This is a genomic window from Bradyrhizobium sp. 63_E2_N1_3 (genome assembly GCF_052076005.1).
Lineage (GTDB): Bacteria > Pseudomonadota > Alphaproteobacteria > Rhizobiales > Xanthobacteraceae > Bradyrhizobium > Bradyrhizobium barranii.
This window is the reverse complement of sequence record NZ_CP197235.1, coordinates 3,634,104-3,690,848: the sequence shown is the minus strand read 5'-3', so window position 1 is coordinate 3,690,848 and position 56,745 is coordinate 3,634,104. Positions and strand designations below refer to the sequence as shown.

Annotated in this window: 54 protein-coding genes, 3 tRNA genes and 3 pseudogenes (2 of these 60 running past the window's edge); 26 read left to right on the top strand and 34 right to left on the bottom strand. The window is 61.8% G+C overall.

Annotated elements, in window-relative coordinates; all coding sequences use genetic code 11:
• The 13 genes from AB7531_RS17270 to AB7531_RS17210 form a co-directional block, all read right to left on the bottom strand.
• A protein-coding gene (locus AB7531_RS17270) for a RidA family protein (RefSeq protein WP_063982559.1) crosses the window boundary here: on the bottom strand, positions 1–336 show its 5' portion. Its footprint begins 57 nt before the window's first position; 336 of the gene's 393 nt are visible here — the first part of the coding sequence; the start codon lies at positions 334–336; the stop codon falls past the left edge of the window.
• A 228-nt stretch (positions 337–564) separates the two neighbouring features.
• Positions 565–780, bottom strand: coding sequence for a hypothetical protein (locus AB7531_RS17265; RefSeq protein ID WP_036010888.1), 216 nt, complete (start codon positions 778–780; stop codon positions 565–567).
• 220 nt (positions 781–1,000) lie between these two features.
• Positions 1,001–2,230, bottom strand: a complete 1,230-nt coding sequence (locus AB7531_RS17260) for a CaiB/BaiF CoA transferase family protein (RefSeq protein WP_063982558.1) — start codon at positions 2,228–2,230, stop codon at positions 1,001–1,003.
• Positions 2,231–2,448: 218 nt separating this feature from the next.
• Positions 2,449–3,135, bottom strand: a complete 687-nt coding sequence (locus AB7531_RS17255; RefSeq protein WP_063982557.1) for an outer membrane protein — start codon at positions 3,133–3,135, stop codon at positions 2,449–2,451.
• A gap of 137 nt (positions 3,136–3,272) precedes the next feature.
• Positions 3,273–4,478 (bottom strand): MFS transporter, encoded by a 1,206-nt coding sequence (locus AB7531_RS17250; protein ID WP_063986288.1) that lies wholly within the window; start codon positions 4,476–4,478, stop codon positions 3,273–3,275.
• Between the two features lie 145 nt (positions 4,479–4,623).
• Complete coding sequence (locus AB7531_RS17245) at positions 4,624–5,451, bottom strand: 3-keto-5-aminohexanoate cleavage protein (protein WP_063982556.1); 828 nt, start codon at positions 5,449–5,451, stop codon at positions 4,624–4,626.
• A 119-nt stretch (positions 5,452–5,570) separates the two neighbouring features.
• The gene (locus tag AB7531_RS17240; RefSeq protein ID WP_085405396.1) at positions 5,571–6,968 is read right to left on the bottom strand and encodes an MFS transporter; all 1,398 of its coding nucleotides are present in this window, start codon (positions 6,966–6,968) and stop codon (positions 5,571–5,573) included.
• 477 nt (positions 6,969–7,445) lie between these two features.
• Positions 7,446–8,762, bottom strand: a complete 1,317-nt coding sequence (locus AB7531_RS17235) for an NAD(P)/FAD-dependent oxidoreductase (RefSeq protein WP_063982555.1) — start codon at positions 8,760–8,762, stop codon at positions 7,446–7,448.
• A 60-nt stretch (positions 8,763–8,822) separates the two neighbouring features.
• Positions 8,823–10,028 (bottom strand): NAD(P)/FAD-dependent oxidoreductase, encoded by a 1,206-nt coding sequence (locus AB7531_RS17230; RefSeq protein ID WP_245328626.1) that lies wholly within the window; start codon positions 10,026–10,028, stop codon positions 8,823–8,825.
• Positions 10,029–10,225: 197 nt separating this feature from the next.
• Positions 10,226–10,972, bottom strand: coding sequence for an amino acid ABC transporter ATP-binding protein (locus tag AB7531_RS17225; RefSeq protein ID WP_063982554.1), 747 nt, complete (start codon positions 10,970–10,972; stop codon positions 10,226–10,228).
• Positions 10,969–11,787, bottom strand: coding sequence for an amino acid ABC transporter permease (locus AB7531_RS17220; RefSeq protein ID WP_245328625.1), 819 nt, complete (start codon positions 11,785–11,787; stop codon positions 10,969–10,971). Before AB7531_RS17220 ends, AB7531_RS17225 begins: the two co-directional genes overlap by 4 nt.
• Complete coding sequence (locus AB7531_RS17215; protein ID WP_063982553.1) at positions 11,784–12,500, bottom strand: amino acid ABC transporter permease; 717 nt, start codon at positions 12,498–12,500, stop codon at positions 11,784–11,786. The genes AB7531_RS17220 and AB7531_RS17215 overlap by 4 nt, the downstream gene beginning before the upstream one ends.
• Before the next feature lie 17 nt (positions 12,501–12,517).
• Positions 12,518–13,348, bottom strand: coding sequence for a transporter substrate-binding domain-containing protein (locus AB7531_RS17210; protein ID WP_063982552.1), 831 nt, complete (start codon positions 13,346–13,348; stop codon positions 12,518–12,520).
• A gap of 196 nt (positions 13,349–13,544) precedes the next feature.
• On the opposite strand from AB7531_RS17210, the gene AB7531_RS17205 reads away from it, so the two are divergent.
• Complete coding sequence (locus AB7531_RS17205) at positions 13,545–14,315, top strand: IclR family transcriptional regulator (RefSeq protein ID WP_063982551.1); 771 nt, start codon at positions 13,545–13,547, stop codon at positions 14,313–14,315.
• 124 nt (positions 14,316–14,439) lie between these two features.
• On the opposite strand, the gene AB7531_RS17200 is transcribed toward AB7531_RS17205, so the two are convergent.
• The 7 genes and pseudogenes from AB7531_RS17200 to AB7531_RS17170 form a co-directional block, all read right to left on the bottom strand.
• A complete protein-coding gene (locus AB7531_RS17200) occupies positions 14,440–14,643 on the bottom strand; it encodes a hypothetical protein (RefSeq protein ID WP_063986285.1) in 204 nt (67 codons plus the stop codon).
• 245 nt (positions 14,644–14,888) lie between these two features.
• Positions 14,889–15,056, bottom strand: a pseudogene (locus AB7531_RS17195) (GDP-L-fucose synthase); the annotation flags it as partial.
• Between the two features lie 50 nt (positions 15,057–15,106).
• Positions 15,107–15,463, bottom strand: a pseudogene (locus AB7531_RS17190) (DUF1109 domain-containing protein); the annotation flags it as partial.
• 382 nt (positions 15,464–15,845) lie between these two features.
• A complete protein-coding gene (locus AB7531_RS17185; protein WP_084795360.1) occupies positions 15,846–17,783 on the bottom strand; it encodes a vWA domain-containing protein in 1,938 nt (645 codons plus the stop codon).
• A gap of 199 nt (positions 17,784–17,982) precedes the next feature.
• On the bottom strand, positions 17,983–18,573 hold the full coding sequence (locus AB7531_RS17180; RefSeq protein WP_063982548.1) for an RNA polymerase sigma factor: 591 nt from the start codon (positions 18,571–18,573) through the stop codon (positions 17,983–17,985).
• A 549-nt stretch (positions 18,574–19,122) separates the two neighbouring features.
• Positions 19,123–19,196 (bottom strand) — tRNA-Gly (locus tag AB7531_RS17175).
• 330 nt (positions 19,197–19,526) lie between these two features.
• Positions 19,527–21,940, bottom strand: a pseudogene (locus AB7531_RS17170) (ATP-binding protein).
• Between the two features lie 318 nt (positions 21,941–22,258).
• Here AB7531_RS17170 and AB7531_RS17165 point away from each other — a divergent pair.
• Positions 22,259–22,972, top strand: coding sequence for a substrate-binding periplasmic protein (locus AB7531_RS17165; RefSeq protein WP_063982547.1), 714 nt, complete (start codon positions 22,259–22,261; stop codon positions 22,970–22,972).
• A 10-nt stretch (positions 22,973–22,982) separates the two neighbouring features.
• On the opposite strand, the gene AB7531_RS17160 is transcribed toward AB7531_RS17165, so the two are convergent.
• Positions 22,983–23,186 (bottom strand): hypothetical protein, encoded by a 204-nt coding sequence (locus AB7531_RS17160; RefSeq protein WP_063982546.1) that lies wholly within the window; start codon positions 23,184–23,186, stop codon positions 22,983–22,985.
• A 26-nt stretch (positions 23,187–23,212) separates the two neighbouring features.
• Positions 23,213–23,422, bottom strand: a complete 210-nt coding sequence (locus AB7531_RS17155; protein WP_245328624.1) for a hypothetical protein — start codon at positions 23,420–23,422, stop codon at positions 23,213–23,215.
• A 167-nt stretch (positions 23,423–23,589) separates the two neighbouring features.
• Between AB7531_RS17155 and AB7531_RS17150 the strand changes: the two genes are divergently transcribed.
• The gene (locus tag AB7531_RS17150; RefSeq protein WP_063986283.1) at positions 23,590–23,970 is read left to right on the top strand and encodes a YciI family protein; all 381 of its coding nucleotides are present in this window, start codon (positions 23,590–23,592) and stop codon (positions 23,968–23,970) included.
• A 9-nt stretch (positions 23,971–23,979) separates the two neighbouring features.
• On the opposite strand, the gene AB7531_RS17145 is transcribed toward AB7531_RS17150, so the two are convergent.
• Complete coding sequence (locus AB7531_RS17145) at positions 23,980–24,570, bottom strand: TMEM175 family protein (protein ID WP_063982545.1); 591 nt, start codon at positions 24,568–24,570, stop codon at positions 23,980–23,982.
• Positions 24,571–24,698: 128 nt separating this feature from the next.
• Between AB7531_RS17145 and AB7531_RS17140 the strand changes: the two genes are divergently transcribed.
• The 8 genes from AB7531_RS17140 to AB7531_RS17105 all read left to right on the top strand — a co-directional run bounded on the left by AB7531_RS17140 (position 24,699) and on the right by AB7531_RS17105 (position 34,239).
• Positions 24,699–26,756: an ATP-dependent helicase gene (locus AB7531_RS17140; protein WP_063982544.1), complete on the top strand. Its 2,058-nt coding sequence runs from the start codon at positions 24,699–24,701 to the stop codon at positions 26,754–26,756.
• A gap of 113 nt (positions 26,757–26,869) precedes the next feature.
• Positions 26,870–27,793 (top strand): LysR substrate-binding domain-containing protein, encoded by a 924-nt coding sequence (locus tag AB7531_RS17135; protein WP_063982543.1) that lies wholly within the window; start codon positions 26,870–26,872, stop codon positions 27,791–27,793.
• A 257-nt stretch (positions 27,794–28,050) separates the two neighbouring features.
• On the top strand, positions 28,051–29,121 hold the full coding sequence (locus AB7531_RS17130; RefSeq protein WP_199877129.1) for an ABC transporter ATP-binding protein: 1,071 nt from the start codon (positions 28,051–28,053) through the stop codon (positions 29,119–29,121).
• Between the two features lie 45 nt (positions 29,122–29,166).
• Positions 29,167–30,231, top strand: coding sequence for an ABC transporter substrate-binding protein (locus tag AB7531_RS17125; RefSeq protein ID WP_063982541.1), 1,065 nt, complete (start codon positions 29,167–29,169; stop codon positions 30,229–30,231).
• A 93-nt stretch (positions 30,232–30,324) separates the two neighbouring features.
• Complete coding sequence (locus tag AB7531_RS17120; protein WP_084795074.1) at positions 30,325–31,203, top strand: ABC transporter permease; 879 nt, start codon at positions 30,325–30,327, stop codon at positions 31,201–31,203.
• Positions 31,200–32,000, top strand: a complete 801-nt coding sequence (locus AB7531_RS17115) for an ABC transporter permease (protein ID WP_063982540.1) — start codon at positions 31,200–31,202, stop codon at positions 31,998–32,000. The genes AB7531_RS17120 and AB7531_RS17115 overlap by 4 nt, the downstream gene beginning before the upstream one ends.
• A 42-nt stretch (positions 32,001–32,042) precedes the next feature.
• Entirely contained in the window at positions 32,043–33,050 is a 1,008-nt protein-coding gene (locus AB7531_RS17110) for a dimethylarginine dimethylaminohydrolase family protein (protein ID WP_063986281.1), read from the top strand.
• Between the two features lie 157 nt (positions 33,051–33,207).
• Positions 33,208–34,239 (top strand): LLM class flavin-dependent oxidoreductase, encoded by a 1,032-nt coding sequence (locus AB7531_RS17105; protein WP_063982539.1) that lies wholly within the window; start codon positions 33,208–33,210, stop codon positions 34,237–34,239.
• Between the two features lie 121 nt (positions 34,240–34,360).
• Here AB7531_RS17105 and AB7531_RS17100 read toward each other — a convergent pair.
• Positions 34,361–34,446: transfer RNA gene (locus AB7531_RS17100), tRNA-Tyr, on the bottom strand.
• Between the two features lie 206 nt (positions 34,447–34,652).
• Between AB7531_RS17100 and rlmB the strand changes: the two genes are divergently transcribed.
• Positions 34,653–35,483 carry a 23S rRNA (guanosine(2251)-2'-O)-methyltransferase RlmB gene (gene rlmB, locus AB7531_RS17095; protein ID WP_063982538.1) on the top strand — a complete coding sequence of 277 codons (831 nt, stop codon included), beginning with the start codon at positions 34,653–34,655 and terminating at the stop codon, positions 35,481–35,483.
• A gap of 125 nt (positions 35,484–35,608) precedes the next feature.
• Here the strand turns inward: rlmB and AB7531_RS17090 are convergent, their stop codons facing one another.
• A complete protein-coding gene (locus tag AB7531_RS17090) occupies positions 35,609–36,124 on the bottom strand; it encodes a hypothetical protein (protein ID WP_063982537.1) in 516 nt (171 codons plus the stop codon).
• Positions 36,125–36,180: 56 nt separating this feature from the next.
• Positions 36,181–36,666, bottom strand: coding sequence for a hypothetical protein (locus tag AB7531_RS17085; RefSeq protein WP_063982536.1), 486 nt, complete (start codon positions 36,664–36,666; stop codon positions 36,181–36,183).
• Between the two features lie 307 nt (positions 36,667–36,973).
• Between AB7531_RS17085 and AB7531_RS17080 the strand changes: the two genes are divergently transcribed.
• Together AB7531_RS17080 and AB7531_RS17075 are read left to right on the top strand one after the other, a co-directional pair.
• A complete protein-coding gene (locus AB7531_RS17080) occupies positions 36,974–37,447 on the top strand; it encodes a hypothetical protein (RefSeq protein ID WP_063982535.1) in 474 nt (157 codons plus the stop codon).
• Between the two features lie 123 nt (positions 37,448–37,570).
• Positions 37,571–37,882, top strand: a complete 312-nt coding sequence (locus AB7531_RS17075) for a hypothetical protein (protein WP_063982534.1) — start codon at positions 37,571–37,573, stop codon at positions 37,880–37,882.
• Here AB7531_RS17075 and AB7531_RS17070 read toward each other — a convergent pair.
• Entirely contained in the window at positions 37,860–38,261 is a 402-nt protein-coding gene (locus AB7531_RS17070) for a hypothetical protein (RefSeq protein WP_063982533.1), read from the bottom strand. The genes AB7531_RS17075 and AB7531_RS17070 overlap by 23 nt on opposite strands.
• Before the next feature lie 357 nt (positions 38,262–38,618).
• Here AB7531_RS17070 and AB7531_RS17065 point away from each other — a divergent pair.
• Positions 38,619–38,693: transfer RNA gene (locus AB7531_RS17065), tRNA-Thr, on the top strand.
• Positions 38,694–39,453: 760 nt separating this feature from the next.
• Here AB7531_RS17065 and ligD read toward each other — a convergent pair.
• Positions 39,454–40,380 carry a non-homologous end-joining DNA ligase gene (gene ligD / locus AB7531_RS17060; RefSeq protein WP_441280021.1) on the bottom strand — a complete coding sequence of 309 codons (927 nt, stop codon included), beginning with the start codon at positions 40,378–40,380 and terminating at the stop codon, positions 39,454–39,456.
• A gap of 652 nt (positions 40,381–41,032) precedes the next feature.
• Here ligD and AB7531_RS17055 point away from each other — a divergent pair.
• A complete protein-coding gene (locus tag AB7531_RS17055) occupies positions 41,033–42,025 on the top strand; it encodes a CBASS cGAMP-activated phospholipase (RefSeq protein ID WP_354078073.1) in 993 nt (330 codons plus the stop codon).
• Positions 42,025–42,915 (top strand): CBASS cGAMP synthase, encoded by an 891-nt coding sequence (locus AB7531_RS17050; RefSeq protein ID WP_441280020.1) that lies wholly within the window; start codon positions 42,025–42,027, stop codon positions 42,913–42,915. The genes AB7531_RS17055 and AB7531_RS17050 overlap by 1 nt, the downstream gene beginning before the upstream one ends.
• Before the next feature lie 297 nt (positions 42,916–43,212).
• Here AB7531_RS17050 and AB7531_RS17045 read toward each other — a convergent pair whose 3' ends face one another.
• Together AB7531_RS17045 and AB7531_RS17040 are read right to left on the bottom strand one after the other, a co-directional pair.
• Positions 43,213–44,130 (bottom strand): transporter, encoded by a 918-nt coding sequence (locus AB7531_RS17045; RefSeq protein WP_441280019.1) that lies wholly within the window; start codon positions 44,128–44,130, stop codon positions 43,213–43,215.
• Positions 44,099–45,673, bottom strand: a complete 1,575-nt coding sequence (locus AB7531_RS17040; protein WP_441280018.1) for a hypothetical protein — start codon at positions 45,671–45,673, stop codon at positions 44,099–44,101. Before AB7531_RS17040 ends, AB7531_RS17045 begins: the two co-directional genes overlap by 32 nt.
• A 379-nt stretch (positions 45,674–46,052) precedes the next feature.
• Between AB7531_RS17040 and AB7531_RS17035 the strand changes: the two genes are divergently transcribed.
• Positions 46,053–46,814, top strand: a complete 762-nt coding sequence (locus AB7531_RS17035) for an IS5 family transposase (protein ID WP_441280017.1) — start codon at positions 46,053–46,055, stop codon at positions 46,812–46,814.
• Positions 46,815–46,834: 20 nt separating this feature from the next.
• Positions 46,835–47,350 carry a nucleotide-binding domain-containing protein gene (locus AB7531_RS17030; RefSeq protein WP_441280016.1) on the top strand — a complete coding sequence of 172 codons (516 nt, stop codon included), beginning with the start codon at positions 46,835–46,837 and terminating at the stop codon, positions 47,348–47,350.
• 85 nt (positions 47,351–47,435) lie between these two features.
• Here the strand turns inward: AB7531_RS17030 and AB7531_RS17025 are convergent, their stop codons facing one another.
• Positions 47,436–47,690, bottom strand: a complete 255-nt coding sequence (locus AB7531_RS17025; protein WP_441280015.1) for a DUF6894 family protein — start codon at positions 47,688–47,690, stop codon at positions 47,436–47,438.
• 532 nt (positions 47,691–48,222) lie between these two features.
• Here AB7531_RS17025 and AB7531_RS17020 point away from each other — a divergent pair.
• The 6 genes from AB7531_RS17020 to AB7531_RS16995 all read left to right on the top strand — a co-directional run bounded on the left by AB7531_RS17020 (position 48,223) and on the right by AB7531_RS16995 (position 51,993).
• Complete coding sequence (locus AB7531_RS17020) at positions 48,223–48,435, top strand: hypothetical protein (protein WP_441280014.1); 213 nt, start codon at positions 48,223–48,225, stop codon at positions 48,433–48,435.
• Positions 48,436–48,636: 201 nt separating this feature from the next.
• Positions 48,637–49,203, top strand: coding sequence for a hypothetical protein (locus AB7531_RS17015; protein ID WP_441280013.1), 567 nt, complete (start codon positions 48,637–48,639; stop codon positions 49,201–49,203).
• Between the two features lie 166 nt (positions 49,204–49,369).
• Complete coding sequence (locus AB7531_RS17010) at positions 49,370–49,630, top strand: DUF3551 domain-containing protein (protein ID WP_441280012.1); 261 nt, start codon at positions 49,370–49,372, stop codon at positions 49,628–49,630.
• A gap of 623 nt (positions 49,631–50,253) precedes the next feature.
• Entirely contained in the window at positions 50,254–50,946 is a 693-nt protein-coding gene (locus AB7531_RS17005) for a winged helix-turn-helix transcriptional regulator (RefSeq protein ID WP_441280011.1), read from the top strand.
• A gap of 97 nt (positions 50,947–51,043) precedes the next feature.
• Positions 51,044–51,484: a YybH family protein gene (locus tag AB7531_RS17000; RefSeq protein ID WP_441280010.1), complete on the top strand. Its 441-nt coding sequence runs from the start codon at positions 51,044–51,046 to the stop codon at positions 51,482–51,484.
• A 308-nt stretch (positions 51,485–51,792) separates the two neighbouring features.
• Entirely contained in the window at positions 51,793–51,993 is a 201-nt protein-coding gene (locus tag AB7531_RS16995) for a DUF6494 family protein (RefSeq protein ID WP_441280009.1), read from the top strand.
• A gap of 198 nt (positions 51,994–52,191) precedes the next feature.
• Here the strand turns inward: AB7531_RS16995 and AB7531_RS16990 are convergent, their stop codons facing one another.
• Complete coding sequence (locus AB7531_RS16990) at positions 52,192–53,148, bottom strand: ABC transporter substrate-binding protein (RefSeq protein ID WP_441280008.1); 957 nt, start codon at positions 53,146–53,148, stop codon at positions 52,192–52,194.
• 309 nt (positions 53,149–53,457) lie between these two features.
• Between AB7531_RS16990 and AB7531_RS16985 the strand changes: the two genes are divergently transcribed.
• On the top strand, positions 53,458–54,084 hold the full coding sequence (locus AB7531_RS16985; protein WP_441280007.1) for a tyrosine-type recombinase/integrase: 627 nt from the start codon (positions 53,458–53,460) through the stop codon (positions 54,082–54,084).
• A 75-nt stretch (positions 54,085–54,159) separates the two neighbouring features.
• Here the strand turns inward: AB7531_RS16985 and AB7531_RS16980 are convergent, their stop codons facing one another.
• Entirely contained in the window at positions 54,160–55,143 is a 984-nt protein-coding gene (locus tag AB7531_RS16980; protein ID WP_441280006.1) for an ABC transporter substrate-binding protein, read from the bottom strand.
• Between the two features lie 1,151 nt (positions 55,144–56,294).
• Positions 56,295–56,745: the 3' end of an IS1182 family transposase gene (locus AB7531_RS16975; RefSeq protein ID WP_441280005.1), read on the bottom strand. 995 nt of this gene lie beyond the right edge of the window; 451 of the gene's 1,446 nt are visible here — the last part of the coding sequence; its start codon lies off the right edge, out of view; it ends in the stop codon at positions 56,295–56,297.

Genomic DNA, 56,745 nt, shown 5'->3' with positions numbered 1-56,745 from the left:
GCAGACGAAGATGCGCGCCGGCGGATCAATCGGGAAATAGCGCGCATAGACCGCGTTGAACGCGGCGAAGTGTTTGGTCGAGGTGCAGTAGACGTTGCACTTCATGACGTTGTCGAGCGAGGCGCCGGCCGTCTGAAGGCACAACTTCATCTGCTCCATGATGATCTCGCTCTGCCGCTCGATTCCCATCCCGCCGATCTCGCCCGTCTCGGGGTCGAATGGCGGCAGGCCGGCAACGAAGATCATGTTGCCGGCGCGCGTGACCGGCGAGGTCGGCGCCTTGACGCGGTCGAGAAAGGACGAGATCGGTTCGACGCGGAGCGCTTCGCGTTTCATCGGCGGCCACCTTCGGTTCGAGCGAGACTGGCGCCTTGCTACATTATTCTGCAGCCGGCATGCTTCGCTAAAGCTCGAAGTATGGTTGCGGGCCTAAAGCGCGATGAGAGATCGCGCTTTAGTTTTTGTTTGAGCATGATCTTCGCGCAAACGCGTTCCGCGTCTGTCGCGAGGGAAAACCGCTGCGGCACTTTGCGCTAACGCGGCCCTTCGGGTCCGGATCATGCTTTAGGCTCGCTGCGGCATCTCCTCGGCCTCTTCCTTGGCGAGCAGCAGCAGCATCTCGATACCCATCTCGCCTTCCTGGGGCGAACGGATGAACTTTATCTCGTCGGCGCTTTGCCGCAGCGCGGCGATGATGGCGACGGCCTGATTGGCCGTTGCTGCCTCGGTCGCCAGAATTGCCTTCTGGTCCTTGGCCTGAAACCCGATCGTGTAGGACATGCGTTCCCTCCCGGACTTGCGTCGGGATGATCGCATCAGAGTCGCGCGCAAAGCGGAAGCCTGTGCGAGTACGGACCGGGTTCATCTGGGGATTGCACGCAAGCCTCGGGCAAGGCCTGGCATCGCGCAACCGTCGCTCCCAGGCTGGTCAGGATCGCTGTCGCATGCGCGCCAGCATTGGTCTTCGCCAGCACACCCCTGGGAGGATCAGGAAGCGAAGCTAGATGATCCCCTGCTGCTTCAGCTGCTCGATCTTGCCGGCATCATAGCCGAGCTTGCCGCCGAGCACCTCCTGGGTGTGCTCGCCGAGCAGCGGCGGGGCGCGGTAGTTCTCGATCGGGGTCTCCGAGAGGGTCAGCGCGTTGCGGATCAGCGACAGATCGGGCTCGAAGGGATGATCGACCTTCACCCGCATGCCGCGCGACTGGACGTGCGGATCGGAAAACACCTGCTCGAAATTGTTGATCGGGCCTGACGGCACGCCGGCCTCCTCCAGCTTGTCCAGCCAGTAGGCCACCGGCTGCTTCAGGAACAGGCCGGCGAAGATCGCCATGATCTCCTTGCCGTGCACGACGCGGTCGTTGTTCTTGACGAAACGCTTGTCGTTGGCGAGCTCGGGCTCGCCGAGCACGGCGCAGGTGCGCTGGAACTGGCCATCATTGCCGACCACCAGCATCAGCTCGCCATCGGTGCAGCGGAACACGCCGGCCGGCATGCCGCCATTGCCCCAGGTGCCGCGGCGCGGCGGCATCTTGCCGTTGACGAGGTAGATCTGGAGCCAGTGCGACAGCGATGCGATGACGGTGTCGAACAGGCAGACGTCGATGTGCTGCCCCTGCCCGTCATTGGCGTCGCGATGGTACAGCGCCGAGAGAATTCCGATCGAGGTGTTCATGCCGGTCATGTAATCGACGATAGACGGGCCGACCTTCATCGGACCCTCGCCGGGCTCGCCGTCGATATGGCCGGTGACGCTCATCAGGCCGCCCATCGCCTGCAGGATCGCGTCATAGCCGGCACGCGGCGCGTAGGGGCCGGTCTGGCCGAAGCCGGTCACCGAGCAATAGATGATGCCGGGGTTGATCGCCTTGATCGTCTCGTAGTCGAGGCCATAGCGCTTGAGATCGCCGACCTTGTAGTTCTCCATGAAGACGTCGACGTCCTTGGCGAGCGCGCGGATGATCGCCTGCCCCTCGGGCTTGGCGATGTTGACGGTGACCGACTTCTTGTTGCGGTTGGCGCAAAGGTAGAACGAGTTGTTGTTGTTGGCCTTGCCCTCGGGGTCGGTCAGATAAGGCGGGCCGAAGGCGCGCGCGTCGTCGCCGGTGCCCGGCCGCTCGATCTTGATCACCTCCGCGCCGAGATCGCCCAGCATCTGGGCCGACAGGGGCCCGGCCAGCACGCGGGTGAGGTCAAGGATCTTGATGCCTGAGAGCGGCAAGGCCGACATGTCGATTTCCTCCGGGAACTGATATTGGCGCGGCGGCCTTAAGCCCTGGCCGCGCTCCCTGCGGATACACCATTTTGGAGTTCTGAGCACTGCGTCCGGGGCATACGGCTATCCATCGCCCGGCAGCAGGAGCGGCCCTGCGGCGGGCGAATTTCCGCGCCACGGCTATCGCGCCTGCGCCGGCGCTCCGCCACGGCGATCCGCGCCGCTGATGACGGCTAGAACCTGACGCTGATTCCACCGCGCACGGACTGGAAGCGAGGATGCTGCTCGTAGCTCCCGACGTCGGGCCAGTCGAAGCGGGACGTGCCGAAATCGCTATAGCGATATTCCAGGCGCGCCGTAACCCGATTGGTCAGCGCCGCTTCTCCGCCGACGCCTGCGGTCCATCCGGTCTTCGAAATGTCGGCATCCACCGTGGGAACTGCCAATGTCGACGTCCACCGGTACTTCAGCTCGGTGAACGCCAAGCCACCCGTCACATAGAGCAGCAGGCGCTCAGTCGGTGTAAAGCCGAGCCGTCCGCGAACGGAGGCCTCCCACTCCTTGCGCGCGTCGTATCGGAAAAACGGGATGTTAAATCCGCCGTTCACCGGGCCCACGTCTACATCGGCCTCAAGGCCAACAACGAGCCTGTCCAATTGATGGTTGTAGCCCACATGGACACCGCCGAAGCCGCCGTCCGCGCGGAACCCATGCGTGAAGCCGGTCGGAGGCCCGCCCAAGAAGAATTCGACAGTGCGACCCTGGCTCCACGCGTAACCACCTTGGACACCTGCATAGAAGCCAGTCCATGCGAAGGGCGACACGGCGACAGAGCGCGCTGCCTTAACGGGCAAGTCGGCAGCATCCGCAGCGACGGCGGAGCAGGCCAGCGCGGCGAGGCAGATCAGCGTGCGTTTCATTGCATATTCCAGCCCATGGGATTGACGATTCCAACTCTAGCGGGTTCCCCCCGCTTTTGCTGTGGCGGCCGGGCGACACTCGGTGAAAACGAATAGGAAGCGACCGGCAACTCGCGGCAACCGACGTGCCGCCGACCTCACACCACACCGGCCGCGGCCACCTGCGGTCGGCGGCGGCCGAGCAGAACCAGGATCAGCACCGCTGCGCAGGAGCAGACGAAGGTGAGACCGAGCGCGCCGCGGCTGCCGTACTGGGTGAGCAGGCCGGCAAGAACGGGCGGCGAGATCGCGGAGGCCAGATTGAGCGGCAGCGCAATCATCGACGACGCCTTGGCGAACTCGGCCTGATCGTAGAACACCAGCGGTATCGTCGCCCGCGCCACCGCCATGGCACCGCTGCCGGCGCCATAGAGCAGGATGAAGACCGCGACCGCCCAGGTCGCCCCCTCGCTCAGCATCAAGAGCAGCATGGCAACGGGCAGCGCCGTGCCGGCGACAAGCCCCGTCGTGATGCCGTCCCAGCGCCCGCCGCCGAGGAAATCGAGCCCGCGGGCGCTGACCTGGATCACGCCGAGCATCGAGCCGAAGGCGATCGCCTGCGCCGGCGCCAGCCCCTCGGCGCGCAGCAACTCGATGAAGACGGCACTCAGGCCGAACGTGACGAAGGCATTGACGGTGATCGCGGCGACGACGAGGCCGAACGTGCTCCGCGGAATCGACAGCGCATTGGCTTGTCTTGCGGGAGCGGTGCCCCCCTCCTTCGCAACGGCCCGGCGCGGAGTTGCGAAAGCATAAAGCGGAAGCGAAACGAGAAACAGCATGGCGGCGTAGACGAGGCAGGTGCCGCGCCAGCCGAAATGGCCGCTCAGGAACGAGGTGGTCGGCCAGAAGATGCTGCCGGACAATCCCGTCACCAGCATGAGCGCGCCAATCGCGCTCTTGGCCTGTCGCCCGGCGACCTCGTTGAGCATGATATAGGCGCCGGTCGACAGCGTGGCGCTGCCGCCCATGCCGAGGATGACCCAGGCCACGAAATAGAGCATCGGCTCGCGCGCAAAATACAGAAGGACATAGCCCGGCACGGCCACGACGGTGCCCACCATCATCACCTTGCGTGCGCCGTGCCGCGCAAAAGCCTTCGCTAGCCAAGGCGCGCACAGGCCCATGGTAACATAGAGCGTCGAGGTGCCCGCAAACACCATCGGGAGGCTCATGCCCAGATCGGCCGCGAGGTCGCGGCCCACGATCGGCGGAAGGCCGATCGTGCCCCATCCGATGAGCTGGGTGATTGCAAGCACCAGCAGGACCCCGATGAGCCTGCCGTCAGATTTCAAGAACCGCATTCCGATCGTCGCCTGCCCCAGCTGCATGCGTGCGCACAGACACGTCATAGCGGGAGTCTTGATAACGGAAGTCTTGGCGCAGCGGAACGCCGGCCGCTGAATGGCAGAAGGCGGCCGGGAGCATGTCAGCAGGAGGCAGTAGCCCCTACCCCGCGAGCCCGAGCAAGGATCGCGCCTCGGCCGCGGTCGCGACGCGCCGGCCGTGGCGCGCGACAGCCTCGCCGGCGATGGTCACGAGCTCAGCATTGCTGGCGGCCAGGCGGGTCTTGTCGATCCTGATATTGTCCTCGAGCCCGGTGCGCACCGCGTCGGCGCCGCGCGCAAGCGCCCAGCCCATGACCTCGGCCTGATGGCGTCCGATCCCGGCCGCCGTCCACGTCGCTGTCGGGATCAGCCGCTTCAGCTCTCCCAGGAGGATGTCGAGGACATGCTCGTCGGCCGGCATCGCATTCTTGACGCCCATGACGAATTGCACGTGCGGACGCGAGTCCATCAGCCCCGCCTCGATCAGACGCCGCGCACCGTGCAGATGCGACAGATCGAAGATCTCGATTTCAGGCCGGATGCCATTTGTCTTCATGCCGGTCGCGAGAGTCTCGACCAGGGCGGCGCCGTTCTCGTAGACGATCGTCGGAAAGTTCACCGATCCTGTCGACAGCGAGGCCATGTCCGGCTTTAGATAAAGCGATGATCCCCGCGCCGAGGGATCGCGGCCGCGCCCGCCGGTCGAGAACTGAACGATCATCCCGGGGCAGTGCTTTTTGATGCCTTCCTGCACCAGGGCAAAACGCTCGGGGTCGGAGGACGGCGTCTCGTCATCGTTTCGAACATGGATATGGGCAAGCGTGGCGCCGGCCTCGAAGGCCTCCTGCGTCGACTCGATCTGCTCGGAGGGCAAGATCGGCACCGCGGGATTGTCCTTCTTGCGCGGAACGGAGCCGGTGATGGCGACAGCAACAACAACGGGGTTCATCCCTTGACCTCATGATGATCGCGCTCGCGCGCACGGAGTTCGAATAGGCACTCAAGTAACGCATGGAGCCCTGCCGCTGCAAACATCATCGATCGCAGCGGCAGGCCTTTGCGTGCCCTTCAGGTCGGAATTGCGGCCGCACCGCTCGCCGCCTCCGCACGCTGCCGCTCATAGTCGGCCCGCGGCATCGGAACGGCCTTGGGATTGCCGAGATCGTCGATACTGACCCGATAGGTCTCCCGGGCCGTGACGGCCGCCAGCGCCGCGATGACAGTGATACCGAAGGCGATCGCTCCCACCGTCAAGGGGATATTGTCCGAGCCGGGAGGCGCCACGGTCGCAAACAGGGCCGGAAGCAACGCGGTGATGGTCGTTCCGATGTTCTGCGAGATCGCCATCGCCGACACCCGCGTGCGGGTCGGAAACAGCTCCGGGTAGAAGCTCGGGAAGATCGCGTTGTAGCCCTGATAGACCACGCCCCACATCAGCAGCGACACCAGGATCGCCAGCGGCACATTCCTGATGCTGATGGCATAGAGATAGACGAAGGCAAGCAAGCCTGAGAGCAGCGCGCCCACGATGATCGGAGGCTTGCGACCGACCTTGTCGGAGAGATTGCCGACGAAGGGAATGACGAATATGGCCAGCATATTTCCGAGGACCGGGATCCACAGATAGACGTCCTTGGCAAAACCGATGCCATAGGCCGGCTGCACCGCGTAGGCCGCACCGAAGATGGTCGCAACGACCGGGATGACGTTCATCAGAGCCATGCAGATGACCCTGAGCATGTCGCGCCAGCTCAGCTTGATGGCCTGAACAATGGGCGACCGCGGCGTTTCTCCCCGTGCGCCCTCTTGCGCAAAGGCAGGGGTTTCGTCGACTTCGCGACGAATGATGTAGCCTGCGACAATGACGAAGAAGCTGAGCAGGAACGGAATCCGCCATCCCCAGCTATTGAATGCGTCGGTCGGCATATAGGCCGCCAGCGGCAGGAACACGGCTGCCGCGAGGATTTGTCCGGCCTGCACGCCCTGAAGGGCGAAACTGGCATAGAAGCCGCGCCGGCCGAACGGCGCATGCTCCAAGATCATCGAGCTCGCGCCGGAGATTTCACCGGCCACCGCAAATCCCTGCACAAGGCGCAGGATGACGAGCAGGATCGGCGCCAGGATGCCGACCTGCTGATAGGTCGGCAGAAAACCCACCGCCATCGTCGAGATGCCCATCAGGAACATGCAGACGATGAGAACGGTCTTGCGGCCATGGGTGTCGCCCCAATGTCCGAGAACGAAGGCCCCGATCGGCCGGGCCACATATCCCACACCATAGGTCGCCAGCGATGCGACGATGGCGACGGTGGGATTTTCCGACGGGAAGAAGATTTGTGGGAAGATCAGCGACGCGGCGGTCGCGTAGATGAAGAAGTCATAATATTCGAGAGCCGAACCGATCCAGCCGCTCGCAGCGGCCTTCCTGGACTGACTCATGTGACGGATCGTGCGAGTCGTGGTCATCGCAGAAAATTCCTCCACTGGGTTTGCTGACGTCCCGTTGTCGGGCTTCGCTAGAAATTGGGCAGCATTCTCCGGGCGCTCTGCCGACTTCCGCGAGCGCTTGTCACTGCCGATGGGTATCCGATTGGTCGCGACAATAGGCTTTCGCCGGGCTAACACAATTACCCAGTTATGCGATAAACCTAACATGATGTTATTTTCGCCGGACTTGAACACAGTTGGCGATTGTGCGCCGATCAGCAGCGCTCGGGCGGAGACGCGTCGTCGACATCCGACGCAGAGACGACCAGATATTTTCAGACCGCCAGTTCAAAACACGCTTTTCGCCACAAGCGCACGCTGGGCTCGCTTCTCCCATGCCAGCAAGATTGCCCGCATCAGACAGCGCGACTGTGTGTGTGGGAGACCGGCCGCCGCCGTCTGCCACGAGAAGAGCTCCCGTGACGACTACACCTTGTTTGGCGTGGGCATCAAAAATCAGGCGGCCCTCTTCAAGCGCTTGAAGCGCTCCATCCGGAAGGGTGCGGGATCTACGCAAGGCGTCGAACCGGTCACGAGATCGGCCATCAGGGCGCCGGCGCCAGGACCGATACCGAAGCCGTGGCCCGAGAAGCCGGTCGCGAGATAGAAGCCTGGAACGGAGCCGACCGGCGCGATAACTGGAACGGCATCCGGCGTGACATCCATCAGGCCAGCCCACATTTGCATGATCCTGGCGTCGCGGAACGCCGGGAAGGCTTCGCACAGATGGGTGACGCCGCCATGGACGAACCGCAGCGACGGATCGGGATCAAGAATGCGGACATGCTCGAAAGGACTAACCTCATCACTCTTCCAGCTGCGGGCCATTTTCACCTCGCGAACGAACTGACCGCCGATGCGAAGCGTCAGTTCGTTCCAGCTCTTGATGAGCGTCGGCGCATAGTCGCAGAACAATCGAAAACTGTCCGGCGTAATCGGGGCGACGTTCGCGTTGCGCTGGGCGACAGTGAACCCGCCATCCAGACGGCGGCGGAAAGCGAAGTTGCCTGCACCAACGGCAAAATCCGGAACGCCCTCGATCGAAGAAACGCGGGCGACGCTGCCGAGGATCTTCAGGACCGGAAGATCGATGCCCATGTTGCCGGCGAAGAGGCGCGACCAAGCCCCTCCCGCCAGCACGACGGACGAACAGCGGATCTCGCCGCGCTCGGTGACACAGCCGCTCACCCTGCCCGCCGATCGCTCGATGGAACGGACCGCGCAGTTGGTGAGGATATGCACCCCTTTCGCGGCCGCGCCGCGCGCGATTGCAGGGACGGCGATAAACGGCTCCGCCTTGCCGTCGCTCGGCGTATGCAGCGCGGCACGGAACGGTTTCGCCATACCTGGCATGAGCGTCTTCAGCGCCTCGCCCCCTACGAAGCGAGAGTCGAGATCGAAAGACGTGGCGTGTTTCAACCACTCGTCATACATCGCAACGTCGGCATCCGTGTCGCAGAGATAGGCGATGCCGGCCTGCCGAAAGCCGGTTTCGCCGCCGATACGCTCGTTCATGCCACGCCAGAGCCGAAGACTCTCGATCGCGAGCGGCAACTCGGCCGGATCGCGCCCCATTTGGCGTACCCAGCCCCAGTTTCGCGACGACTGCTCTGCTCCGATCAATCCCTTTTCGCACAGGGCAACGGAGACGCCACGCTCAACCAGCGAAAGCGCGGTCGACACGCCGATGATGCCGCCGCCGATCACGACGACGTCCACATGCGCAGGCAGCTCCTGCGGCGCGACGACAAGATCGGGAATAATCCTGGACACGTGGTCCTCCTTGAAACGGGTACGCGGAAGGCGAGCCGGGCCGGATGTGCCGCCCGAGGCTCAGCGTCCCGGACGGTCGAGGAAATCGCGCAGGCGATACCAGCCGGCAAAGAGCGGCACGAACCAGGGCTTGCCCGAATAGAAGGGCACGGCCGTGAATGTCTCGCGATCGAAGGCCGATGGCATGTTCTGCTCGCCGAGAATTTTGCGTGCTGTCTGGTAGCCGAGAAAGGTCATCAGCGCGACGCCGTTGCCATTGCAACCAGCCGCGAAATCCGCGCCGTCGCGAACCCCGAGATGGGCTATCTTGTCGACAGTCATGGCCACGCGCCCGCTCCAGGCATGAGTGATCTTCACGCCCGCAAGCTGCGGCCAGATGGCCAACATGCGCGCATAAAGCCGCTTCGCGGCCAGCTTGTCGGGCATGTCGAAGATGCCCGGGCGTGAACCGAACAGAAGCCGAGTCCCGTCGGGCGACGGCCTGGCGTAGATCAAATCACGGCGTGTGTCGGACACCATGCGGGCCTGCGGAATGAGCTCGGTCAGGAGATCGGCCGGCAGCGGCGCGGTGGCAATCTGATAGCTCTTGACCGGCACGATACGGCTGGCGAGGCCAGGCGTCGCATCGGCGGCGGTGTAACCGTTCGTGGTTGCGACCACGTGGGCAGCCCGGATGGCACCTCGAGCGGTCGGCACGATCTTCTCTCCTTTCGCACTATCCTGCACCATACCCGCGCGCGCATGCGAGCGCAGCATGACGCCGGCGGCGCGCGCCCGGTCGCGCAGCGCCTTGTGATATTTGCCCGGATGCAGACCGCCATATTCGTCGATCACCATGCCGCCGTGATAATAATCCGAACCGATCGCCGATCGCTGATGCGCGCGATCGAGGAAATGTACGGTCACGCCGGTCTTTTCTGCCAGAAGCATGCCATGCCGCTTCAGGGTTTCGTAATCGCCCGCGGCGTGGGCGCCGAAAAAGCGGCCGCTGAGCGCAAGCCCCGCATCCAGCTTCTCCGTCTCGACCAGCATCTTCAGATAATCGAAGCTCTCGTTGCTCTCGCCGATCAGGCGCGAGAAGAGCACGGGATCGATTCCCTTGATCGCACCGCTAACCACCAGCTTCTGGCCACTCGACACCATCCCGCCCGAACGCGTCGAGGCTCCCTCCCCGATCCGGTCACCGTCGATGACGACGACGGAGCGCCCGGCGCGCGCCAGATGAGTCGCTGCATTCAACCCGGCATAGCCCGAGCCGATGACCACGACGTCGGCTCGCTCCGGCAGCGGACAGAGATCGGTCTCCGGTTCCGCGGCCTCCCACCAGTAAGGCGTCTCCTTGAAGTCCTTGGCGTAGATGTCGTCAAAACGAGGCATGATGTATTGGGCCTTCCGGCTCACCTTTCATTTTCATTGCACGTGGGATGGCCGCACCACGCAGCGCGTCCGCCCCGGTGGTGCGATCAGAGAACCTGACCGAGGAATTCGCGCGTGCGCGGGTCTTGCGGATTGTCGAAGAGTTCCGCAGGAGGCGCACTTTCCACGATCAGACCACGATCGGTGAAACAAACGCGTTGCGAGACTTCCCGGGCGAACTTCATCTCGTGCGTCACGAGAATGCAGGTGAGGCCCTCCTCCACCAGTTCGCGGATCGCGAACAGCACGTCCTTTACCGTTTCGGGATCGAGCGCAGCCGTCACCTCGTCGAACAGGATCGCTTCCGGCTGCATCGCGAGTGCGCGGGCGATTGCCACGCGCTGCTGCTGGCCGCCGGACAGCTGCCCCGGATAGCTGTCCGCCTTCTCCGAGAGCCGCACCTTCTTCAGGAGCTTGCGGGCCCGCTCCTCGACTTCGGCGCGATCGTGTCCGAGAACCTGGATCGGCGCCATCATGATGTTTTCCAGTGCCGTACGATGCGGGAAAAGATTGTACTGCTGGAACACCATCGCGACCTGATGGCGCAGCACCCGCATCTGCTTTTCCGACCTCATTTCATGCACACGGTGTGCGCCGACGCGGACAAAGCCTTCGTCCACGGGAATCAGGCCGTTGATGCAGCGCAGAATGGTGGACTTTCCCGACCCGGAAGGACCGATAATGCAGACTGCCTCGCCCTTCTGCACGAACATCGAAATGCCCTTGAGAACAGGGACGTCACCGAAGGACTTGCGGACGTTGTCGAGCTCGATCAGCGCGTCGATGCGGCTCACAGGCTTTCTCCCTTCACGGCGCGTTCCAACCGGCGCGCGACGACCGCGATCGGATAGCAATAGGCGATGAACAGGAAGAGGATGGTCAAATAGAAGTAGACGATCACGCGCTCGTTCTCCATGGCGAGCAAAGTATTCAGAATTGTCAGCACGTCCTGGATACCGGTCACCGTGGCGAGCGCTGTCGCGATCATCAGCAACGCGTAGGAATTCATCCAGCCCGGGATCATGCGCCGCAGCGCCTGTGGCATGATCACGTGGCGATAGATCTGGCCGGTGCCATAGCCGAGCGAACGTGCCGCTTCCCACTGGCCGCTGTGAATGGACTGAACGGCGCCCCGGATCACCTCGGAGAAATTCGCCGCCGTCGGCAGCGCAAGGCCAATCACGGCCTTCACGAACGGCGGGAACGCAATGGTCGTGCCGAAGACATGCATCTCAAACGGCAGGAAATAGAGCGTTGCAAAAAGCAAAACGAGCCAGGGTGAATTGCGCAGGAAATTCATCAGCAGAAGAGACGGGACCCGGATCGGTCCGAACCTGGCGAGCGTCGCAAGACCCATGATCGTACCGAGCACCGTCGCCAGTGCCATGGAGGCGATCGAGAGAATGATATTGAGGGCAAAGCCACCCGTGATCGGCCAGCCGGATGCCGAGCCGGTGAGAAGCAGAGGAAGCCGCGCCAGCACGCGGCTCCAGTGCGCCGAGCCGCCCGCCGCCGCATCGACCCCGATCCAGACGGCCACGCCAAAGGCGATCAGCAGCAGAACGGCGCGCTTCTTTCCGTCATAGGAGAGCATGGAGCCCGCGATCAATGCCCTCTCCCGTAACCTGGGAAGGCCATGAAGGCTTCGAGCCTCGCCATTGCAAATGTGAGGATGGACACCAGCACCACATATATGAGGAGGACCAGAATCATGACCTCCAGCGTGCGGAACGTGTCATTGTAGATCTGCCCGGCGTAGTACATCAGTTCCGGCACGGTGATGACGGATGCCTGCGACGTCGTCTTGAAGAGGTTGGTCAGGATGTTCGTCAGCCCCGGCAGGCAGATGCGGGTGGCGATCGGCGCCTCGATGCGCCAGAAGCGGGCCCATCGGCCGTACCCGAGCGACCGTGCGGCATCGATGATCGACCGCGGCATGGTTTCGATGCCCGAGCGGAAGGCTTCGGTCGCCAGCGCCCCGCCGAAGAGACTGAGCGAAATCGCAGCACAGGCAAAGGCACTGAGAAGCGGAACCGATAATCCCGTCGACGGATCGGTCACCTTGAGGCCGAGGTTCGAGAAGGTGAAATAGGCAAACAACATCTGCAACAGCGGCGGCGTGTTGCGGAACACCTCGACGAACAGCTCGATCAGGGCATCGAGCCAGAAAATCCGCAGCGTGAGCCCGAGGGCCCCGAGCATCCCGATGAGGATGGCGGCCGCCGATGAGAGCGCCGCCAGCTTCAGCGTGTTGACAACACCGGTCAGCAGCCATTGCTGGTACGCAGGATCCGCGAGCCAGGAATAGTCGAGTCCGAACAAAGGCCGCTCCGTGTGCGTCAGTTCTTCTTCGCGACCGCAGCCTTCGCCCGCGCGGCGATGTAGTCGGAGTGCGGCATGCCGAACTCGGTCTCCCACGCGATCAGCTTGCCTTCGGCCTCGGCCTTCGCGATGGCCTTGTCGACGGCGTCGTGGAATTCCGTGTCTCCCTTGCGGAGGCCGCCGGCCATCGGCTGGAATTCATACGGCGCCACCGCGATCTTGTAGCTTGCCCAATCGGGCTCCTTGAGCTTCTGCTGAAGCGTCATGTCGTCAAAGACGAAGCCGATGCAACGATTGTCCTTCAGCGCACGATAGGCTTCCGGCTGGGTCTTGAAGGCCACGAGATTGATGCCGTACTCCTCGGTCATCTTCTTGTTGTAGTAGGAGCCCTGGATGCCGCAGACCGACTTGCCCTTCAGCTCTTCCCACTTGGAGACCGTCGCTTCCTTGGCCGCCAGCACGGACGGGCCGGCAGCGGAAACGTATTCCGTCGTGAAGTCGATGACCTTGGCGCGCTCGGCCGTGACGCCGAGCGTGGCGAAGATCGCATCGATGCGGCCGGCGGTCAGGAATTCGATGCGATTGGACGCGACGACAGGCACGAGCTCGATCTTATCCTCGGAGCCAAGGAGCTCCTTGGCAACGTACTTCGCAAGCGAGACCTCGAAGCCGACGATGTCGCCCTTGTCGTTCAGAAAGCCATAGGGCACGTAATCATTCTTCACGCCGACGACGAGCTTGCCGCGCGCCTTGACGTTCTCAAGCGTGCCCGCCACGGCGGCGCTACCAGCAAAAAAGGCAGCGAGCGCAACAGCGGAAACGCCCATCATCGTTTTGAAGCCTGTCATCCTGTTCCTCTGGATAAATCACGGCCTTCCAGCGCTGTTGCCACAGCGCCGCGTCAGCCATCAGCTTTGCGAATGCAGAAATCAGGTCGCTCAAAAAATATGCATCAATCCCAAGCGACCTAATTTTCATCATTGGAGACACATCTTTCTCAATGTACAAGTTGTTGAGACCACTTTTTTCATAATGTGAGATTATATGCCGGTGATCGCCCAACCGCCCTCCGGTGGAGCCCAGTTGCTCGACCGGACCGTCATCCTGCTGGATCTCGTCGCCGATGGCGGCGTCGAGGGCCTATCGCTCAAGGACCTGGCGGCCCGCTCCGGGCTAAACACCGCCACCTGTCACCGCATCCTCAACACGCTGGTCGGTCACAAGCTGCTTGCCCGCGACGACAAAAAACGGCGCTACAGGTTGGGTGCACGCATGGCGATCTACGGCGTCCGCGCGGCTCGCGGCCCCGGCATCATCAGCCGCTGCGAGATCGCGCTGTCCCGGCTCAGGCGCCGCACCGGCGACACGACCCATCTGATGGCCCGCTTCAACCACGATTCCGTTTGTCTCGACCGGCGCGACGGCGAATGCATCGTGCCGACGCTGACGGGATCGATCGGCGGCTTCGTCCCCCTCGGCGTTGGCCCCGGTTCGATCGCAATGCTCGCATTCCTGGACGAGGACGAGCAGGACTACATCATCCGCGCCAACCTCGGGCGCTACGCGTCCTATCGCAACCTCACCGAGGACAAGGTTCGACAGCTGATTGCCGACACCCGTCGCCGCGGTTACGCGGTGGATGTGGGCGAGCTCATTCCCGGCATTGCCGGAGTTGGATTGCCGATCATGACGCCGGGCGAAAAGCCGGGCGCGGCGCTCAGTTTCACGCTGCTCTGCGCCAAGCTGACGCCGGGCGTCCTCGAACATTACGGCGCCCTCCTGAAAGAGGAAATCGACGCCATCGTCGGTCAGTAGGAAGGATCAGGGTGGCGTGGCGACGGCCGGAAACAGGTTAGCGGATCTCGTTCACGTAGGGATGATGCGCAGTCGTGGCGCGGTACTCGCTCAGGATCACAAGCGCACGGGCTTGATCGTATCCCTAGCTTCCCAGCGCATTCTCGCCGGCTTCGCGACCGGGCACGCTGACATGCACCTCATGCCCCTGACGGATCGCCAGGGAGGCGGCAGCGACCGCGGACTCGAACGCGGCTTCCTTGGTCGCGTATTTGCTTTTGACGTCGCCGTCATGCAGCACGCCCCATTCATCCTCGACCGGCACGATCGCGTATTGAGCAAGGCCCATGGTGCAACTCCTCGATATCCAGCGCTGCGTGACCTGCGGATGGGCCGCCGTCACCCGCCACACGGCGTTGCCGCTGTCGTCGGCGACCAGCAATGCGCCGGCCTTGTCGATGGCACCAGCATCGGATGAATCGGATGACCCTCGATTTGCGCGGTGGAGCGCACGCGCACGGCTTGTTGCACGGTCGGCCTCGTGTGGCTTTTCGCCCTGCCCGACCGGCCAACTCTTGCTTGCGGTGAAGGTTCCTACTCTCGCGCCGCCACCGGCGCGCCGGCCTGATACGCCGCATAGGCGCTCTTCAAGCCATCGTGAAGCGAGGTCGCGGCGCGCCAGCCGAGCTTGGCGAGACGGCTGACGTCGAGCAGTTTGCGCGGCGTTCGATCGGGACGCGAGCTATCGACACTGATATCGCCGCACGCATTTGTCGCGGTTTCGAGTTCGACGTCGGTATTGACGCAACACCTCACCACCGCAGTAGCCGCGGCCCGAGCGCGGCCCCCGCCAGAGTGCACACCACGATCGTTCCACCATACCAGAGCGCGACAAAGGGCAGCGAATCGTCGGTGCAGTGAAGCGCGTAGGCCACTGCGCTGATGCTGCCAGCGACAAGACCGGCGAACGCCCCTGCGCGGCGCAGGTCGATCGGTGCCGCCTGACGCACCGCCCACATCGTTAGCGCAAATGGCACAATGGCGATGATCGGGATCGACACCAGACATTCCAACCACGCGTCACCCGCAACCATTCGGTCGCAGTGCGACACCGGCGCCGAACCGATGCTGATGAGCGCCAGCGCCGCGATCAGCAGAAACGGCAGGACGACGACCGCCATGCTGTGCTTCAGGACATGACAGCTCGAAATTTCATGGCCGCAAAATTCCACGGGCGGGACGGATTGAGAAGCCCCCTGGTCCTGAATTCGGCGACGGTCGGCGATCAGTTACATCACGCCCTCGTGAGGATCGACGCGTGTGAGCCGAGAGCGCGAGTCTCTTGGTGACAATTCACGCGTCCGCTTTCTGGTTTGGATGTGGCACACGGCGTTGACACCGCCTAAGCGCTACCATCCAGCGAGCGGTGGCGGCACGAAATTTTCCGCCTTGATGGCTTCGCATCGCGTTGGGAGGCCCGGAAGCGGAGGCAACTTTGCTCCGCTTCCTATCGATGCCGGAATGGGCGCGCTGGCCTAAATCGAAGAGTGATCACGGTCGCAGCGGCTGCATCGCGCTCGCAGTTTTGGCCGCGCGCACCAACTGAAGGAACTCGGAGCGATAGCCGTAAGGATCGTCGCCGCGCGCGGCCGAGGCGATACGGAGCACGTCGTCATAGCCGAACCGGCCGGTGTGCTTTCCGCCACGTAGAATCTCGCCGAACGCGGCAACACTGGTTGCAAAGCGGGCATCGAGTGGCGCGTCCTCGAAGCGGCCATGTTCCGATGCGCGATCGACGGGGGTGCTGACCAGCACGCTTTGATCGGATCGCGGCAGCTTGTAGCGGATCTTGACGAAGGCATATTCGGCCGGCGACGGTGAGTCGCTCGCCGGGGCTTGCGCACCGTATCTGAGATCGTCGACCACGCGAGGCCCGCCGACAGGCACGATGTCGTAGAGCGCCGTCACGGTTTGCCCCGAGCCGACGTCGCCGGCATCGACTTTGTCATTTGAAAAATCGTCGCGATTGAGCAGTCGCGTCTCGTAGCCGATGAGCCGATATTCGGCGACGGCTGCCGGATTGAACTCGACCTGGATCTTCACATCCTTGCCGATCGGAAACAGCGTCGAACTTGCCTCTTCGACCAGCACCTTGCGTGCCTCGTTGATCGTATCAATATAGGCGGCGACGCCGTTGCCGTTCTGCGCCAGCGTCTGCGCCAGCGCGTCGTTGTAATTGCCGGCACCAACGCCGAGCACGGACAGGAAAATGCCCTTTTCGCGTTGACGCTCGACGAAACCTTTCAATTCATCCTTGTTCGTAATTCCGACATTGAAGTCGCCGTCGGTGGCGAGGATGACCCGATTGACGCCGCTGGCGTCAAAGTTCTGCTCTGCAAGACCATAGGCTTGCCTGATGCCTTCGGCACCCGCCGTGCTGCCACCCGCCTCGAGCCGATCGATCGTCGCCAGGATTTTCGCTTTCTCGGACACGGAAGTGGGCTCGAGCGCCGTGCCGGCATTTCCGGCATAGGTCACGATCGCGATGCGGTCCTCGGGTTTCAGCTGGGTAACGAGCATGGCGAGCGACTGCTTCACGAGCGGCAACCGGTTCTGCGGCTCCATCGAGCCCGATGTATCGATCAGGAAAACGAGATTCGCGCGCGGTCGGCTCGTCTGTTGCAGCGCATAACCTTTGACCCCAATGCGAATGAGCTTGCGGCCTTCCGCCCAGGGGTTCGGAAACACGGCAACGTTGGCCCGGAACGGTTCGTTCGCCGATGCGGGGGCTTCATAGGCATAGGGAAAGTAATTGATCAGCTCCTCGGTCCGAACCGACGCGGCCGGCGGCAGGACATTGCGGTTGAGCTGTGCGCGGACGAACGCGTACGACGCCGTATCGACATCAATGGAGAATGTCGAGACGGGGGCATCGCGCGCGACCTTGAAGGCGTTTTCCGGCGCATTCGCAAACTTGTCGCGGCCGACAGGCTCGGACGCAGCAGGAACACGCTCGCGCTGGTCCCGAAAGACTTCGACCTGCGACAGCAGCTGCGCAGACGGCGCGCGCGCGTGCATTTGATCGTTCCGGCCTCTAAGAGCGTACATTTCTGACGGTGCCCCCTGCATGGGAGCCCTCAACGCCGTCGCGGGAGGCGCCTTCGGAGCGTCCCGGCTGGCAATCAGATTTTCCGCGCGCGACCTGGCGGGAGGCGGCGCCGCGGCAACCGAAGGCGCGGCGGCTTCCTGGCTGGGCTTTCCGGCCTGCGTGGCGGTTTGGGTTTGCGTTTGCGGCTGGGCCTGGCTTTCGCTTTCCTTCTTTGCTGGCACTGTCGAAGGAGCTAGAGCGACGTCGTTGCTCGCCACCTTCTGTTCGACGGGTGCAGCGACGTCCTGCGACTGCGGCGACCGCATGAGATGGAGATAGGCGCCCGATCCGGCAACGATGCAGGCCAGGCTGGCGGCCAGGAGATATCGCGTACGCTTCATGACAGTCCTCTCGCGTAACGGCCGCAAGGACGCGGCGGTTCGCTCGATGAGACGGATATCGGTCGGCATTCCTTGGCTATCGTCGGCGTTTTTTTCCTCGGCGCTTTTTTGATCGAAGCGCAACAACGCTTGTTGCACAGCCGCGGCACGCGCGTCCGGCGCAGGCGGCGGAGGGTCGGGCAAACGCATGATGTTGTGATCAGTCCTCATCGCCGATGTCCTTCGCGAGACCTGCCTGTCGCCTCAGCTCGTGCATGCGGCCGGAGATGGTCGACTCGGAGACGCCCAGGGCTGTCGCCGCCTCCGCGTGCGTCATGCCTTCGCCGACCACAAGCACGACCGTCTCCCGCAGCAGCGGCGAAAGCCGCGCCAGCTCGCTCGCGAGCCAACTGCGACGAAAGAGATCCCGGCCATCCGGCGGCGCCGCCATTTCGGCAAGAACGGCGAGATGGCCTTTCAGGCGCGTCAACGTCGAATGACGCCGATGGTGGTCATGGCAGGCGTTGCGCACGATACCGACCAGCCAGGTTGTGAACTTCGCCTCCCCCCTGAAAGAAGCGATCCGTTCCACCAGCGCGCAGCAGACATCCTGACAAATGTCCTGCGCGTCAGTCTGGGAGCCGGTCATGCGCCACGCCACGCGGTGCATGAGGTCGTAGTGACGCCGCAACAAGGCTTCGAATGCAGCACGGTTACCCTGCGTGGCCAGACTGACGAGGTCGTCATCCGTGGCGCCGCCATCCGGCGGCTCAGTCGCCTCTGCGGTCATAAGCTGAATGGCGCCCCCCATGCCCTTTCCTCAAAGCCGACAGGATTGAGCAAAACAATTGGGACCGTTACCCGGTCCCCCGGGCAGTCCCGTCCTGGACCGCGACCGCATGCGCTTTACCATAGTAGTTCCACCCATAAGCCGGGGCGCCGGGAGGAGATTTTCCAGGCATTCACGAATTGAGACGAACGAGACGCCGGAATCCTTGGGCCGGGTTTGAAAAAATTTCCGGACGGCACAACACCAGGGCCTTACGGCGCTCTGTGGCGACAGCAACGCAAGCATCGTGGCGGCGAACACGATCCGGGCGACCATGCCCAGGATTTTCAGGCGGTTCGGCGTGGCCCGGTCCAATTAGCCTCGCTTCAGCCGGTCGCAAACCCGCGAAGGCCAGGTCGCCAACCGGGATTCTGACTGGTTGCCGTTCGCGGTTCTTATCCAGTGCGGGGAATACGAAAGCTATCAAGAGAGGCGCGAAACAGTCGATCGCAAAGCGAGCATCAGGACGTGTCAAGCAGCCGATTTGTCAGACTGAAATCTGCCCCCTCTCGCTAAATCTTCGAAAAAGGTTGGAGCGGGTGAAGGGAATCGAACCCTCGTATTCAGCTTGGAAGGCTGCTGCTCTACCATTGAGCTACACCCGCATCACTGGCTCCCTAACACGACCGGGCGGCAGTCTCAACTGCTCCGGACCGGACTTTCCCGCCTTGCGGACAGGCTAGTTCCCACCCCGGGGCGCCCCTTAACGGCGGCGGGATTTCGTCCTATATTCAGAGTCCCGAAACCAACGAAAGGAGGTGATCCAGTGTCTTATCTCAAGCGCTGTCACCTCGCTGGGATCGCCCGCTAGGCTTTGACGAAAGGCTTGGCATCGGGGCGCTCTCAGCCCTGGACCAGCGAGCAAGAAATCGGGCGCGACGGGGCCTCCCCGCCGCGCCTTTTTCGTGGGTGGCGCCTGCATGGATGAGCTCCGCTCAGGCCGGCGGCTTGCCTGCAAGCACCTCGCGGATCTTCTGCGACAGCTCCGATTTCCGGTACGGCTTCCTGAGCAGTGCCAGGCCGGGATCGAGATGTCCTTCGTGGACGATGGTGTCGTCGGTATAGCCGGAGGTGTAGAGCACGCTCGCCCCCGGCCGGCGGAGCCGGACGGCTTCGGCCAATTCCCGTCCGTTCATGCCGCCGGGCATGATGATGTCCGTGAACAGGAGATCGAATTTGACGCCCTGGTCGACCAGCGCAAGCGCGGCTGCGCCGTCGCTGGCGGCGAGCGTGCGATAGCCGAGGGTGCCGAGCTGGGCGATGACATAGCCCTGCACCAGCGGATCGTCCTCGACCACGAGGATCGTCTCGTGCCCGCGTGCCGCCGCGGGCGGCTGAACCGGCGCCGTCCTGGCCGGCGCCTCGCCCTTCGACCGCGGCAGGAACAGCCGCATCACCGTGCCGCGCCCCTCCTCGCTCTCGATGACGACGGTCCCGCCGGTCTGGCGGGCAAAGCCGTAGACCATGCTCAGCCCAAGTCCGGTGCCGCGGCCGACGCCCTTGGTGGTGAAGAACGGCTCGAACACGCGCTCGCGGATATCTGCCGGGATGCCATGACCGGTGTCGGCCACCGCGATCATCACGAAGGCGCCGCACATGACATCGCCGTCGCCGGCACCGCTGGTGCCGTCGAGCTCGCGGTTTGCGGTCTCCAGCGTGAGCCGGCCGCCGCCCGGCATCGCGTCACGCGCATTGACGGCGAGATTGACGATCGCCGACGAGAGCTGCGACGGATCTGCCATCGCGGACCAGGCGTCGTCCGCGAGCCGGGTCACGATCTCGATATGCTCGCCGAGGATCGGCTTGAGCAGCTTCGCGGTTTCGACCACGAGTGCGTTGACGTCGATGTCGCGGGGCTCCAGCGGCTGGCGGCGCGCGAAGGTCAGGAGCTGCGAGGTGATCTCGGCGCCGCGCGCCGCCGCATCGTCGATCAGTTGTGCGATCGCGGCGAACTCGGGCTTGTCCGCAAGCCCCTCCTGGATGATCTCGATGGTGCCGGTGATGACCGTGAGCACGTTGTTGAAGTCGTGAGCGACGCCGCCGGTGAGCTGACCGATCGCGTCCATCTTCTGGGATTGGCGCAGCCGCTCCTCGGCCTCGTGCTGCACCGTGAGGTCGGTGGCCGACCCGCGATAGCCCATGAAGCGTCCGTCCGCCGCGAAGATCGGCTGGCCGTTGACGTTGAAATGATGCATGCGGCCGGCCACGTCGCGCCCGCGATACTCGAACTTCCGGAACGGCTCGTGGCGGTCCAAGGTCGCCACGTGCGCGCGCCATTTCTCAGGCTCGGCGTCGCGGTCGGAGGCGGCATCTGTGCGGTGCTTGCCGACCAGCGCCTTGTTGTCCATGCCGAAGGCGCCGGCCCGGTCGGATACGTAGGTGAAGCGATGATCCGGTCCGGTCTCCCAGAACCAGTCGGACGCGGTCTCGGCATAGTCGCGGAAACGCTCTTCACTGGCACGCGCGTCCTCTTCGGCGCGCCGGCGGATATTCAGGTCGCGCTCGAGATTTGCGTTGGCCTCGCGCAGCTCGCCATAGGCGCGCTCGAGGTTCGCGCACATCGCGTTGAAGGCGTCGATCACCTTGTCCAGCTCGTCGGGATCGCGGGGCGGCCGGCGCTCGAGGTGCAAAGGCGGCGGCGGCCGCGACAGGCTGTATTGGCCGACGAACTCGGCGATGGCGGCCAGATGCCGCGTCACCAGCAGATGGAACATGTAGATGATGAACAGCGAGACGACAAAGGTCTTCGCGGCCTGGCTTGCCAGGATGACCAGGGCCCGGTTCAGCAATTGCTGATAGACCTCGGCCAGCGTCGCCTCGACATGGAGCACGCCGATCGGGCGTGACGTCCCTGGACGCTGTAGTTCAGCGGATAGTCGCGTGTCACGGCTGAGCGGGTGCTCGGCTCGCCGACCGCGACACGGATCGGATTGGGGCGATCGGCGACCTCGCGCACCTCGGCGGCGCGAATGTCGGGCAGCCGCATGATGCCGTCGAGCTGGAGCTTGAGCTGGTTCTGGTCGAGATTCCACAGGCTCTCGCCGAGGCTGCCGGTCGTGCTGCGGCCGATCTCGTCGAGCCGCGTCTCGATGACGCCGACCTCGCGGTCGTAGTCGAGATAGAGCTGAAGGGCGGTCAGCATCAGCGTGACGATCGAGGAGAAGAGCAGCACGGCGGCCAGCAGGCGCGGCCCGACGCCGCTGCGCGACCAGTTGAAGATCCGCGACAGCAGCGCTCCGATCATCGATGGCGAAAGTGCAGCGCCGATCCCGCTCAAATCCTGCTTCGCGGCCGCCGGGGCACCGGCGCGGCTGCTGCGCTTGGAGTCCTCGTCGCCTGCGTTGCCCATGCACCACGTCCCCGGAATGGCGGCACCCTGCTCCGGACGGCGGATCGCAGCCGCGAGCAATTCGACAGTTGAGATTCTCTCTTCACGCGACCTGCGTGGCGATCCTGCCGGCCCATGGGCGGCTTGGCGGGGTCTTGTCTTGCGCCCAGCAGCAGGATTCTCCCGCAAACTATCACTTCGCGCGCTAGAATGACATTGGCTAAAGCCCGCGGTCGCCTGCAAGACGCGCCAGCGGTGCGGCCGCCACGCGGGCGCCGCCCCGGTGGATCGCGGGCATCGGAATCCAATGGTAGCCATGCAGGGCAAAGGAGACGCGTCATGTGGCGGATCATCGTCGCCTGCCTGTCATTGCTCGCCGCCGGTCCGTCGCATGCGCAGGAGCTGATCCGGCTGGCGCGGATCGCCGACATCCCCGATCAATATGTCGGCGGCGAGATGCTGCGGGCCGTCTACGCCAAGCTGAATATCAAGCTGGAGTTCGAGGACGTCCCCGGCAAGCGCGCACTGGCGCTGTCGAGCGCCGGCGAGGTCGATGGCGAGATCCAGCGGATCGGAACGCTTTCCAGCGACTACCCGACGCTGATTCAGGTCACGCCGGCGATCAACTACATCGAGCCGGCGGTCTTCACGACGAAACTCCGTTTCGACGTCGCCGGCTGGAATTCAATCAGGGAGTACAGCATCGGAATCGTCCGCGGCGTCGGCTCCTCAGAGGCCGGGACACGCGGCATGGCCCGCGTCACCGCGACCACCAGCCTCGAGAACATGATCAGGATGCTCGACGCCGACCGTTTCGAGGTGATGGTCACCGACCTCTTCAGCGGGCTCGTCGCGGTGAGGAAACTCAACCTGCAGACCAGGATTGTCCCGCTTTCGCCACCGCTGGAGCGCATCCACATCTACCATTATTTGCACGAACGCCATCGCGATCTGGTGCCGAAGGTCGGCAAAGTGATCGCGCAGATGGAAGCGAGCGGCGAGCTGGCAACGCTGCGCGAGGCGCTGGTCAAACAGGTCCTGAGTGCGCCGTGACGGCGCTGGGTCAGCTCGCGCGAAGCCGCTCACGCAGGGCAACGGCGGCAATCAACACGCCGACGCACCAGGCCATCACCGCCCGATGAGGCTCGTCGCCAAGCAGCACGGTGATGATGCTCGTCAGCAGGCACGGCGCGATTGCCTTTCGCGTCCGGCTCATCAGCGCAAGCAGGAACGGCATCGCCGCGATCGATATTTGCAGGACGTCCATGTCGAAAGACGGTGTCGCCGAAGGCTTCAGAAGCCGCACACATTGAGCGCGCGCGGGCGTTTTCCGCGGCGGCTTTCGACGATCCGCTCGCCGCCGTTCTCGGCCGAGCCGCCGTAATAGCGGTGATGGCCGGACTGGTCGTGCAAATCCGCGGCTTCCGACTTTCCCGCCCGACGCGCGTCGCAGATGATCTTGATGGTCGACATGGCCGCCTCCGAAGTGTTCTTGGTGGCCATCAGTCGCCTCGGCTTTGGACAGCGTTCACCTCCGAGGGCGGCAATCGGGTTTCAGGACGGTTTCGTCGCAACTTGCGCGACGCAATATGTTAGTCTCCGGGATTGTCGGTGTCGGCGGCGCTCATACATCCTTCCGACTGCAAGCTTGAAAAACAAACGAGGTGACGATGCTTTACGCCATCCTGGCCTACCATGTGGAAGACGAGATCTTGTCCTGGGCGCCGGTGCAGGACGCCGCGGTCGTGGCCAAAGTGATCGAGGTTCAGGCGCCCTTGAGGGCAAGCGGACACCTTGGGCCGGCCGCCCGTCTGGATGACACCCGAAAGGCGCACACCTTGCGCGGCCCCGGCGCGGGCATGGTGCTGGACGGCCCGTTTGCCGAGACCAAGGAGCAGCTTCTCGGCTTCCATCTCGTCGACTACGATACCGATGAGGAAGCGATCGCGGCGGCGCGAAAGCTGCGCGAGGTCAACCCGTCGGCGGTCTACGAAATCCGCCCGGTCAAGCTTTACGTGCCGGCCGACGGGTTCGGCGCGACAAAAGGGTGAGCCGCCGCCTCACGCGCCTGGCCCGGTCGGCGCGGCATAGAAGCGCTGGATCAACAGCCCGCCAAAGGCGATGAACCACAGGAAGGGCGCGACGTGCGGCGCGAAGGCCGCAACGATCGTGCCCGGAATGAACACCAGCAGCGGAAACATCGAGGCCATGATCTCGTGGCGCCAGCCGCCCAAAATCGTCCACCACAGCCAGGCATTGAGGCCGGCGATCGCGGTCAGATGCAGGCCGTAGAGCACGGCCACCGCGCTGCTCATGCTGTAATTGATGTAGAGGCCGTTGGTCACCGGCAGCAGCACGATCGACAGCAGGAAGAACAGGTTGAGGATCACCATGCCGCGGCTGCCCACGGGCTGGCGCGCGAGCCGGCGGTGGTGGCTGATCCAGAACACGCCGGCGATGATGAAGCTGAGCGCGAGACCGGCGAGCTTGCCGGAGTAGACATGGGCGAGATCGCTCCAGCTCGGGGCACTGGTGAACACCGCGGCCTTGGGCAGGTCGTAGGCGAGTAGCGTCATGGCGACACCAAAGATGGTGTTGCTGAGCGACTCCAGCCGCCGCATCTCGAACTGGTCGGGCTTGAGCTCGGTCATGCCGGTTGCGCGCTTCTCGGGCTGGAACTTCGGGCCGTCTTGTCCCTAGGTCTTAACATTGGTTCCGTCCAGCCGCATTGCGATTCGCGCCGGGATCGCCGACTCTCTCCCTTTCACCGGGGCGATTCGTGGCGACATATCTGGACACGCTCAATGCGGAGCAGCGCCGCGCCGTGGAGCATGGCGTCGCTGACGGCGCGACCGTGGGCGCGCCCCTGCTCGTCATCGCCGGCGCGGGCTCCGGCAAGACCAATACGCTCGCCCATCGCGTCGCGCACCTGATCGTCGCGGGCGCCGATCCACGACGCATCCTCCTGATGACGTTCTCCCGCCGCGCCGCGGCCGAGATGGCCGGCCGGGTCGAACGCATCGCACGAAAGGTACTGGGCGAGAACAACGCCGCAATCATGCGCGATGCCCTCACCTGGGCCGGCACGTTCCACGGCATCGGCGCGCGGCTCCTGCGCGAATATGCCGAGCGGATTGGCGTCGATCCAGCCTTCACCATCCACGACCGCGAGGATTCCGCCGACCTGATGAATCTGGTTCGGCACGAGCGCGGCCTGTCGAAGACCGAGAGCCGCTTTCCGGCCAAGGGCACGTGTCTGTCGATCTACTCGCGCTGCGTCAATGCCGAGATGGAGATCGAAAAAGTGCTCGGCCAGCACTATCCTTGGTGCGCGGGCTGGGCCGCCGAGCTGAAGGGCCTGTTCGCGGCCTATGTCGAGGCCAAGCAGACCCAGCACGTGCTGGATTACGACGACCTCCTGCTCTACTGGTCGCAGATGATGAGCGATGCGCTGATCGCCGAAGAGATCGGCGGCCGCTTCGATCACGTGCTGGTCGACGAATATCAGGACACCAACCGCCTGCAATCCTCGATCCTGCTGGCGCTGAAGCCGGATGGACGCGGGCTGACCGTGGTCGGCGACGACGCGCAGTCGATCTATTCGTTCCGCGCCGCCACTGTCCGCAACATCCTGGATTTTCCGCAAAGCTTCTCCCCCCGCGCCGAGATGATCACGCTCGACCGCAACTACCGCTCGACGCAACCCGTGCTGGCGGCGGCCAACGGCATCATCGGGCTAGCGCGCGAGCGCTTCACCAAGAACCTGTGGACCGACCGCACCTCGTCGCAGAAGCCACAGCTCGTCACCGTCCACGACGAGGCCGACCAGGCGCGCTACATCGTCGAGGAGGTGCTGGCCAACCGCGAGCAAGGCGCGCTGCTCAAGCACCAGGCGGTGCTGTTCCGGACGTCCTCGCATTCCGGTCCGCTGGAGATCGAGCTGACCCGCCGCAACATTCCCTTCGTCAAGTTCGGCGGACTGAAATTTCTCGATGCCGTGCATGTCAAGGACGTGCTGGCGCTGCTGCGCTTTGCCGAAAATCCGCGCGACCGCGTCGCCGGTTTCCGCATCCTGCACCTGTTGCCCGGCGTCGGCCCCGCCACCGCGCAGCGCGTGCTCGACCAGATGGCGGAGAGCACCGACCCGCTTGCCGCGCTCGGCCAGCTTGCGGTGCCGCCACGCACCGGCGACGAGTGGACCGACTTCGTCCGCACGGTCGGAAATCTGCGTTACTCGGAATGGCCCGCCGATCTCGAGCGCGTGCGGCTCTGGTATGAGCCGCATCTCGATCGCATCCACGAGGATTCCGAGACGCGCCGCGCCGATCTCATGCAGCTCGAGCAGATCGCGAGCGGCTATGCCTCGCGCGAAAAATTCCTGACCGAGCTCACGCTCGACCCGCCGGATGCGACCAGCGATAAATCCGGTCCTCCGCTCCGCGACGAGGACTATCTGATCCTCTCCACCATCCATTCGGCCAAGGGCCAGGAATGGAAGTCGGTGTTCGTGCTCAACGTCGTCGACGGCTGCATGCCGTCGGATCTCGGCGCCGGTACCTCGGCCGAGCTCGAGGAGGAGCGCCGCCTGCTCTATGTCGCGATGACGCGCGCCAAGGACGATCTGCATCTCGTCGTGCCGCAGCGCTTCTTCACCCACGGCCAGCAAGCCAAGGGCGACCGCCACGTCTACGCCTCGCGCACCCGCTTCATCCCGGAATCCCTCGTCTATCTGTTCGAGCGCACCGCCTGGCCGAAGGCGGCTTCGGCTGCGGCCCGCGCGGCGGCGCAGGGCCCGAAGATCGATATCGGGGCCCGGATGCGCGGGATGTGGCGGTAGGTGGACCCGAATCCCAGTACATCGATCCCTCGGATTGGCGCGGATCCTGCTTTCGCTGACTGGTTTGGTGAGCTAGATCATCTGGAAAGAGGTGGCTTTTGCCAGAGGATCGCTTGTCACTGCGGCTTCCGTCGCTCAATGCCCTGAGAGCCTTCGAGGCTGTCGGCCGCACCGGCAGCATCAAGGCGGCAAGCGATGAATTGTCGGTGAGTCCGACCGTCGTCTCCCGACACATCCGCAAGCTCCAGCTCGACCTCAATGTCGCGCTGGTTGCGGCGCACGGACGCGGCCTGCTGCTGACGGCCGCCGGCGAAGCATTCCACGCTCGGGTCACCCGCGCCTTCGACATCCTGCGCCAGGCCAACGAAGATGTTCGTCCGGCCAGCCGCCGAACCCTGACGATCTGGTGCATTCCCGGCATCATCAATCAGCGCCTGCTCGCCCGTTTGCCCGCGCTCATGGCCAGCCTGCCGAACTACGACATCGCCCTGTATCCAACGCTGTCGCGTGCGGACTTCACGCGCGGCGAGGCTGATGCCGAGATCGTTCACATGAACATGATGATCAGCCGCCCGAAGGTCAGGACCGAGCTGATCGCGGCGCCGAAGATTCATGCCGTCGCAAGCCCCGCGTTCAGGGCGCGCCATCCCGTCGTCACTCAGGCTTCCGATTTCCTGAACCTGCCGCTGATCCACGAAGCCTCGACGCTCTATTGGGAGCAATGGTTCGAAAATGCGGGGGTCACCGACCTGCCGATGTTGCGAGGACCGCACCTCTGGCATGCCCATCTGACGATCGAGGCCGCAAGACAGGGACAAGGCGTCGCACTCGCAAACACGCTGCTCGTCGAGGAGGACCTCGCCGCAGGCAGACTGGTCGATCTTAGCCCACACCCCGTCAGTCTCGGCGGTTACTACTTCGTCGCTGTTGCCAGACGTTGGGGCGACCCCGAACTGGTGGTGCTGCGCCGCTGGTTGAAGGAAGCATTCCAGGGGGGCATCGCCAGGACAATCGATGCGGCGGCTCGTTCTGAATAGGCCGCCTGTCCAGCGACAACGCCGACGCTCATCGTCGGCACACCGAACGCACTGATTGCAACCGTCGGCCACCGGCGGGTCAATCGTTCAAAAAACACACCATACAGATGCAAATTAGATGATTGTTGCGATTTTAGCTCTCGGCCAATCTGCAGGGATACACGGATCTCCGCACGTTCTGCCGCCGTAGCCAGAAGACGAGAATGACCAGCAACAATTTCATAAGTGTGTCAGCTTCCGCAGGAGTTGATCACGATTTGAAGATCGAGAGGCTCGTCAAGTTCTACGGAGACTTCGCCGCGCTGAACGATGTGTCCCTCACGGTCAAGCGCGGAGAATTTCTGACGCTGCTGGGGCCCTCGGGCTCAGGCAAGACCACGCTGCTGATGTCCATCGCCGGCTTCGTCCAGCCCGATCGCGGCGACATCCTGCTGGGCGGACAGAGCATCCTGCGACTCCCTCCCGAGCAGCGGAATTTCGGTATGGTGTTCCAGGGCTACGCCCTGTTTCCGCACATGACCGTGTACGACAACGTCGCGTTCCCGCTGAAGGTGCGCAAACGGCCTGCCGCCGAGATCAAGAGCAAGGTCGATGCCGCCATCGATCTGGTGCAGCTGAGCTCGCAAGCCGGCCGCTATCCGCGCCAGCTCTCCGGCGGCCAGCAGCAACGCGTCGCGCTTGCCCGCGCGATGGTCTTCACGCCTCACCTGCTTCTGCTGGACGAGCCGCTGAGCGCGCTCGACAAGAAGCTGCGCGCAGAGCTGCAGGACGAGCTGAAGCGATTGCACAAGCGGATCGGCCTGACCTTCATCTACGTCACCCATGACCAGGACGAAGCCCTGTCGATGTCAGACCGGATCGTGGTGATGCGAGACGGCAAGATGGTCCAGCAGGGATCGCCGACCGAGCTGTACGAGCGGCCCGCGACAAGCTTCGTCGCCAACTTTCTCGGCAAGAGCAATTTCCTCAAGGGCAGCGTGGACAATCACGTGGCCGGCGGCTTCGTGCTGACCCATCAGGGCGTGCGGATCATCCAGGCGAGCGACGACTGCAATCGCTCGGCGATCGGCCAGCCCGTCGTGATCGCCCTGAGGCCGGAGAAGATCACCCTCGCCGGCAAAACCGGTCAACCCGACAATACGCTCAAAGGCGTCGTCTCCGAGTGGAGCTATCTGGGCTCACAATTCCGGCTCGTGGTCGCCACGCCGGAATTCGGCGACGTCGTCGTGATGATGCCGACCTGGCGACATGGCGAGCCGCCCGTCGCCGGCGACGCCGTAACGATCGGTTGGGACCACAGCGCCGGGACGCTGGTCACCGATGCCTGAACTGCAGTGCCGCAACAGTCGAAACGAACGAATGGGGCTTCCGTCATGAACGAACGCAATTCAATTTTCACCCCGACCCGGCGCGCCCTCCTGAAGGGAGGCGCCAGCCTTCTCGCCGCTCCCGCAGTGCTCGCCGCCGGCGCTGCCCGCGCAGAGGCGCGCAAGGAGGTCGTCGTGGTCAACTACGGCGGCGCCGCCATGAAGGCTTTCGACGAAGCCTATGTGCAGCCCTTCGCCGCGCAGGGCGGCCGCATGGTGCTGGACGGCAGCGGCCCCCTCAACGGCAAGATCCTGACGATGGTCCAGTCTCGCAACGTCACCTGGGACATCTGCGATTGCGGCGTTACGACGCTGGCCGAGCTCGGGCCTCGCAACGCCCTGGAGAAGATCGACTACAGCATCGTCGACAAGAGCAAGGTCGCCACGGAATTCGCCTACGAGAACGGCGTCGTGAACTACATGTTCTCCTCCGTGCTCGCCTGGGACACGGCGAAGGTCAAGGAGACGCCGACCCTCGCAGACTTCTTCGACTTGAAGAAATATCCAGGCCGCCGCATGGTCCGCAAGGATTCCCAGGCCATGCTCGAGCTGTGCCTGATCGCCGACGGTGTCCCGCCCGACCAGCTCTATCCGCTGGACGTCAAGCGCGCCTTCACCAAGCTCGGAACCATCAAGAAGGATGTGCTCTACTGGAACAGCGGCGCCGAAAGCCAGAGCCTGATGCGGGACGGCGAATGCGTCATGGGCCTGTTGTGGCACACCCGCGCCAACGTCCTCAAGGCCGAGACCAATAACCGCATCGCCTACACCTTCAAGGACGGTCTTCTGCAGCCCGGCTTGTGGGTCGTGCCGAAGAACAATCCGGCCGGCGCCGAGGCCTTCCGCGCCATCGCCTCCATGCAGCAGCCGGAGGGGCAGGTGAAACTTCTGACTGCGATGGGCAACGGTCCCTCCAACCCGGCGGCCCAGTCCATGGTGCCGGAAGCGCTGCGCGCGACCAATCCGGCCGATCCCGCAAACGCAGCGGTTCAGGCCAGGATCAACGCGGCCTGGTACATCGAAAACCATTCCAAGACCTTCCAGGCCTATCTGGATTTCATCTCCTCCTGACGTCCGTTACCGGCGGCGTGGCGCTCCTCGGCGCCGCGCTGCCAAAACCTCGCCAAAACCGCGCAAAGCCCCGAGCGCCCGGGTCCGATATCGATGAGCTCTCCTGCAGATCAGCTGACGCCCTCGCCGTCCCGTCCGGGCTTCGGCGTAACCGCGCGCTACTGGCTGCTGATCCTGCCGGCCCTGGCGCTGATGATCGTTTGTTATATCTACCCGATCTCGAAGGTGCTCTGGTTGAGCGTCACCGAGCCGCAGCCGGGCCTCGACAACTACGCCATGCTTGCGACCAGCGCGTCGATCCAGCGCATGCTGGCGACGACGGCGCGCATCAGCGTCATCAGCACGCTGATCACGCTCGTGCTCGCCTACATCGTATCTTACGCGCTGGTCCATTCGAGCGAGCGGGTCCGCCGCTGGATGTTCCTCGGCGTTCTCGTGCCGCTGTGGATCTCTGTCCTGGTGCGCGCCTTCGCCTGGTTTGTGCTGCTGCGGCGCGAGGGTCTCATCAACAACATCCTGATCTCAAGCGGACTGGTTGACGCTCCGCTCAGCCTGATCTGGAACGAGACCGGTGTGTTGATCGGCATGGTCCACTACATGCTGCCCTTCGGCATCCTCCCCATCTACGCCAACATGCGCGACATCGATCAACGATGCGTTGCCGCAGCCCGGGGCCTCGGCGCCAGCCGCGCCGTCGCGTTCCGCCAGGTGTTCCTGCCATTGTCGATGCCCGGAGTCGTCGGCGCCAGTATCCTCGTGTTCATCTTCTCCCTCGGCTTCTTCGTGACCCCGGCCATTCTCGGCGGCGGCAAGACTCTGATGATCGCCGAATATATCAAGGTCCAGATTCTCGAGATCGTCCGCTGGGGCGTCGGCAGTATGCTGGCCGGCACCCTGCTCATCATCATCGGCGGGCTGCTTGTCGCGCTCGCCCGCGTCGTCGATCTGCGCAAGCTGTTCGGGTCCATATGAGCACCAGCAGCACCGCATTCGAAGGCTCCTCGCCTATGACGCGCTCGATCGCATGGGCGATTATCTGCTTTCTCGTCCTGCCCATCACCATCGTCTTCGCGGTGTCGCTGACCGATCGTCCCTATCTGTCGCTGCCTCGCGACGGCGTCTCGCTGCAATATTATCGCAACCTGCTGACCAGCCAGGCCTGGCTGACGAGCATCCTGCACAGCCTCGTCATCGCGATCTGCTCGACGGTCATCGCGACGGTCGCCGGAACGCTCTGCGCTATCGGATGCTGGCGTCTCGGCAACCGTGCCAGCAATATCGTCCGCCTCGTCATGCTGATGCCGATCATGGTGCCGACCATCGTCTACGCGCTCGGCATCTATCAGGTCTGGGTGGACCTCAGGCTGATCGATACCTACACCGGCGTGATCATCGCCCATGCGGTGACCGGCATGCCCTATGTGATCATCACCGTCTCGACGGCGCTCGCCGGCTTCGACCCCAGGCTCGAACAGGCGGCCCTCAACCTCGGCGCCAGCATTGGCCAGACGCTGCGCATGGTCATCATCCCGAACATTCTGCCGGGCATCATCTCCGGTGTGATCTTCGCCTTCATCCACAGTTGGGATGAGCTGGTGATCGTGCTGTTCATTGCCGGCCGCGGGGTTTTCACGCTTCCGCGGCGGATGTGGGACGGCATCAACGAACAACTCGATCCCACCATGGCCGCAGTCGCCGCCGTGCTCATCCTGATCACGGTCAGTCTTCTCTTCATCGATATCGCAGTCCGGGCGTACCGCTCGCGTTGAGCCCGCATGCGCCACACCAACCACTTCCCGCAGGAGCCCCTCATGTCGATCATTTCCGAGCCAGAATTTCGCTACAACATGCTGATCAAAGCGTTTCCGTCGCGCGCCGAACCGGCCTTCGAGACGGAATCGGAGCAGGTCGGCGTTTGGGGGCGCCGCTGGGGCTGCAACAACGACGTCGGCCAGATCCGGATGGTGCTCATGCATCGCCCCGGCGCCGAGTTGAATATCGTTGACGCGAACAAGCGCCTGCCCGAGATCGGCGCCTTCGGCGACCCCGAGCAAGGCTGGTACTGGCGCGGCGACGTGATCCCGGATCTGGCCGCACAGCAGAGCCAGCATGACGCGCTCGCTCAGGCGTTACGCGAGGAAGGCGCGGAGGTCGTCTATGTCGATCAATGCGCGCCGGGCAAGATGAAGACCGTCTACACGCGCGACAGCGTGATTGCCGTCGACGGCGGCGCCATCGTCACCCGCCTCGGCCCCCCGATCAGGCGCGGGGAAGAGCTGCCGGTCAGCCGTACCCTGGCCAAGCTCGGGATGCCGATCCTCAGGACGATCTCCGGCACGGGACTCATGGAAGGTGGCAGCTTCGCCTTCATCACGCCCAAGGTCGCGGTCGTGGGGCTGTCGAGCCGCGTCGACGAGGAAGGCGCGCGCCAGCTCGAGGAAGTGTTGCGCACGCAGGGCGTGGAGCTGCTGCGCGTCCAGCTGACCGGCTATCGGCTGCACATCGACGGCATGTTCGTGATGATCGACCGCGATACCGCCTTCGTGAACCCGACGTTGCTACCGTTCTGGTTCCTTGAAAAACTGAAGGAACTCGGGATTCGCCAGATCGAGGTCTGTCCCGATGACCAGAACTGGGTGATCAATTGTCTCGCCGTACGCCCGGGCCATGTCATCGTGCCCGAAGGCATTTCGCCGCGGACCATGGAGAAATTCGTCAAGGCCGGCATCACCACGCGCGTTGTGGCTTACGACAAGGTCGCGCTCGGCGGCGGCGGCATCCACTGCTCGACCTCGCCGCTGATCCGCGATCCGCTCTGACTGTCATGAGCACGAGGCGGCAACGACATCTGCCGCCTCGTGACCGCGCAGAGAGCAAGGGTCTACCAAACGGAAACCGAGCATTTCCGAAACCCGCCTTGTGACCCGGCGGCCATCCACCACATGTCGTCGATCCTCCCCCGCAGAGACCTGATCGATGACCGCACCGCTTCAATTCGGACTGGATACCTTTGGCGACGTCACCAAGGACGGCACAGGCAAGACGCTTGCGCATGCGCAGGTGATCCGCAACGTCGTCGACGAAGCCGTGCTGGCCGACGAGCTCGGCATCGACTTCATCGGCCTCGGCGAGCATCACCGATCTGATTTTGCGATCTCCTCGCCCGAGACCGTGCTGGCCGCGATCGCGTCGCGCACCAGGCGCATCCATCTCGGCTCGGCCGTGACGGTGCTGAGCTCGGACGACCCCATTCGCGTGTTCCAGCGCTTTGCCACGCTCGATGCGCTCTCCAACGGCCGCGCCGAGGTCATCCTCGGCCGCGGCTCCTTCACCGAATCCTTTCCGCTGTTCGGCTTCGACCTGCGCGCTTACGAGGCGCTGTTCGAGGAGAAACTCGACCTGTTCACGGCACTCTTGTCGCAGCAACCGGTGACCTGGGAGGGCAAGCTGCGTCCGCCGCTGAAAGAGCAGCTGATCTATCCGCCGGTCGAGAACGGCCGGCTTAAGACCTGGATCGGCGTCGGCGGCAGCCCGCAATCGGTGGTGCGCGCCGCGCATTACGACCTGCCCCTGATGCTCGCGATCATCGGCGGCGATCCCGCGCGCTTTGCGCCTTACGTCGATCTCTATCACCGCGCCTTCAAGGAGTTCGGCCGCCCGGCGCAGCCGATCGGCGTGCACTCGCCCGGTTACGTCGCCGAGACGGACGAACAGGCGCGCGAAGAGCTGTGGCCCGACTACAAGGCGATGCGCGACCGGATCGGCAAGGAGCGCGGCTGGCCGCCGATGGGCCGCGACGAGTTCGTCAATGAGGCCGAGCACGGCTCGCTCTATGTGGGCTCGCCGGAAACCGTCGCGCGCAAGATCGCCAAGACCGCAAAGGCGCTTGGCATTTCGCGCTTCCAGCTGAAGTATTCGGCGGGGCCTTTGCCGCACGAGAAGCTGATGCGGAGCATCGAGCTTTACGGGGGGAAAGTGGTGCCAATGGTCAGGGAGATGATGGGGTGACTTACGCTCTGGACCAGTCCGTCTGCGCCCTCCGGGCTACGGCGTGACAGCCTTCGCTAGCTTCGCGTGACGGTGATTTGGTCAGGCTTGCCCAGCCGTAGCTCGCGAAGCGAGCGAAGGCTGGTGGGGGAGGCAGGACTCGAACCTGCGAAGCCATGAGGCGGCTGATTTACAGTCAGCTCCCTTTGCCACTCGGGACACTCCCCCGCTCGACGGCAGCACAATCGGGCCGGACCTTGCCGGCGACCGAAGACGGCCATGGAACGTGAAGGCCGCGACAGCCCGGATGGGGGCGCGACCGGGCGCGTTTATGGGCGATGCGGTGGGGCAAAGTCAACCGAGGCGAACAGCTAAAATCGTCCCCGAAGCCACCCAAATTGCCATATTCCGGGACCCGTGACACAAGCGAGCCCATGAAGGATCGAAAATTTACCCCAAGGGGCCCCCGCGGCGGGGCTAAGCCCTTCAACAGGCCCGGAAAATCAGCCGGCCGGCCGGCCTGGCGCGACCGCGATTCGCAGTCCGACGGACCGGTCATCCTCTATGGCTGGCACACCGTGACCATGGCGCTCGCCAACCCTCAGCGGCAGATCCGCAAGCTGACGCTGACCGAGAACGCCGCAAAGCGGCTTGCGGACGAAAACATCGCGACCCGCGTCACGCCCGAGATCGTCCGGCCCCAGGAGATCGACCGCCTGCTGTCGCCCGACGCCGTGCACCAGGGCCTGCTGGCCGAGGCCGACGCCCTGCCCTCGCCCGACATCGAGACCCTGGACCAGGAAGGCATGGTGCTGGTGCTCGACCAGATCACCGATCCGCACAATGTCGGCGCCATCCTGCGCTCCGCAGCGGCTTTCGCGGTGAAGGCGATCGTCACCACGGCGCGCCACAGCCCCGAGGCAACCGGCGTGCTGGCCAAGGCCGCTTCCGGCGCTCTCGAGCTGGTGCCAATGGTGACCGTGCAGAACCTCGCCCGCGCACTCACCGCGCTGAACGAGCGCGGCTTCCAGACCGTTGGGCTGGACAGCGAAGGCAGCGAGGACCTCTCGAACGTCACGCTGCGCGAGCCGCTCGCGCTGGTGCTTGGTGCCGAAGGCAAGGGCCTGCGGCAATTGACCCGCGAGACATGCAGCGTCGTGGCGCGGCTCGACATGCCCGGCGAGATCAAGAGCCTCAACGTCTCCAACGCCGCCGTGCTCTCGCTCTATGTTGGCGCGAGCCGTCTCGGGTTGATGAAGCGCTAGAGCGTTTTCGAGCGAAGTGGATACCGGTTCGCGTCAAGAAAACGCGTCAAACTAAGAATCCAAAAAACAAAACGCCCGTCCGCATCGCGCGGACGGGCGTTTCGTCAACTCAACCAATCAAACGATCAGTAATAGCGGCGCAGCACGCGGTGGCCGCCGTAATACGGCGCGCGGTGGGCGTAGCCGTAGCGCGGACCGTAGCCGTAGTGCGTGCGCGGCAGATAGCCGTAGCGCGGGCCATAGCCGTAGCGATACGGACGGTAGTACGGGCGCTGATAGGGATAGGCGGCGGCGGCACGATAGCCATAGCCATTGCCGTAGCCATAACCACGGCCGTAGCCGTAGTTAGCGGGCGCGACGACCGCGTCCTCACGATAGGTCGGGTACGGCGCGAATGCGCCCGGTCCGGTGTAGGTCGGCCCCTGGTTGACGTAGTAATACTGCGTGGCTGGCTCGGCGAGGTGCTCAAAGCCCCATCCGCCATAACCCGGGCCATAGCCCCAGCTACCGCAACCCGTGTTGCAGCCGCTATAGACCGGCGCAACCGGTGCGCACGTGCTGAAGCCGCAAGCCGCGGCGGGCGCGGTGGCGACGAACATCACGGCAGCCGCCGCAACCAGTCCCGAAATCATTTGACGCATTACTCTCTCCTGTTGATTTTCGTATCTTGGATTTTTTCTTGGATTTTTGACGTTTCTTAAGTTGGCGGCCTTCCGGGCGCCTCTGCATGCGGCCGCGGCCGAGGACGCCGCGGACGGTCGTTGATCTCAGGCGCGAAGATCACCGGCGGCGGATTGACGGGCACGTCCATCTGCGGCGGCAGCGGCGCCGATTGCACACCCCAGCTCTGGTGATAGCTCTCGGCGGGCCTCGGCAATTTGCGGTTAGCGGGCGGCTCGACCTCGAGCCGGCCGTAGCCGGGCCGCAGGCCCATGGTCGGATAATAATGGCCGACATCCTCGGGCTGCCGCTCGGCGATGTAGCGCCCGCCATAGATGGTCGGCTGCACCTGGACATTCTTGCCGAGGCCCCAGACACCCTCGACCACGCTGTAGGACGCGTCGATGTTGTTGATGATGATGGGCACGCCTGGGCGGCCGGGAACGACGATATCGAAGCCGCCGCCGGCAAACGCCGTCGCGGGCAGTCCGATCAGAAAGGCGGCGAGCGCGAGAGCGCGCATGGAAGGATTCCGGTTTATCCGACGCTCATCCTATCCGATCGCCACGCGGAGAGGGTTAAGGCCCCCTCACCAATTTCCGGTAAGCCTAACGCGCAAGGGTCGACAGCGGCTCAAATGCCGCAAGCTGCGCTAGCGAAGCGTTAACGGGACACAAACCCGCCGCACATGCCGGATCGCACGAGGTTGCGTGGCGCAAACTTCACATCCTCGGCGGGCTCACGTCGATGTGACCCCACATGCGAGAAGCCGCGGAACGACTGCCGGATGGCGCGCTTAGCACAGGTCTCAACAACATGGAGCAAATGCCATGACGAGCCTGAAGCTTCTTGGCTTGGCCGCGATCGTCGCGTCCACGCTGGCAACACCGGCCTTCGCGCAAACCACAGTCGACAATTCGGGCCGCTGCACGGGGCTCTTCCAGGATCCCAATTGCCAGAATCTCACCCCCGGCAATCCCACCACCGATCGCGCCTCTCGGCGCCGGCACATGGCCCGCGGCCAAGTGAATCCGGATGACGGAACTCGATCGGGCTTCTGGCCGGTCGACACCGCAGGCGCCGTTGCTGGCGCCGCCGTCGGCACCGCGGCAGCCGTTGCATCCGCGCCGTTCCGCGGCTGGGACAATTCCTACGCCTATGACACTTCCGGTGGGTATGCCGGCGGCCGCAGCGAAATGGGCTGGTACGGCAATTGGGATACCTATGCGGCCCGCAACGGCATCGTTTGCCGGCCCGGGACCTGGTACAAGGGAGCGGACGGCCTCCAGCACATCTGCCAGTAACACGGCACAAGTCGGGTGAAGAGGATCAGGCGGCCCTACGGGCCGCCTGTTTCATGGCGGCGAAACGCACCTCTGGAAGCATGGAATGCCGAAAAAGTTCACTTCGCGGATATGAGGTGACACATGAAACGACTACCCGGCACCGCCGCCATCGTCCTAGCCTCCGCAACACTGCTCGCCCTGACCGGCGCCGCGCACGCGGTCGATCACGGCAAGGCCGCCAGCGACTACGGTTTTGCGAACGCCTCCCTCGAACTCTATTGCAAGGGTATCCTGACCGTGGCCGATGCGAAGGAGAAAGCCAAGCTCGACCGGATGTACCGAAACAATTCACGCTGGAAAAAGGACTACGCCGAGGGTTACGACTACATCGCGGTCGCTAATGCTTTAGCGCGGCGCGTTCGCTATCATCTTAGCGACCCTTTCCCTTCATGATCTCGTCTATCATCATGAGCGTATCTCTATACGCTTGATCCATCACCGGGCGGCAAGTGCCCTCGAATTGATCACGCAACACTTTGATGTTGTCGCACTTGCGCGACATCTCGTTTGTCATCTTGTCGTTGGCGATAGTAGCCAATGCTCCAACCGCTTCTTTGGAAACGCCAGCCTGCGCACCTATGCGAATGCTGCGACCGTGCAACACGCCTGCTGCAGTCTTGAGTTTGCCGAGCAAAGGGTCGCTTGGGTCTTTTTGCTCACGACAGACGGCATCAATAGTCGCGTAATTAGCGCAGTTGATTGCCTCATCTAGAGGCGCCGCGTGAGCGTCGGCGGCTGCGAGTGCAGCGGCGATGGCGAGAAAGCGTTTCATGTCTCGTCCTCACTCCAAAGGGACGTATTTGGTTCCGAGACCGCGCAAGGCTTTGACAGCTTTGGAGCACCATTCGTTTTGTCAGCTTTAGTCTTCCAAGAATCGGTTGACGGTTGCGTCGACGATCATCCGTTCTTTTGGTCTGACATCCTTCGCCCGTACCTCCAACGGGGGCAGTCTGGTTTCCGGCTCTACACATTTTCTGCCAGGCGGCGGTGCGGAGAAGAGCGCAAGCCAGTCAGACTAGACCTACACCCCGACTGCGGCTATATCGACGCAAACGCTGCCCGACCGTGCACCCCAACGTGCCGACCGGACAAGTTTCTTCTCGTTAACTGCTTATAATTGTTTGGTTTTGCCGGCTTAGCTCAGCGGTAGAGCAGCGGTTTTGTAAACCGAAGGTCGGGGGTTCAATCCCCTCAGCCGGCACCAGATATCTTAAACATATCAATTCCTTATAAGAGCCACCAATTTGGCACGAGGGAAGCTTGCCAGAAAAAGCCACCGGAAAGCCACCGCGAGCGAAACAGCCCGCCCCATCGCTGGAGCGGGCTTCGGGGGCCGGTTGATAGGTGAGATTAGCGCAGCACCTCGGCACAATACACGTGCTTGGCAAGGCTGCCCCGTGACGAGGCGGGCTTAGTCTGGCGGAGTTTTAGTGACGAACGCACAGCACACGACTTGTCATCCGAGTCCCGCTCCGACTTTCGTCATGTTGAACTGGGCGGCAACATAAGCAGTCTGACGAGAAGTCCAGACAATGTGAGGGGTGCCTGCGTCGAGCAGAAAAACGAGAAATCTGCGCTCGATGTCACTCACACCTGCCATCCCACGAATGGTAGGCGCGCGGGCCTTGCTCCGAAAAGCGCAAGTATACCGCGCGCCTTCGGCCGCCGCCTACAGGACGCACGGCAGCCGGATTAGGCAATCCATACGACTTGCCCGCTCTCAACCGAAAACGGCTGCGGAGCCTTCGCTTGATAGGCATGAATCGCGCGATTGGCGATCATCATGGGTCGGCGCTCCCCGGATCGAATTTGGTCTTCAATGAATCGAATGAGAAAGTCCGTTGACGTTTCCTCGTTGCAAAGCTGCCCTGACCTCTCAAGGAAGCCCCAAGCGATGTTGAAAGAGACTTCGATTGCGCTACCCATAAACATGATGGGAAAACGCTGGGATCTCGCCGGCGTTCCTACTTGCGGGTTAGGCCTTTAAACGAGCTGGCGCGCAGCAATCCGTCAGATGTGATGTCCCTGTACTCGATATCGGCATAGAACTTCGGTTCGACCCAGGTAACCTTGGGCTTATTGATCGGCTTCGTCAGCTTGGCCTTCGGACTGACTACGGTTTCCAGTGCCTTGCGGATCTTGCCGGAGGTCGTTCGGTCCCAGCCCGTCCCGACCTTGCCCATGTAGCGCAACTCGTTTCCCTCCTTCTTGCCGAGGTATAGGGCAGCGACGCCGGAGGGGTCCTTGATGAACCCAACCACCGGGAATTTACCTTTCTGCACTGTCTTGATTTTCTGCCAGGCCTCAACCCGGTCCGATCGGTACGGCGCATCTACGCGCTTCGAGACGATGCCCTCATAGTTCAACCGGCTCGCGGCCTCGAAAAGCTCCTGCCCGTCGCCCTCGTGATGCTCGCTGTAGAAGATGGGCTCCCTCAGCTTATTTCCGTCTATCAGCTCCTTCAGCAGCCCCTTGCGTGCAAGCTGCGACATTCTCCGGAGGTCTTGTCCGTCGAGCCACAGCAGGTCGAAGGCGAAGTAGATCAAACGGTCCTGGTCGCCTCTCCCGAGATCGGCCTGCAGCTCGGAGAAGTTGGTGCGCTCCTCATGGATAACGACCACCTCACCATCGACGATTGCCTGACCCGGGATGTTGAAGGCGCCCGCAATGACAGAGAACCGTTCTACCCAGTTGTGGCCGTTGCGGGTAAAGGCTTTCCGCGTATCGCCATCGATGTGAAGCTGGACGCGGTAGCCGTCGTATTTGATTTCGTGAATCCATGGAGCTCCCGAAGGCGGCTTCGTCTTCAGGGTCGCCAGCTGCGGGCTGATGAAGCCTGGCAGGACGGCTTCCGGCCTCTTGGCCGGAGGGGCCTTGATACGCTTTGCCACTCTACGCAACTCACAAAAAGAACCCGCCGCAGGCGAGCAACCAACGACCGGCATTTTACCTATGCTGCTCAACGAAACACCAAACTCCGACGCGCCCCCCGGAGTTCCTCCCACGAAATTCTGCCCAGTGCATTCTCACACAACCGAATGAGGGTTTCGTTTTTGAGAACGCCCCCCGAACGGCCGGAGAACGCGGTGTGATAATCCGTTCTAATACTGAGGCCGCTTCAGCAACTCCGGCAGCCTCCGGTACGCCCCGCATTTTTGCAGGCTGGTCACGCGCACAAGCCATTGATCTCGCGCGCTGGTTGAGATTGGATGCGCTTCTTATTTCGGCCGGGGGGCGTTTCGTATGCGAAAACTTGCGATTGCGGCGCTTTGCGCCGCACCGGGCGGCTGTGCTGCCGCGCCGAAAATGGGCTGGGTCCGCGTGGACGGTCAGTCCTCTCGTGAAAACCCCGTTCTACAAACGCAGTTCGAGGTCGACAGGACCGCCTATCATGGCGAGCGTAACAAGGCAGCCCTATCTGGCGTCACTGTCGCTGGCGGTAGACCACCCAACTGAAGCCGCACCGCTACGCGGTGCCGAAGTCGGCCGCGCGCCCCTCGGGTTTGCCGTCCGGCAGCGGCTCATGGATTTAGGAGACCCAATTTGGCTTTTCAGATTCTCTCTCTATCCGGCGGAGGCTTTTTAGGTCTCTACACAGCGTGTGTCCTCGCCGAAATTGAAGACGAAATCCAACGCCCGATTGCTAGCTGTTTCGATCTCATCGCCGGCACCTCTATTGGCGGCATCATCGCCTTAGGTCTCGCCGCAGAGGTGCAGGCTGCGGAGATCAGAAACGCCATTGCCGTGAATGGCCCGAAGATATTCTCACGCAAGTCGCCCCCGCAAAGCACTGTGGCGAAACGACTCTCCCTCTTGTCGAACGCGCGCCATGCGAAATATCGCGCAGAGGCGCTGCGGACCACAATCACCAGCATCATCGACGAAAAGACAAAGCTCGGTCAGCTCCAGCATCGCGTCATGGTACCCGCTGTCAATCTAACGAAGGGATCACCTCAGGTCTTCAAAACCGACCACCACCCGTCGTTCCAACGAGATTGGAAAGTCCCTGTGGTCGATGTAGCGCTCGCCACGTCTGCAGCGCCCACGTTCTTTCCTCTTCATCAAATCCGCGGCGAGCTGTTCGCCGACGGAGGGCTTTACGCTAACTCTCCGGACCATCTTGCACTTCACGAGGCCGAGTATTTTCTCGAACAACACCTCGAAGACATCTCCATTTTGAGCATCGGTACGACCACGTCGCGCTTTTCGTTTTCAAATTCTGGGGAAATCGATCTCGGTTGGATGGGATGGATGGACAATCAGCGGCTGCCGCGAGTGATGATCTCGGCTCAGCAGCTGAACACCGATGCTATGATCGGGCATCGACTTCAAACCCGCTATCTCAGAATCGATCATCAGCAGTCGCCCGAGCAGGAACGAAAGCTGGCGCTCGACTGCGCAAGCAAGGGAGCGATTGACGATCTTCGGGCGCTTGCCGAGGCCTCGGTCCGCGAGAATCTCGGGAAGCGGCCGCTGCATTCGTTTCTGCAGCACACAGCGGCGCCTGCGACTTTTTACAATAGAAGGGATTTGTGATGGGCATCGCCGCAGGTCTTTTCTACAACTCCGATGACGCCGAGAATTGTCTCGATTGGCGGGTGCGTCCCTCGGACGAACAGTATGACACCCAAAAAGAGCGCTGGAATGATCTTGCCGAGCATCTGAGAGAGGATCTCGGTGAACGGTCTGGATGCCGATTATCCTCTTGGCTGCAGGGATCGTACAAGTTCGGCACCCAGGTTCGACCTGCCAGCGTAGACGAAGAGTTCGACATCGATCTTGGCGTCTACTTCATATGGACAGGTCAGCCCGAAGACGGCGACCACGATCCGATCGACCTAAAGAGTTTCGTTCAGGACAGCCTTGCTGACTACGTTGAGGACGACACCAACGATGCGAGCGGCGTTGATGAACCGCGCGCCAAGTGCAGCCGCGTTCATTTCGATGGGAATTTTCATATCGACGTACCAGCCTACCATCTCGATGACGGACGCGACGCTCGGTCGCTAGCAACCTCTGAGAATAAGTGGGAAAACAGCGACCCGAAAGCGATCTATGCCTGGTGGAAAGTGATCACAGGGCAAGCCGATAGGGCTAGGTGTCGGCGCCTGGTTCGGTACCTCAAAATGTGGGCTACTCTAAAGATCGATGCCGAAGCACGCCCATCGTCGATTTTGATCACGGTGCTTGTAGCAGATGCCTTTGACGATCTGGACCGCGATCAGTTCAGCGGCGACGACGAATTTCTGCGCGAGATCGTATCCACGATCGCTTCTAGACTACGCGACGACGCGGAAGTTCCGAATCCGGCCAACACGAAAGAAAATCTAAATCGCTTGGACAACAAAAAGTCGACGGCACTGGCTGAAAAGCTAGACGAACTAGGCCGTGAACCCATAAATCTGCCGAGTGGATGGCTTGTCTGAGTCCGCTATGCATGAACAGACCAGAAATAGATCTCGTCACGTCTAGATAGCGCGGATCGGTGATCACCTGATCGCACAATTGCACAGTGTAGGTTTTCAAGCTCCGCGGCTTCGGCCTCGCTCACGTCGAGCGAGAAATCCATATCGCCGAGCACGCCTTTCGATCGTCATGCTATGGGCGCCGGCGATGCCGGTCGAGATTGTCCAGGGCCGTGCCTGGGGTCTTCGAAAAGGCAGTATGGAGCGTGTCCCGAAGCGGCTTGCGTCCATCTGGAGCGGCTGTTGCCCGCCTCTTAATTACCAAAGTTGCCTCAAAGTCAACCGCGCGGTTTGTGAATAGGGCTCGCTCAGAGGTTTGGCAACGACACGTTCATAATTCACCACGAGATCGGCGCCTTGCCATAGACGAAGCCCCATTCCCGCGCCGAACCGCAGGGTGTTCGCCATGTTGTCCTGCTCGAGCCCATCGATGCTCGTTTCTCCGCCGAGATTGTAGTAGGCGTCGATCGACAGCCACAGCGCATCGGTAAGGTTACGGCTGAGGTGCTCCTCGAGCCGCAACAGCGGTTTTTGCGAAAGCGTCCGTGCGCCGTTCACTAGAAAATTGTTATTATTGCCGAAGAAGCGTCCAGCGACGTAAGTCTCGATCCAGCTCTGGCCTTGATCTGGCGTGTAACTGAAATTGATGGTTGGGGAGATCATCCAGCGATTTGCGCTCGGGTTGATCGGCGATGTTGGCTCGTAAGTTCCGAGCGGTGTCGTCACGAGTAGATGAAAACTCGAAAAGGTTTGCGGGACGAAGAACCGAAACTCATCGCGCGTTAAGGCCGGTCCGCCGAATATGTTCATTTGGAAGAGGAAGCCGACGTCAGAAACGCCGTTCGTGGAGGTACGGAAGGGGCCGGCACTTGTGTCGATCCATGCATAGGGCAGGACGATCGACAGGCCTCCGGTGCGACCGAAAAAGTCCATGACGCGGGTGAGAACGGCAGACTGGGCAAACACGTTGGAGCGAACCCCGGGGATGGTGTCGGTGCCGTCCTCGGGCGTGACGGATGTCGTGTAGCCGGCGTTTAAGCTAAGCAGCCAGGTGTTGACCGGCGCATTGAGGTAGTCGCGTGCCGAACCGGCGCGGACGATCCCAGGCCATAGGATCGCCGCGACGATGAAGCTTGCGAGCGCGCTACGCCGACCTCGAGAAGGCGATGTCATCATCGATCACTGCGCTTGGCCCGACCGGCACTCTTCCGGGCTTTGGCTGATTGAGGTTGCGGAAGACGATCTTGTCGTGCCACACCTTGCGCAAGAAATCGGCGAACACGTCGATCGTCAATTGCTCGCCGGGGCAACGTCGATAGCCGAAGCCGAACGGTGCGAACCCGGCATAATCGCAAACCGGCAGCGGCTTGCCGTCGGCGATCGCAAACACCGTGCCGAAGCCGCTGTTGGTGACGCCCACCTTACGGCCGTCATTGACCGGCAGCGTGGTGATCTCGAAGGGACAGCGCGGCAGCCCGATCTGCTTGCACTTCGCCTCGTCGATCTGTGCGCTGGTCGGCACGCTTAAATAACGCTGCGGGTCGAAGCGTTCGGGGTCCTTCCACAGCCGGGTGTCAAAGCTCGTCTCGGTATGAGGTGAGTTCATGTAGCTGTGCCGTTGGAAGGGCACGCCGAACTGCGCGAAGGGGGAGCCGCCGTAGAACGACGTCGCCCGCGTATCGGCGATCGCCGAAATGCTGCCGCCGTTGGGCGAGATGACACGGAAGAGCTCCATGACCTGGAGCTCGAGCGGCGTGTACGGCGCGCCCTTCGCATTGTCGAAATCTCCGCTCATCGTCTTTTCGAAAGCCGCCCGTACCGCTTGGTCGCCGCCATCTTGGTTGAGGCGAGTCATGATGCCGAAGATCGAATTGCCCCATTGGCTCAGCGCCACGAAATTGTGGAAGCACTCGAAGACGACGTCCTTCTTGGCGAAATATTTTCCATCGCCCGCGTTCTTGAGCCAATAGTAGGCGATGGTCTTGTCGGGATCGGCGATCCGGCCTTTCTCGATGTCTTCGAGACGCGCATCGATCCATTTCGTCAGGAACGGCCGCAGTGCTCTGACGGTCATATAGTTTTCGTAGACGATCTCTTGCAGCGGATTGCGATAGGCGAGCACCGTGTTGAAGGCCTCCCCGATCGTGCGGATTTGAGCCGGCACCGCGTCGCCCTTCACACCGAGATGCAGATCCCAATAGATGTCCCAATAGTAGTCGAGGTAGTGGCGCATGAACGGCTTGTTAGCGTGTTTTTCCTCGAGAAGCTTGTCGAAGAAGGCGACGACCTTGGCCTGATATTTCGGCCCATAGAGATCGGGCGTGACGCCGGTGAAATAGATCCGCTTGCGCAAATTATGTTCGCCGCGGTTCTCGAGCCCCTCAAGGAAGACGGTCACGCCATCTGAAGGGGTCGGCTTCCAATCGTCATAGAGCATCCCCCAGAAGTCCCAGGGGATCGCGTCTTGCTTCGTCAGGGGCAGGTCGATCATGGGAAGGATCGGGCGCTCGCCTGCAAAGATGCTGCTGAGAAAGAACGGGACCACCGCATTCTCGACGTAGTCGCGATCGAAATTGCTCGGAATAGTAGCGCGGAATTTCGCCAAAGCCGCGGAAAGATCGGGAGCGGAAGGCGCGGCTGAAGCCTGGATGGGAAGCGCGCCTCCTGCCGCAACGGCGGCGGTGCCTAGCAGAAACGTTCGTCGTTCTACGTCTGTCATGGACACTCTCCTGTTCACTGCCGGATGCAGCAGGTAGCAGTCCCCTTCCTATGTGATCGTACCGTCCCGTCGCCCCTCCTCCCTGCTGTCTCCGGCGAAAGGAGGTTTTCACAGGCCTGCCGGTGCGTCCATCGGAATTTTCCCGAAACATGCTTGGGATTCACCCTGAATTCCCCGGCAGCCGCCGGTTCGCTTGCACTCTGCCACGGCGCCAAGTTTCCGATTTGGGTCATTCGCGACCGGGTCGAACCGAGTGCAAGTCCGGCCATGTCGGCTTTTGCCGAAAGCGGAAGTAGATCCAGAGCATTAGCGGCACGGGGCGCCGGTTGATGGCGCTGCCTGAGACGTGATTCAAGCTCCGAAACCGGAGCCTCGAATCATGCGCTACGAGCTCAGCGATTATGAATGGACCGCCATCAAGCCGATGCTGCCGAACAAGCCGCGCGGGGTTCGACGTGTAAATGATCGTCGCGTGCTCAATGGTATCTTTTGGGTCCTGCGTTCAGGTGCGCCATGGCGCGATCTGCCTGAGACTTATGGTCCCCGTACCACCTGTTACAATCGGTTCGTGCGTTGGCGGCGGGCTGGTGTCTGGGACCAGATCATGGATGCACTGGCCGCCGGTCACGATGCGGCAGTGCAGATGATCGATACCTCCGTCGTGCGCGTGCACCAGCACGGAGCCTGCATCGCGGACAACGATCAGCAAGATATGGGTCGCTCGCGAGGGGGCCTGACAAGCAAGATTCACGCGGTGGTGGATACCAACGGCCTGCCGGTCTATCTCGCGCTCACGCCCGGTGAAGCGCATGACAATCGGCTATGTTCGGTTCTCCTCAGCGCCTTGCTTCCGAAAACAATGTTGCTCGCGGATCGCGGTTACGATGCGGACTGGATCAGAGAGCTTGCCCGCCAGCAAGGCGCCTGGGCCAACATTCCGCCGAAACGCAATCGCAAAGATTCGATCTGCTTCAGCCCGTTTCTGTATCGCGCGCGCAACTTGATCGAACGGTTCTTCAACAAGATCAAGCAGTGTCGGCGTGTCGCGACCCGATATGACAAGCTCGCAGCCAACTATCTGGCGTTTGTCAAACTCGCATCAATTCGAATTTGGCTGCGTGCCAATGAGTCCGCGCCCTAGTCTCAATTGCTGATCGCGGATTGGCCGCGGCGACAAAGTCGGCCAGCGCAGAGATATGGTCTGAAGCTTTTGATCACTTCTTTCCGGTGCCGGACGCTGATGATGAAGAGGAAGCTGTGTTGAAGAAGAACGGCCGAGCGGTTGCCACGATTCAGTTCAATCCTATTGTCTCAGTACAGGCCTCGACTGGCAGGCACGTGTTTCCAGGCATCGACCGCATTGGACCTATCCCCAAGGGTTGCGACATCAAGTTCACGTTGGCAAATGCGCACCAACTGCCAGCGGGAGCGACCGTCAGCTGGATGGTTCGAAACTCCGGCAAAGAAGCCGAACTCAAAAACGACCTTGGGCATAGAGTTGGGACAGGGCTAACGGTATCGCGCGACTCAGAATACCGCGGAACTCACCACATGGACGTCGCTGTTCATTTGAACGGCCTGCTTATCGGAAGAAAGCGCATCCCTGTCGAAATCACTGGAATGGGCTTCCCGAAGCGAAATCCTGCCAAGCCGGCTTGGAATAAATTCCGGCGATAAAGGGCATCTCGCCTTGCTAACGCCCCGAGTCACGATGGCGTGCTGGCGAAAACAGTTAACCACGCCTTGGGGTAAGAATGTCGGCTCATTCTCCCCGACTCAGCCGGATGTTTTCGCCGTCTGGCGGTCGATGCTGTGCTCTATACCGCGATCTCAGCACCGGACCGTCAACCACGATTACGACCGTGCCCGCACCAAGGTCATATTCGGGATCGTTGGCGATGTCCCGAGCGACGCGGGCGCCGTATTGGATCGCTAGCTCAGCAGAGCCAAATAGCTCTCCAACCTCGTCCGCCTGTGTCTCGCCGTTGTGGAAGATTGGGAAGTAGTAACGTCGCATAACAGCGGCCCCCGTCCTTTAGCCCCGATCATGCACTCATCTCGGGACGGTCCACACCTGTCAAAAACGACAGGTCCGTCATACAACCGGCGTCGCGGTTGACCAAAGTTGATCTGCGGCCATTTGCGCCAGTTTGTCGGCGATCTTACCCAGCGGGTTGAGGCCCGCAGTCTTGAGTGCGTCCATCGCGGACATGCCATTGCGGATTCCGCGATGCTACCGGCCTGATTCATGTCGCTTTGAATTGGTCCAGCTTTGCGCCGAGTTGGACGACGAGATCGTTTGACAATTTGGCTCCTGAACGAATGCGAGAGGAGGATTGGGATGGCGATCGGGCCTATCCGACCACTTGAAACGAGCGTCCGCATTTACCCTACCGCTCAAGCTTAATTGCGGGCTTCGATTGCGCCGCTCGCCTTCCCGGTTACGCTGTCATCACCGGACGAGTTGCCCCTGTCCGGGTTCAGCATGGCGAAGTCGGCGCGCCATCATACTCGGCGCGTCGGTTTCGTTTATTTCAACGGAGACCTACGTGTGGCCCTACGGAATCGCGGCGCTATGCGTTGCGCTCGTGATCGTCGGAGCTTTCGCAGCCGATCGCTCGCCCGACGATGTGCGGCTGTCCGATCTTGAGCCGCGCTTTGTGTGCCAGGCCTGCGGCCACCGCGGCGCCGACGTCCGTCCGGACTTCAACTGGAATGCCTCGCCCAAGGCTGCCACGGGCTATCGCAACACGACGAAGTAGCGCTAGGCTGCCGGGATGGCAAAACGGCGCTGGGAGCGGCCTTTCGAGGATCTGATAGAGGTGAATGGCCGGCTGCGGGCCGCGCTGACGAACCGGCAGAAGCATTTCTGCCATCGACGGCGACGCTCCTTGATCTACATCAAGCAAAGCGAACGCCCGTAGCGCCGTGGTCCAATATACCAACGTCGTGGATACGGCAACATGAGTGACAGAGTTTCGGAGTCATCGCGGCCCCCCAACATTGGCCGGCATGTCCGGACCGATTTTATATTCCCGGATCAATACATTCCTGGCGAACGACGTGAACGGTACGACTTTTCCGTCGCATATTTAAAGGACGTTCGGGATCTGCGCCTTGAGAGCTATGCTGTCTCACACCTAAAATCTGCGCGACCGTCGCAGCTCGTTAAGCGCCTTATTCGTGCTCAAACCAGCCGTTCCAACCACCCGCGAGAGGTTTGGGAGATAGGAGTCCGCTCGCAAACTCTTCTCAGGGAGAAGATCGTAATTGAAAAATCTCCTCCTACTGTGCAAACGCTGCTCTCGTTGATCGAGTCTGCAAGAGCAGTCGATCTCTTCAGCCTTGACGCAAAGACTTTGGTAGCCGTGGCTGTTCTGCCAGTCGGAGGGGTGGTCTTGGGGGCCATTAAGGGCGTCAGCAAGGGATTGGAGAAGGGGATCTCTGGCTGGGTGCAAGAGCGCTTCAAAAAAAAGAAAACGAAACCAAAGAAAATCGCGAAGAAGCGAAAAAAGCTCAGACTCCGCTAAGAGCCGACGGCGTCGCCTTCAATACAAGGTAGTAAGCCCGCCAGCGTTAACCGGCGAGCTGGTAGCGATCGTCAGGCGCAGTCGCCGCCTCCGCGGGGTACGTACGATCGAAAGTACTGGCTCGTGGAGCTTCGCGCGCGTTCTCAATGTCCGAAAGGAGGTTCCAATGCGTACTCCGGCCTTGGCGATTTTGGCAATCGGGATGGTATCAACAGGGCCGGCGGCAGCTCAGACGTATGATCCGGCCTATCCGGTTTGCCTGCACGTTTACCGCGCGGGGGCCAACTATTACGATTGCAGCTACACATCGCTGCCTCAGTGCAATGCTTCGGCATCGGGCCGCGCCGCAGAGTGCGCCATAAATCCATACTTCGCGGGCGCGGAAAACCCCGCAGGTTATCGGCGGCACGGCCGCCGCGCCTACTAGGGCAGTTGCGAGAGACGCCCAGCCCGCCAGCGTGAACCGGCGGCCGACGTAGAGCATCAGGCATCCTTTCCGCGACAACCGTCGATCATCGCGGCCGGACATCTCCCTTCTGCTCGAACTGAACTCGGTGATTTAGACGACGCCGGCAGAGCCATTGCCACCGGACGCCGTCCGCATCCCGCAGCCGTGCCGCCGCCTTCGCCACCACCGCCGCTTGTCGCCATGACTGCGAATTGCTTGAACGTTTTAATCACGTCCCGATGCACTCAAGGCGGACAATCGGCATTTCCGAGACTACCCTCTAACCGGACCTGCTGCGGACATGCCAAAACCAACGCGAATGACCCCAAGCCGACCTATTGCAGGAGTGGTTAGCTTCGTGTGACATGGCCGCTGTTGCATTCCCAGGAACCGCATTCGCAGCGTTTTCGGCTCCGCCTGGAGGCGATGCAAGCGCCCCGCTTGGACGATTAGCACTATGGATGGGTTAGCAGACCCTCAAACTGCGACAGTTGAACTGTCTCAAAAATCTCGCGCACCAGGAGAGCCTCTCTCCCGACGCGCCTGCGATTAGTTCAGAAACTGAACTACCTGGCTGACCCTCGTGATGATAGATTTCTCCCATGAAGGGCTATGGATCATTCTGCCCCGTAGCCAAAGCTGCGGAAATTCTCACGGAGCGATGGACTCCGCTCGTGCTGCGCGAGCTATTGCTAGGTTCTCACCACTTCAACCAGCTTCGCCGTGGCGTCCCCCAGATGTCGCCGACCCTCCTCTCCAAGCGCCTGCAAACGCTAGAAGAAGCAGGGCTAGTCTCACGCCAATCAGGCGATAATGGGCATTGCGAGTACCATCCAACCCAGGCGGCCATGGAAGCTTGGCCAATCATCGATGCAATGGGCTATTGGGGCCACAAATGGGCGCGCAGCCAGCTCACACCCGACGAACTACACGCGGGCCGGCTCATGTGGAATATGCGCCGCTCGTTCGATCTGAAGCACATTCCATGCGACTTTGTGCTGTACATCGAGATTGCGGACGCCCGGCAGAAGCGCTGGTGGTTTGTTGTGAAGAGGAAGGAAGCCGATCTCTGCTGGAATGATCCCGGCTTCGAGGTCGATATCAGCCTCTATGCGAGCATGGTGACGCTTGTACAGGTTTTCATAGGCGACCAGCCGCTGCTACGGGCGTATGAGCTCGGCAAGATTGAGATCGACGGTCCGAATCATCTTGTGAAGAGCATGCCGGCTTGGTTCCCGCGCAGCAAATATGCCGTGAGGCGCCTGCGGGCCGCAGATCAAGTCTTAGCCAGCTGAGAACACCATCTCCAGTCCACTTTTTGGACTAGCGCTTCCCCCAGCAGTAGCTGCGAATACGCTCACGCGCTGAGTATCTCAGCTAATGGAGGCAAAGATGACTCGCATATCACTCGCTTCATTCGCGCTTATTCTGATCGTCAGCCCTGCCAGTCAAGGATTGGCAGATCCGCTCGCAGATAAGCTGACGTCGATGAACGCCCAATGGGATGCTGCCATTAACAACGCGGACTTCGATGCTCTATTACCATTGTATACCGATGACGGCAGATTGTTGCCGCCTGGCGCGCAGCCCGTCACTGGCCCTCTCGCAATCCGTGATTTCTTTGCTGGGCGGGGAAGAAGCGTCAGAGATCACAAGCTTGAGCTTGTGGACGTGCTGCCCATCGGGAATTATGCCTATACCACGTCCCATTTCACGGCCACATTAGTGGTGGATGAGAAGGCGGCGCCAATTTCCGGCAGCACTGTGAGACTGATTGAACGCCAACCCGACGGACAGTGGAAGATAAAATCTCATATCTTTGTTAAAGAATAAAGTCGCGGCTGCCACAGCCATCCGGTGGGCACCCACAAACCTGACTGCGACACGTAGCAGGTGATGAATGATGGTCATGCGCCCTAATAGCGGCCTAGTAGCCGATCTTATCAGAGGTCCGAGTTGGGCCAGAAGCGGAAGCACTCCACTAAGTGAGATTTCGCTTCCAGGTGTAGTCTTCAGGTTCGGGCCGAGGTTGCAGGCAATCAGGTTGAGGAGGAAGTCGGTGGCGACGCGAGCGAGGCCTCGATGTTTCGTCATTGCTCGCCTCGTGCTAGACTTTGTCTGCCCGATCAGGGAGAACAGCCATGACCGCCGAGTTCGATGAAGACCGCTTCAATATGGCTATCCGTAAATTTCTGAAGCTTGTCGGAGTTACATCGCAGCGTGAAATTGAGAACCTAGTGCGTAGCGGAGAGGTGAAGAGTGGCAAGCTCAAACTGCGAATGACCTTGTCCGCGGAGGGGACGCCGCTGAACCATGTGGTCGAGGAAACAGTCGCGCTCTGACGATTGTCCCGGCTGTGGGAAGCCATGGCCCTGATCCTCACGAAGGCTACCATTGCGGTCGCCGGCCGAACGTCGCCTTCGGGTCAAAAGCAGCGGTGGACGCTAAGTTGGATCGGCGTCCGGTTTGCCCCTGACAGCCGACATGACACGCGCTCAATTGACTCTTCGGCTAAGGGCCATGAGGAGACATGCACCGCGCTATTCAATCACCTCGTGGGCCCGCGCGAGCAGGGTCGGCGGAATATGGAGATTGAGTGCCCTGGCGGTTTTGAGGTTGATGATCAGCTCAAATTTGGTCGGTTGCGAGACCGGCATCTCAGCCGGCTTTCCTCCCTTCAATATCTTGTCGACGTAGCTTGCCATTGCTCGGGTCTGCTCCGCCGCATCCTGCGTGTACGCCATGAGCCCACCCGCCGCCGGCAATGCCCGTACTATGGAGAATGACGCAAGTTTGTTTTTCAGCGCCAACTCAATGCTGGTAGCGCGCAAAAGAGTGGGCTGAATGATCACAGCATCGGCCGCGCCATTCCGCATTTCAGCGAAAGCGGTCTCGAATTCATCGTCGGGATGGCGCATCAATGGCTGCGTCGCGACACCGATACGGCCCGCGACTTTGTCAATCTCCGCGAGGAAGGATTTGGTGAATGGGTCAGCCGCATTGGCACGGATCGCCACCCGATGCGCCGACGGAATCGTATCGCGAATCAGCTCGACGCATTTGCCTCCGAGCTGAGCCCCGAAACTATCCACTCCGGTTACGTTGCCGCCCGGCCGAGACAGGCTGGCGACGAGACCAGTGCCGACCGGATCGCCTGAGGTCATCACGATCGGTATTTCGGCTGTGGCACGTTTTGCAGCCGTAGCCGCTGGCGTCTGCCAGGCGACGATAATGTCAACCTTTAGCCTCACGAGGTCGGCGGCCGCGTCGGCAAGCACGGCTGCATTGCCTCCCGCCGAACGGATTTGCAGCTGGATGTCCCGATTCTCGAGATGGCCGAGTTCCCGAAGTCCGTCGCGCAGTTCTTTCAGGAATGATTCGGGGTTCGGATTGCCGAGGACGAGTACGCCAATGTGGCGCGTGACCGGTTGCGCTGTAGCCGCGATTGGCCAAATGGCCCCTCCGGTTACAAGACCCAGAAAATGTCGGCGCCTCATGATCGCCCCCGCTTCCGTGGTGAAACGAGCAACGCCGCAAAAACCGCTATGAACTCTCGCCGCTTCATTCGATCCTCACGGCAACTTGAGGACGGCGGCACGCACTGTATCACGTCTCGATCATGGTCGCTGCATTGAGCTTACCGGGCGCGGGCGCGTCTCCGCGCGATGTCGCAGTTGGGTCAATCGCTACCCGTCGCCTGAAGTCGCGCCGGATGTCAGGTCCGCAGTCATCCGAAAGCTGACTTGATTCCAAGGCCCTAGCCGGGGGCACATGCTTCTCGTCCTCCGTAACCGAGGAGTATGCCAATGCAAGATCAAGCAAACACGACGCCGACACGGGTGCCATGGAATAAAGGCAAGGTGACCAGGGCGAAGCCGCCGCTGCGGCCTAAGCATGTCTGGTCAATTCGGACGAAACTCCAGATTGAAGGTCGCGGTCGCGACCTTGCTATGTTCAATTTGGCGATCGATAGCAAGCTTCGCGGCTGCGACGTCGTCGCCCTCAAGGTCGAGGATGTCGCTGCGAGCGGATACACTGCGGATCGCGCAACCGTCCGACAGAAAAAGACCGGACGGCCCGTCAGGTTTGAACTGAGCGAACAGACCCGCCAAGCAGTCGATGATTATCTAAAGGCTGCAAACAAAGGGCCTAGCGAGTTCTTGTTCACAAGTCGCCGTAGTCCTGAGCGTTGCATGACAACACGACAATACGCGCGCCTTGTTTCGGATTGGATCGGCAGCATTGGACTGGACCCGAGGCTTTTCGGAACTCATTCGCTCCGACGAACCAAGGCTACTTTGATCTACCGACGCACTGGCAATCTCAGGGCAGTCCAGCTTCTGCTTGGCCACACCAAGATCGAAAGCACGGTCAGATATCTCGGCATCGAAGTGGACGATGCCTTGGCGATAGCGGAACGAGTTGACGTCTGAAATACCCGGGCAGAGTGGACATGCTTTGCCCATCTTCCCACCGCCGGTTTGGGACAAAACCGGAAGTGACAAGCCTTATTCAATCACCTCGTCCGCGGTCGCCAGGACGTTCGCCGGGATTTCGATACTGAGCGATTTCGCCGTCTTGAGATTAATGACAAGCAGGTATTTGGTGGGCTGCTCGATAGGAAGCTCGGCCGCTTTGGCGCCCTTGAGAATTCGGCCGACATAGCGGGCCCCAATTCGAGCCAAGGCAAGAAAGTCCGGCCCGTAGGAAATCAATCCACCCGCTCGCGCAAAGTCGGGGTCGAAGGAGATCGATGGTAAGCCGGCCTGTACCGCGAGATCGGGTACACGGTTCGACGGAAAGGAAAATATTGGGTCACTAAATATGTCCAGTGCCTCTGCTCCCTGAGCTTTCGCAGCGGCAATAGCGCTAGCCACTTCCCCCGCTTCGCGCAAATCAAACACGTCTAACTGAAAGCCGAGCTTAGCTGCAGCGGTTGGTGTCTCCGGAAACACCAGCCGATGCATCTCATTTGAGGTGTTGAGAAAGACTGCTACGCGCTTGGCCTGTGGCAAAACTTCTCGAAGAATACCAAGAAACTTGCCACCAAAATCGATCCTGTCCATCGTTGCGACGCCCGTCAGGTTTCCGCCAGGATGGGCAAGGCTTGACGCGAGTCCCATACCAACCGGATCGGCGACCAAGATTATTACGATGGGGATGTCGGATGTGGCGTTCTTTGCAGCCCGCGCGGCGTAAGGGGTGAACGCGACGATGAGATCGGGTTTCGACCGCACGAGGTCTGACGCAAGCGCCGGAAGCTGGTCGAGGTGATAATCCGGGTCCTTCCGCTCAATCGTGATGGTGGTGCCCTCCACCCAGCCGATTTTTTTAAGTTCGTCCACAAACGCCTCATTAAAGGCAACCTTGCAAGCGGGCGCGCAAAGCATCCCGATCCGCGCCATTCGTCCCAGTGATTGAGCTGTGGCCGCCGACGCGAAGGAAAGCAGCACAACCAATAGGGCGGATACTGTAACTGCAAACCGTCTCATGCGATCCCCGTATCGTTGCAAAGGCGATCGGGTCGACAGGCCGGGCGTCTGTCCGGCCAGTGCGAATAATAGCAGCTGCGAAACGATCAAGCGATCCCAAATGATGGGGTCACAGGCGGACATCCGAAGCTGAGTCGGCAACTGTTCGGTCTCGTCTCGAAAGCGGACCCTTGTTCCGCCAACCGTCAGGGCATCTTCGGGCCATAAGGTGACGTAGCAGGATGGTGAGCACGAAAGAGGCCGCCTACTGAGGTGGCCTTACTCACTTTTAAATTCCGCAATCTTTCGATCTTGACACCATAGCTCTACGTCGTACCCGTCAGCTAAGGATCTGGCGCGCTTCTTGGCTTCGGTTTCGTCCTCGCACCTTAGATCGATGCGAAGCTCGATATGTCCGTCGAGGCCCATAACATATACGCGATACTCTTGCGTCTGCTGCCCGTCCAAGGCTTGAAGCCCGTATTTTGAGTTACTGCGTGTTCCGTTCATGGATACACTCGCGTTCGCAACTGTTCGATGAGTCGAATCCTTGATCTATTCCTCCGGGTTGAGAGCGGCGACGGCTTCTTCTTTACGCGCTCAGACGGCCGCGACTACCCGTCGCGTCGCATGAAGAAAACGGTTAGCGGGCGCTGCGACGCCATCAATTGAATGACGCTCCTGTTTGCGCAATTCATCGACTAGACGTTCGAGGTACGGCGGCAGAGGCGAGGCTTCGAGAGATAAGTTCTGTTGCAATCTGTCACCCACCTCGTCACAGATCGACCGGGCAGTCTGATGATCGATGTGGTCCGATATTCGATTAGGCCCCACGATTAACTTAAGTTACAGGGATGCGAAAATGTTTCGCGCACCTTAGAAGAATGCCGATGGCTTCATTGAATGGAACGAAGACACTGTGCGTCAGGCCGATTGCCATTGTCAGCGCTGACACCTGCAACCCGCCGAGTTAGTGAAACTCTTGGGGGCGCGACTTTCAACACTCAGAATGTCCGTTCCGGGTCTTAGTTGTGTGGAAACGGATAGCTCAGAAGCGGCCGTGGTCGACAATCGTTGCAGGCCGCCGATGTTTTCGCGTCGGATCGTCCAAGTAGCCGGCCAAGGTGGTTATAGCGACGCGCGGTGGCGCTTTTGGACGCACTTCCCCGCCTTCAAGTGGCTCGGATGGCTGCAATCAGGCTCGGTTTGCCGACGATGTTCATCACCCGAGTGAGGTTATAGGCGAGGACGTGCAACGCCATCTCGGCGGCGACGTTCCGTCGGCGCTTCATCAGGAAGTGCGTCGCCCCCATACGGGTCTTGATCGTGCCGAAGGGATGCTCGACCGTCTCGTGTCGCATCCGCATGGCGTCGGGATTGGAATCGAGCCGTCTCTGAACCTTTTCGACCACATGCTCATGCTCCCAGCGCGTGATGCGGCGCTCCTTGGACGGCGTACATTGGCTCTTGATCGCGCAGTCTCGGCAAGCCGCCGTCGACCAGTAGCGGCGCAGCGTCATCCCATGCTCGACGTTGGTGTAATGATAGGGCAGCAGCTGACCGGACGGGCAGCGGTAGACGTCCTCATCCGGCAGATAGGCGAAGTCCTGTTTGCCGAACCGG

Bases quoted from the DNA above. Each gene is read 5' to 3' on its own strand.
- AB7531_RS17265 (WP_036010888.1), bottom strand. From the start codon at position 780: ATGTCCTACACGATCGGGTTTCAGGCCAAGGACCAGAAGGCAATTCTG.
- AB7531_RS17260 (WP_063982558.1), bottom strand. From the start codon at position 2,230: ATGTCGGCCTTGCCGCTCTCAGGCATCAAGATCCTTGACCTCACCCGC.
- AB7531_RS17255 (WP_063982557.1), bottom strand. From the start codon at position 3,135: ATGAAACGCACGCTGATCTGCCTCGCCGCGCTGGCCTGCTCCGCCGTC.
- AB7531_RS17250 (WP_063986288.1), bottom strand. From the start codon at position 4,478: ATGCGGTTCTTGAAATCTGACGGCAGGCTCATCGGGGTCCTGCTGGTG.
- AB7531_RS17245 (WP_063982556.1), bottom strand. From the start codon at position 5,451: ATGAACCCCGTTGTTGTTGCTGTCGCCATCACCGGCTCCGTTCCGCGC.
- AB7531_RS17240 (WP_085405396.1), bottom strand. From the start codon at position 6,968: ATGACCACGACTCGCACGATCCGTCACATGAGTCAGTCCAGGAAGGCC.
- AB7531_RS17210 (WP_063982552.1), bottom strand. From the start codon at position 13,348: ATGACAGGCTTCAAAACGATGATGGGCGTTTCCGCTGTTGCGCTCGCT.
- AB7531_RS17205 (WP_063982551.1), top strand. From the start codon at position 13,545: ATGCCGGTGATCGCCCAACCGCCCTCCGGTGGAGCCCAGTTGCTCGAC.
- AB7531_RS17200 (WP_063986285.1), bottom strand. From the start codon at position 14,643: ATGGGCCTTGCTCAATACGCGATCGTGCCGGTCGAGGATGAATGGGGC.
- AB7531_RS17185 (WP_084795360.1), bottom strand. From the start codon at position 17,783: ATGAAGCGTACGCGATATCTCCTGGCCGCCAGCCTGGCCTGCATCGTT.
- AB7531_RS17180 (WP_063982548.1), bottom strand. From the start codon at position 18,573: ATGGGGGGCGCCATTCAGCTTATGACCGCAGAGGCGACTGAGCCGCCG.
- AB7531_RS17165 (WP_063982547.1), top strand. From the start codon at position 22,259: ATGTGGCGGATCATCGTCGCCTGCCTGTCATTGCTCGCCGCCGGTCCG.
- AB7531_RS17160 (WP_063982546.1), bottom strand. From the start codon at position 23,186: ATGGACGTCCTGCAAATATCGATCGCGGCGATGCCGTTCCTGCTTGCG.
- AB7531_RS17155 (WP_245328624.1), bottom strand. From the start codon at position 23,422: ATGGCCACCAAGAACACTTCGGAGGCGGCCATGTCGACCATCAAGATC.
- AB7531_RS17150 (WP_063986283.1), top strand. From the start codon at position 23,590: ATGCTTTACGCCATCCTGGCCTACCATGTGGAAGACGAGATCTTGTCC.
- AB7531_RS17145 (WP_063982545.1), bottom strand. From the start codon at position 24,570: ATGACCGAGCTCAAGCCCGACCAGTTCGAGATGCGGCGGCTGGAGTCG.
- AB7531_RS17125 (WP_063982541.1), top strand. From the start codon at position 29,167: ATGAACGAACGCAATTCAATTTTCACCCCGACCCGGCGCGCCCTCCTG.
- AB7531_RS17120 (WP_084795074.1), top strand. From the start codon at position 30,325: ATGAGCTCTCCTGCAGATCAGCTGACGCCCTCGCCGTCCCGTCCGGGC.
- AB7531_RS17115 (WP_063982540.1), top strand. From the start codon at position 31,200: ATGAGCACCAGCAGCACCGCATTCGAAGGCTCCTCGCCTATGACGCGC.
- AB7531_RS17110 (WP_063986281.1), top strand. From the start codon at position 32,043: ATGTCGATCATTTCCGAGCCAGAATTTCGCTACAACATGCTGATCAAA.
- AB7531_RS17105 (WP_063982539.1), top strand. From the start codon at position 33,208: ATGACCGCACCGCTTCAATTCGGACTGGATACCTTTGGCGACGTCACC.
- rlmB (WP_063982538.1), top strand. From the start codon at position 34,653: ATGAAGGATCGAAAATTTACCCCAAGGGGCCCCCGCGGCGGGGCTAAG.
- AB7531_RS17090 (WP_063982537.1), bottom strand. From the start codon at position 36,124: ATGCGTCAAATGATTTCGGGACTGGTTGCGGCGGCTGCCGTGATGTTC.
- AB7531_RS17085 (WP_063982536.1), bottom strand. From the start codon at position 36,666: ATGCGCGCTCTCGCGCTCGCCGCCTTTCTGATCGGACTGCCCGCGACG.
- AB7531_RS17080 (WP_063982535.1), top strand. From the start codon at position 36,974: ATGACGAGCCTGAAGCTTCTTGGCTTGGCCGCGATCGTCGCGTCCACG.
- AB7531_RS17075 (WP_063982534.1), top strand. From the start codon at position 37,571: ATGAAACGACTACCCGGCACCGCCGCCATCGTCCTAGCCTCCGCAACA.
- AB7531_RS17070 (WP_063982533.1), bottom strand. From the start codon at position 38,261: ATGAAACGCTTTCTCGCCATCGCCGCTGCACTCGCAGCCGCCGACGCT.
- AB7531_RS17050 (WP_441280020.1), top strand. From the start codon at position 42,025: ATGGGCATCGCCGCAGGTCTTTTCTACAACTCCGATGACGCCGAGAAT.
- AB7531_RS17045 (WP_441280019.1), bottom strand. From the start codon at position 44,130: ATGATGACATCGCCTTCTCGAGGTCGGCGTAGCGCGCTCGCAAGCTTC.
- AB7531_RS17040 (WP_441280018.1), bottom strand. From the start codon at position 45,673: ATGACAGACGTAGAACGACGAACGTTTCTGCTAGGCACCGCCGCCGTT.
- AB7531_RS17035 (WP_441280017.1), top strand. From the start codon at position 46,053: ATGCGCTACGAGCTCAGCGATTATGAATGGACCGCCATCAAGCCGATG.
- AB7531_RS17025 (WP_441280015.1), bottom strand. From the start codon at position 47,690: ATGCGACGTTACTACTTCCCAATCTTCCACAACGGCGAGACACAGGCG.
- AB7531_RS17015 (WP_441280013.1), top strand. From the start codon at position 48,637: ATGAGTGACAGAGTTTCGGAGTCATCGCGGCCCCCCAACATTGGCCGG.
- AB7531_RS17010 (WP_441280012.1), top strand. From the start codon at position 49,370: ATGCGTACTCCGGCCTTGGCGATTTTGGCAATCGGGATGGTATCAACA.
- AB7531_RS17005 (WP_441280011.1), top strand. From the start codon at position 50,254: ATGAAGGGCTATGGATCATTCTGCCCCGTAGCCAAAGCTGCGGAAATT.
- AB7531_RS17000 (WP_441280010.1), top strand. From the start codon at position 51,044: ATGACTCGCATATCACTCGCTTCATTCGCGCTTATTCTGATCGTCAGC.
- AB7531_RS16995 (WP_441280009.1), top strand. From the start codon at position 51,793: ATGACCGCCGAGTTCGATGAAGACCGCTTCAATATGGCTATCCGTAAA.
- AB7531_RS16990 (WP_441280008.1), bottom strand. From the start codon at position 53,148: ATGAGGCGCCGACATTTTCTGGGTCTTGTAACCGGAGGGGCCATTTGG.
- AB7531_RS16985 (WP_441280007.1), top strand. From the start codon at position 53,458: ATGCAAGATCAAGCAAACACGACGCCGACACGGGTGCCATGGAATAAA.
- AB7531_RS16980 (WP_441280006.1), bottom strand. From the start codon at position 55,143: ATGAGACGGTTTGCAGTTACAGTATCCGCCCTATTGGTTGTGCTGCTT.